This is a genomic window from Flavobacterium sp. 140616W15 (genome assembly GCF_003668995.1).
Classification (GTDB): Bacteria; Bacteroidota; Bacteroidia; order Flavobacteriales; family Flavobacteriaceae; genus Flavobacterium.
The window spans coordinates 1614801-1672471 of sequence record NZ_CP033068.1 but is presented as its reverse complement, the minus strand read 5'-3'; the positions used below and the strand labels follow the sequence as shown (position 1 = coordinate 1672471).

The 57671-nt window shown below is 31.9% G+C and carries 49 protein-coding genes and 1 riboswitch (1 of these 50 only partly in view); of the genes, 34 read left to right on the top strand and 15 right to left on the bottom strand.

Translation table 11 applies throughout. From position 1 onward, the window contains the following. Window positions 1–55 precede the first annotated feature (55 nt). The 3 genes from EAG11_RS07130 to EAG11_RS07125 are packed head-to-tail and all read left to right on the top strand — an operon-like array spanning window position 56 to window position 1696. A complete protein-coding gene (locus EAG11_RS07130) occupies window positions 56–1201 on the top strand; it encodes a PAS domain-containing protein (protein WP_242499282.1) in 1146 nt (381 codons plus the stop codon). Further along, complete coding sequence (locus tag EAG11_RS22120) at window positions 1132–1278, top strand: HAMP domain-containing sensor histidine kinase (protein WP_242499281.1); 147 nt, start codon at window positions 1132–1134, stop codon at window positions 1276–1278. Before EAG11_RS07130 ends, EAG11_RS22120 begins: the two co-directional genes overlap by 70 nt. A 46-nt stretch (window positions 1279–1324) precedes the next feature. Then, entirely contained in the window at window positions 1325–1696 is a 372-nt protein-coding gene (locus EAG11_RS07125) for a YegP family protein (protein WP_129538571.1), read from the top strand. Between the two features lie 85 nt (window positions 1697–1781). On the opposite strand, the gene EAG11_RS07120 is transcribed toward EAG11_RS07125, so the two are convergent. Then, window positions 1782–1958, bottom strand: coding sequence for a histone H1 (locus EAG11_RS07120; protein ID WP_129538570.1), 177 nt, complete (start codon window positions 1956–1958; stop codon window positions 1782–1784). 283 nt (window positions 1959–2241) lie between these two features. After that, window positions 2242–3267, bottom strand: coding sequence for an LLM class flavin-dependent oxidoreductase (locus EAG11_RS07115; protein ID WP_129541046.1), 1026 nt, complete (start codon window positions 3265–3267; stop codon window positions 2242–2244). 257 nt (window positions 3268–3524) lie between these two features. Between EAG11_RS07115 and EAG11_RS07110 the strand changes: the two genes are divergently transcribed. Together EAG11_RS07110 and EAG11_RS07105 are read left to right on the top strand one after the other, a co-directional pair. Beyond that, a complete protein-coding gene (locus EAG11_RS07110) occupies window positions 3525–3896 on the top strand; it encodes a hypothetical protein (RefSeq protein WP_129538569.1) in 372 nt (123 codons plus the stop codon). Between the two features lie 197 nt (window positions 3897–4093). Next, on the top strand, window positions 4094–4447 hold the full coding sequence (locus tag EAG11_RS07105) for a DUF1622 domain-containing protein (protein ID WP_129538568.1): 354 nt from the start codon (window positions 4094–4096) through the stop codon (window positions 4445–4447). Between the two features lie 4 nt (window positions 4448–4451). Here EAG11_RS07105 and EAG11_RS07100 read toward each other — a convergent pair whose 3' ends face one another. Then, on the bottom strand, window positions 4452–4874 hold the full coding sequence (locus EAG11_RS07100; protein WP_129538567.1) for a hypothetical protein: 423 nt from the start codon (window positions 4872–4874) through the stop codon (window positions 4452–4454). Between the two features lie 344 nt (window positions 4875–5218). Here EAG11_RS07100 and EAG11_RS07095 point away from each other — a divergent pair, with 344 nt between their 5' ends. The 5 genes from EAG11_RS07095 (at window position 5219) to EAG11_RS07075 (ending at window position 12435) form a co-directional block, all read left to right on the top strand. Next, window positions 5219–7600 (top strand): TonB-dependent receptor, encoded by a 2382-nt coding sequence (locus EAG11_RS07095; RefSeq protein ID WP_129538566.1) that lies wholly within the window; start codon window positions 5219–5221, stop codon window positions 7598–7600. Window positions 7601–8006: 406 nt separating this feature from the next. After that, window positions 8007–8633, top strand: coding sequence for a response regulator transcription factor (locus tag EAG11_RS07090; protein ID WP_129538565.1), 627 nt, complete (start codon window positions 8007–8009; stop codon window positions 8631–8633). A gap of 175 nt (window positions 8634–8808) precedes the next feature. Beyond that, window positions 8809–10341 carry an aspartate aminotransferase family protein gene (locus EAG11_RS07085; RefSeq protein ID WP_129538564.1) on the top strand — a complete coding sequence of 511 codons (1533 nt, stop codon included), beginning with the start codon at window positions 8809–8811 and terminating at the stop codon, window positions 10339–10341. A gap of 8 nt (window positions 10342–10349) precedes the next feature. Next, entirely contained in the window at window positions 10350–11681 is a 1332-nt protein-coding gene (locus EAG11_RS07080) for a lysine N(6)-hydroxylase/L-ornithine N(5)-oxygenase family protein (protein ID WP_207209622.1), read from the top strand. Between the two features lie 157 nt (window positions 11682–11838). Continuing rightward, window positions 11839–12435, top strand: coding sequence for a GNAT family N-acetyltransferase (locus tag EAG11_RS07075; RefSeq protein WP_129538562.1), 597 nt, complete (start codon window positions 11839–11841; stop codon window positions 12433–12435). Window positions 12436–12809: 374 nt separating this feature from the next. Here the strand turns inward: EAG11_RS07075 and EAG11_RS07070 are convergent, their stop codons facing one another. The 4 genes from EAG11_RS07070 to EAG11_RS07055 all read right to left on the bottom strand — a co-directional run bounded on the left by EAG11_RS07070 (window position 12810) and on the right by EAG11_RS07055 (window position 20035). Further along, window positions 12810–13550 carry a heparan-alpha-glucosaminide N-acetyltransferase domain-containing protein gene (locus EAG11_RS07070; RefSeq protein ID WP_129538561.1) on the bottom strand — a complete coding sequence of 247 codons (741 nt, stop codon included), beginning with the start codon at window positions 13548–13550 and terminating at the stop codon, window positions 12810–12812. A gap of 390 nt (window positions 13551–13940) precedes the next feature. After that, window positions 13941–16334: a TonB-dependent siderophore receptor gene (locus EAG11_RS07065; protein ID WP_129538560.1), complete on the bottom strand. Its 2394-nt coding sequence runs from the start codon at window positions 16332–16334 to the stop codon at window positions 13941–13943. Window positions 16335–16353: 19 nt separating this feature from the next. Continuing rightward, on the bottom strand, window positions 16354–18162 hold the full coding sequence (locus EAG11_RS07060) for an IucA/IucC family siderophore biosynthesis protein (protein WP_129538559.1): 1809 nt from the start codon (window positions 18160–18162) through the stop codon (window positions 16354–16356). Between the two features lie 31 nt (window positions 18163–18193). Continuing rightward, entirely contained in the window at window positions 18194–20035 is a 1842-nt protein-coding gene (locus EAG11_RS07055) for an IucA/IucC family siderophore biosynthesis protein (RefSeq protein ID WP_129538558.1), read from the bottom strand. A 431-nt stretch (window positions 20036–20466) separates the two neighbouring features. Between EAG11_RS07055 and EAG11_RS07050 the strand changes: the two genes are divergently transcribed. Together EAG11_RS07050 and EAG11_RS07045 are read left to right on the top strand one after the other, a co-directional pair. After that, window positions 20467–21075 (top strand): nitroreductase, encoded by a 609-nt coding sequence (locus EAG11_RS07050; RefSeq protein WP_129538557.1) that lies wholly within the window; start codon window positions 20467–20469, stop codon window positions 21073–21075. A gap of 222 nt (window positions 21076–21297) precedes the next feature. Then, window positions 21298–22695 (top strand): MATE family efflux transporter, encoded by a 1398-nt coding sequence (locus EAG11_RS07045; protein WP_242499280.1) that lies wholly within the window; start codon window positions 21298–21300, stop codon window positions 22693–22695. Window positions 22696–22858: 163 nt separating this feature from the next. Here the strand turns inward: EAG11_RS07045 and EAG11_RS07040 are convergent, their stop codons facing one another. Both EAG11_RS07040 and EAG11_RS07035 read right to left on the bottom strand, forming a co-directional pair. Next, entirely contained in the window at window positions 22859–26713 is a 3855-nt protein-coding gene (locus EAG11_RS07040) for a M43 family zinc metalloprotease (protein WP_129538556.1), read from the bottom strand. 411 nt (window positions 26714–27124) lie between these two features. Beyond that, window positions 27125–27970 carry an AraC family transcriptional regulator gene (locus EAG11_RS07035; RefSeq protein ID WP_164998668.1) on the bottom strand — a complete coding sequence of 282 codons (846 nt, stop codon included), beginning with the start codon at window positions 27968–27970 and terminating at the stop codon, window positions 27125–27127. A gap of 1 nt (window position 27971) precedes the next feature. On the opposite strand from EAG11_RS07035, the gene budA reads away from it, so the two are divergent. The 7 genes from budA to EAG11_RS07000 all read left to right on the top strand — a co-directional run bounded on the left by budA (window position 27972) and on the right by EAG11_RS07000 (window position 34948). Beyond that, the gene (gene budA / locus EAG11_RS07030; RefSeq protein ID WP_242499279.1) at window positions 27972–28865 is read left to right on the top strand and encodes an acetolactate decarboxylase; all 894 of its coding nucleotides are present in this window, start codon (window positions 27972–27974) and stop codon (window positions 28863–28865) included. A gap of 19 nt (window positions 28866–28884) precedes the next feature. Then, window positions 28885–30309 (top strand): L-dopachrome tautomerase-related protein, encoded by a 1425-nt coding sequence (locus EAG11_RS07025; protein ID WP_129538553.1) that lies wholly within the window; start codon window positions 28885–28887, stop codon window positions 30307–30309. Between the two features lie 37 nt (window positions 30310–30346). Beyond that, window positions 30347–30703, top strand: coding sequence for a hypothetical protein (locus EAG11_RS07020; protein WP_129538552.1), 357 nt, complete (start codon window positions 30347–30349; stop codon window positions 30701–30703). A 133-nt stretch (window positions 30704–30836) separates the two neighbouring features. Continuing rightward, window positions 30837–31787 carry a polysaccharide deacetylase family protein gene (locus EAG11_RS07015; protein WP_129538551.1) on the top strand — a complete coding sequence of 317 codons (951 nt, stop codon included), beginning with the start codon at window positions 30837–30839 and terminating at the stop codon, window positions 31785–31787. 12 nt (window positions 31788–31799) lie between these two features. After that, window positions 31800–32813, top strand: a complete 1014-nt coding sequence (locus EAG11_RS07010; protein WP_129538550.1) for a zinc-binding alcohol dehydrogenase family protein — start codon at window positions 31800–31802, stop codon at window positions 32811–32813. Window positions 32814–33043: 230 nt separating this feature from the next. Further along, complete coding sequence (locus EAG11_RS07005; protein ID WP_129538549.1) at window positions 33044–33904, top strand: hypothetical protein; 861 nt, start codon at window positions 33044–33046, stop codon at window positions 33902–33904. Window positions 33905–34126: 222 nt separating this feature from the next. Next, the gene (locus tag EAG11_RS07000; protein ID WP_129538548.1) at window positions 34127–34948 is read left to right on the top strand and encodes an alpha/beta hydrolase family protein; all 822 of its coding nucleotides are present in this window, start codon (window positions 34127–34129) and stop codon (window positions 34946–34948) included. A gap of 130 nt (window positions 34949–35078) precedes the next feature. Here EAG11_RS07000 and EAG11_RS06995 read toward each other — a convergent pair whose 3' ends face one another. After that, on the bottom strand, window positions 35079–35438 hold the full coding sequence (locus EAG11_RS06995) for a DUF1810 domain-containing protein (protein ID WP_371414629.1): 360 nt from the start codon (window positions 35436–35438) through the stop codon (window positions 35079–35081). Window positions 35439–35891: 453 nt separating this feature from the next. Further along, window positions 35892–36101, top strand: a riboswitch (cobalamin riboswitch). Window positions 36102–36217: 116 nt separating this feature from the next. Here EAG11_RS06995 and EAG11_RS06990 point away from each other — a divergent pair. The 9 genes from EAG11_RS06990 (at window position 36218) to EAG11_RS06950 (ending at window position 47406) form a co-directional block, all read left to right on the top strand. Then, entirely contained in the window at window positions 36218–38266 is a 2049-nt protein-coding gene (locus tag EAG11_RS06990; RefSeq protein WP_129538547.1) for a TonB-dependent receptor, read from the top strand. Next, window positions 38263–39408: a YncE family protein gene (locus EAG11_RS06985; protein ID WP_129538546.1), complete on the top strand. Its 1146-nt coding sequence runs from the start codon at window positions 38263–38265 to the stop codon at window positions 39406–39408. Before EAG11_RS06990 ends, EAG11_RS06985 begins: the two co-directional genes overlap by 4 nt. A gap of 10 nt (window positions 39409–39418) precedes the next feature. Further along, entirely contained in the window at window positions 39419–40714 is a 1296-nt protein-coding gene (locus tag EAG11_RS06980) for a cell surface protein (protein ID WP_129538545.1), read from the top strand. A gap of 175 nt (window positions 40715–40889) precedes the next feature. After that, window positions 40890–41990, top strand: coding sequence for a cell surface protein (locus EAG11_RS06975; RefSeq protein WP_129538544.1), 1101 nt, complete (start codon window positions 40890–40892; stop codon window positions 41988–41990). Window positions 41991–41997: 7 nt separating this feature from the next. Next, window positions 41998–43224, top strand: coding sequence for a hypothetical protein (locus tag EAG11_RS06970; RefSeq protein WP_129538543.1), 1227 nt, complete (start codon window positions 41998–42000; stop codon window positions 43222–43224). 79 nt (window positions 43225–43303) lie between these two features. After that, window positions 43304–44251 carry a DUF4465 domain-containing protein gene (locus tag EAG11_RS06965; RefSeq protein WP_129538542.1) on the top strand — a complete coding sequence of 316 codons (948 nt, stop codon included), beginning with the start codon at window positions 43304–43306 and terminating at the stop codon, window positions 44249–44251. A gap of 255 nt (window positions 44252–44506) precedes the next feature. Beyond that, on the top strand, window positions 44507–44752 hold the full coding sequence (locus tag EAG11_RS21890; protein WP_305775264.1) for an IS1 family transposase: 246 nt from the start codon (window positions 44507–44509) through the stop codon (window positions 44750–44752). Window positions 44753–46061: 1309 nt separating this feature from the next. Beyond that, window positions 46062–46283 (top strand): hypothetical protein, encoded by a 222-nt coding sequence (locus EAG11_RS06955; RefSeq protein WP_129538541.1) that lies wholly within the window; start codon window positions 46062–46064, stop codon window positions 46281–46283. Window positions 46284–46914: 631 nt separating this feature from the next. After that, window positions 46915–47406, top strand: a complete 492-nt coding sequence (locus tag EAG11_RS06950) for a hypothetical protein (RefSeq protein ID WP_129538540.1) — start codon at window positions 46915–46917, stop codon at window positions 47404–47406. 56 nt (window positions 47407–47462) lie between these two features. Here the strand turns inward: EAG11_RS06950 and EAG11_RS06945 are convergent, their stop codons facing one another. Next, window positions 47463–47696 (bottom strand): hypothetical protein, encoded by a 234-nt coding sequence (locus tag EAG11_RS06945; RefSeq protein WP_164998667.1) that lies wholly within the window; start codon window positions 47694–47696, stop codon window positions 47463–47465. A gap of 815 nt (window positions 47697–48511) precedes the next feature. Here EAG11_RS06945 and EAG11_RS06940 point away from each other — a divergent pair. From EAG11_RS06940 to EAG11_RS06920, 5 genes are all read left to right on the top strand, one after another. After that, window positions 48512–49162, top strand: coding sequence for a hypothetical protein (locus EAG11_RS06940; protein WP_129538538.1), 651 nt, complete (start codon window positions 48512–48514; stop codon window positions 49160–49162). A gap of 221 nt (window positions 49163–49383) precedes the next feature. Continuing rightward, window positions 49384–49737, top strand: a complete 354-nt coding sequence (locus tag EAG11_RS06935) for a hypothetical protein (protein ID WP_129538537.1) — start codon at window positions 49384–49386, stop codon at window positions 49735–49737. Window positions 49738–49932: 195 nt separating this feature from the next. Beyond that, window positions 49933–50157 carry a hypothetical protein gene (locus tag EAG11_RS06930; RefSeq protein WP_129538536.1) on the top strand — a complete coding sequence of 75 codons (225 nt, stop codon included), beginning with the start codon at window positions 49933–49935 and terminating at the stop codon, window positions 50155–50157. A gap of 756 nt (window positions 50158–50913) precedes the next feature. Continuing rightward, the gene (locus EAG11_RS06925) at window positions 50914–52341 is read left to right on the top strand and encodes an amino acid permease (RefSeq protein ID WP_129538535.1); all 1428 of its coding nucleotides are present in this window, start codon (window positions 50914–50916) and stop codon (window positions 52339–52341) included. Between the two features lie 325 nt (window positions 52342–52666). After that, complete coding sequence (locus EAG11_RS06920; protein ID WP_129538534.1) at window positions 52667–54229, top strand: FAD-binding oxidoreductase; 1563 nt, start codon at window positions 52667–52669, stop codon at window positions 54227–54229. 135 nt (window positions 54230–54364) lie between these two features. Here EAG11_RS06920 and EAG11_RS06915 read toward each other — a convergent pair whose 3' ends face one another. Then, entirely contained in the window at window positions 54365–54730 is a 366-nt protein-coding gene (locus EAG11_RS06915) for a hypothetical protein (RefSeq protein ID WP_129538533.1), read from the bottom strand. A 219-nt stretch (window positions 54731–54949) separates the two neighbouring features. Between EAG11_RS06915 and EAG11_RS06910 the strand changes: the two genes are divergently transcribed. Continuing rightward, complete coding sequence (locus EAG11_RS06910; RefSeq protein ID WP_129538532.1) at window positions 54950–55513, top strand: DUF6642 family protein; 564 nt, start codon at window positions 54950–54952, stop codon at window positions 55511–55513. 108 nt (window positions 55514–55621) lie between these two features. Here the strand turns inward: EAG11_RS06910 and EAG11_RS06905 are convergent, their stop codons facing one another. From EAG11_RS06905 to EAG11_RS06895, 3 genes are all read right to left on the bottom strand, one after another. Then, a complete protein-coding gene (locus EAG11_RS06905; protein ID WP_129538531.1) occupies window positions 55622–56443 on the bottom strand; it encodes a serine hydrolase in 822 nt (273 codons plus the stop codon). Further along, window positions 56440–56733: a serine hydrolase gene (locus EAG11_RS22765; RefSeq protein ID WP_164998666.1), complete on the bottom strand. Its 294-nt coding sequence runs from the start codon at window positions 56731–56733 to the stop codon at window positions 56440–56442. The genes EAG11_RS06905 and EAG11_RS22765 overlap by 4 nt, the downstream gene beginning before the upstream one ends. 218 nt (window positions 56734–56951) lie before the next feature. Continuing rightward, window positions 56952–57671, bottom strand: partial view of a hypothetical protein gene (locus EAG11_RS06895; RefSeq protein WP_129538529.1) — the 3' portion only. It continues 231 nt past the right edge of the window; the window shows 720 of its 951 coding nt (coding positions 232–951); its start codon lies beyond the right edge, outside the window; it ends in the stop codon at window positions 56952–56954.

Sequence of the window (57671 nt, the reverse complement as noted above, 5' to 3'; positions counted from 1 at the left end):
ATTTTGCTCCATGAGCATCTTAAATTAAGTATTAATTAGTTTAGAAATATATGATATGGTATACGATTTTTACAACAGAGGTAGTTCTAATGCTATAAAAAATATTTGCTCAAAATCTCGTGAAGATAAGAGTGCTGTTTTCTCAGATTTTTTTTTTAATGCATCAGAATTTAGAGCTCAAGAGCTAAAGCTAAAAGTTTTAGAAGAGCGTTTTAGATTTGCTTTAGAAGCTTCAAATACTGGAGTATGGGATTGGGATATAAGAACAAATACTGTTTTTTATTCTTCTCAATCTTTTAAAATACTCGAAGTAAATTCGGCCGCTATTTTTGATAATCCAGAGCGTTGGGATGAGATTGTACATCCAGACGATTTGGAAGAGTATTATGCAACAATTAAAGAGCATTTTGAAAATCATACTCCATTTTATGAAAATTACCATAGAGTATTAACTTCTAGCGGAAGATACAAATGGATTCTTGATAGAGGAGAGGTAATAGAGCGTGATAGTAATGGTAAACCTTTGCGAGTTATAGGTACTCATACAGATATCACCTCACAAAAGGAAAAAGAATTAGAATTGGTTAAAACTATGAAACTGTACAGTGAAAAGAATAGCCAGTTGCTGAATTTTTCACATATAGTAGCTCACAATTTAAATTCGCATGCAGGGAATTTAAAATTGCTATTAGATATGATTGATGCAGAAAATAAAAACATAGAGAATAGTGAAGCTTTTAGCTATTTGCGAACGGTATCTGATGATTTAAATAAAACAATTACTGATCTATCTCAAATCGTTAATATTCAGAATAATGTAAATATTGTTGTTAAGCCTTTAAACTTAAACAATTATTTAAAGAAAGTACTAAATGTTGTTAGTGCATACAACTATAGAAATTTAGGGACAATTATAAACAATATTCCAAAAGATGCAATTATTAACTTTAATCCAGCTTATTTAGAAAGTGTTTTATTGAATTTTTGTACTAATGCTATTAAATATGCTCATCCAGAAAGAGACTTAATAATTGAGTTCAATTTTTTTATCGATAATGGAAAAAAAGTATTGACGATAACTGATAATGGTCTGGGTATAGATCTAAAAAACACGGGCATTTGTTATTCGGAATGTATAAGACATTTCACAAACATCAAGATGCACATGGCATCGGTTTATATATCACTAAGAACCAAATAGAATCAATGAATGGAGCTGTAAGCGTTGAAAGTGCAGTTGGGGTGGGAAGTACGTTTACAGTAACATTCAATGATTAAAATAATAGCATAGCTAAAATATAAAATATATAATTAATTTTTAAAAATGGAAAAATTTGTAATTGTAAAAAACGAAAACGATGAGTTTCAATTTTATTTTACTGACAATAACGGAGATACAATTTTAAGAAGCAGTGGATACACCCGAAAATTTATGTGTGAAAAAGGAGTTGAATCTGTAAAAACGAATTCACAAGACAGCACTAAATTTTTCAAAAAAACAATTTCAGATGAGAAGGTTTATTTTAATTTAAAGGCTTTTAACGGGAAGATTATCGGAATGAGTAAAATGTATGAAGATAGGATTTCGCGTGATAAAGGAATAAATTTTTTGAAAGAAAAAGCACTGAATGCTCCTGTAGAAGATCAAACTAAATCAGCTGAAATCAGTATAAATACATCTTCTTTAGTATATTAATATTTAATTGGTTAGATAACTTACTTAAACAAGAAGATTAAAAAAGCCCTCTAAGATTTCTTAGAGGGCTTTTAATTTGATAGAATTATTTTTTTGATTCTTCTACAGAAACTTTTCTAAATTCTTTCAATAATTTCTCTAATTCTAGAGTTGATTTACGAGCTCTTGGTCCTGCAGCTTTTACGCCTTTATCCATTAGAGACTCATATTCAGTTTTGAATGTTTCGAATTCAGTTGTAATTTTGGCGAATAAGTCGTTCATGATATGCTTTTATTTAATTAGAGCGCAAAAGTAAAATTTTGTTTGTAAGAACTAAATATTTTGCTGTTAAAATCATCATTTTTTTTACGACCTAATATTCTACTTCAAATTGTTATTGTAAATACATAAAAAGTGCTAAGTCATTGAAAATATTGCGATAATTTATCAGTTTTAATAAACTATAATAAATTGACTTTTATTAATCTCTTCTAATTAATGTAAATAGTTTACTAAATTGTTTAAATTTTGTATTGTTTTATGCTTTCAAGAAGAGGAAAAACGCTTACTCAGCCTTTCTAATTAGCGGTATGACCTTTGTTCCTATTAATTCTATTGCGTTCATTAATTGCGTATGAGTAAGTCCAGCATTATCCATTTGAAAAGTAAATCTCGAAATGCCACCAAGTGATTCACTATGTCTAATGATTTTTTCAGCTACTTGTTCTGGATTCCCTACAACCAAAACTCCTTTTTCGTCGATAAGACTATCAAACTGTGTTTTTGTAACAGGAGGCCAACCGCGTTCTTTTCCAAGTTTGGTCCAAAGTTCGGCATAACCTGGATAATAATCAGTGATTGCTTTTTCATTCGTACCACCTACATAACCTGGCGAATGCAAGCCTACTTTTAATTCTTTGGGAGTAAATCCTGCTGCTTTACCAGCTTCTCTATATAAATCAATTAACGGACGAAAACGATGTGTTTGTCCTCCAATAACAGCAACCATTAATGGTAATCCAAGAGTTCCTGCTCTCACAAAAGATTCAGGAGTTCCGCCAACGCCTAGCCAAATTGGTAATTTTTCTTGTAATGCTCGTGGGTAAACAGGAAGGTTATTTAAAGCAGGACGAAATTTACCTGACCAAGTAACAAATTCATTATCTCGTATTTGCAGCAAAAGTTCCAATTTCTCTTTAAAAAGTTGGTCGTAATCATTAAGATTAAACCCAAATAGAGGATAAGCCTCTATTGATGATCCACGTCCAACGACAATTTCTGCTCGTCCTTTGGAAATTAAATCCAGAGTAGCAAAACTTTGATACACACGGACAGGATCTGCGGCGCTTAAAACACTCACTGCACTTGATAAACGTATACGACTTGTTTTTGCTGCAGCTGCGGCTAAAATTACTGCCGTTGCAGAATCTAAAAATTCTTTTTTATGATGCTCGCCAATACCAAATATGTCAAGACCTACCTGATCAGCTAGTTCAATTCTTTGTAATAATTGCTCCATTGCATCTACGCTACTTAGCGTATTATTATCTCCGTACATTGCAGAGGCAAAACTGTCTATTCCTATTTCCATCATACAGTAAAGATACTAAAATTTACTATGCATTATTATAGCAGTTTATACGTATCAGTTAGCATAATTTAGACTAACAAACATAGTACTTATTTAATACTAGATTATTTTTAAATTAAAATGGTCAAAAAGGTAAATGTTTAAGTAGCACTAGATACCTACTTATTTAAAGTTACAATCTGGCACAATATTTGTTTTTATTAAAACAAGGGAAATTCCTTATGAATAATAAAATTAATTTGATAATAGTATATACAATGAGAAAAATACAATTAGCTGGTGCAATTATGATTGCATCCTTAATCATCACTTCTTGCAAAAACGAGTCTAAGGAATCGGAACTTGATAAAGAATCAACAAGTATACCAAGCACAGAAGTGGCTGCTTCTACAGAAATTATTACTGATACTGTTACTAACAGTGAAGGAATCCAATTAATTACAAACTTCAATAATGAAAAAGGTACGTTGACTATTGATTTAAGTGGTGAAAAGATTGAAATGATTCAAGACACTACAGCTTCTGGTGTTAAAGCTCATAATGATAATTATGAATACACTAATTGGCATGGTGAAACAGAACTTAAGAAAGATGGAAAAGTTATTTTTTTTACTAAAGACAAAGAATAATTTTTCTAATATTTTTACCTTTTAAAAATAATAAAGGTCAAAAAAAACATATAAATGGAATTTAAGTAATGACTTAGATTCCATTTTTTTTTGATTAGAATGTAATTAACTAGTTTTATATAATGCCTAAAAGATTTGTAGTTATATGAGGTAATTTACTTATATTGTACTTATTAATACATTGAAAATAAGCTAAAATGGAAGTGGTAAAATTATATATAGAATATGTAGCGAAAGGAATTGAAATAACTGGTATTATCACTATAATTATTGGAATTGTGCTAGCGATGGGCAAGTTTATTTTCTCACTTCAAGGATCAGTTCCACGATCCTATAAAATATTAAGACAAGAACTCGGAAAAGGAATTTTATTAGGTTTAGAAATTCTTGTTGCCGGAGATATTATTGGAACGGTTGTAACGGAGCCAACAATGGATCGCGTGCTTTCGCTAGGAGTTATTGTGTTAATTAGAACTTTCTTGAGCTTATCGTTGGAAGTAGAAATCGAAGGGAAATTTCCTTGGCAAAAAAGTAAAGAAATAGAAGAATGATTAATTATTCATTTTTTTGAGATCCATATTTTGCCAGATTAATTTTTACTTGTTCATTTCTTTGTTCTGCGTATTGTTTGTAGACTTTATCAAATAGTTGATCATTTTCCAGTATAGCAATTTTGGCCTGAGCAATAAAAAAATCTAAATCATCTTTATATATACCACCTATAACTTTTCTTACAGTATAGGTTTCTCCAGAAGCTCTCCTTTTTTTAGTAACAGTTATAAAAGAAATGTTGTTTCGTATATCTTTTCGCGCAGCTTCAGATCTTGGGCTGTTATAAAATCGATATTCAGGATCAAAGAATCCTGAAATAGCATCATCATTTAGTCTAAAAACTTTATTACAGAAAACGCTAAGCGCTACGTAACCATTTTCGTCAGATTGTCCTTTAAAATCTGAAATTTGATAAGGTGTTTTCATTTAATTTATTAGGATAACTAATTTTGTGCTCTTTTAAAAAACAGATTAGTTGTAGGTTCATAATTTAAGAATAAAATTATAAAAATGGTTATTTAAAAGCAAATAGTAATTTATCATTGAGGTTGGAATAATGGTGATAAAAACGTTATTAAATAAAACATTCTTGTTATCATTTGATTCTAAATATTTTGATGTTTGATATAGAATATATTTTAGAAAATTTTTAACACAAACTATGTAGAATTAATCTAAATAATTTTTGTTAAAGGATTATTAATATTTACATTTGCGTTGTTTTTATTTAGAACCAATAAAAACAAGTAACTAACCAAATTTAAAAATTAATGAAATATCATAATTCAAAAACGACACAGATCGTATTTATTATTGGTTTTCTATTTTCATTCCTTATTTCTTTTGCACAACACCACCACCAAGGAAAAATAAAAGGGCAAATAACCACCTCTAACGGAAAACCAGTTGCAGGAGTAAATATAATTCTTAAAGTTTCTAAATTTAGTACTACAACAGGTGCTGACGGAAGTTTTAAATTTGATAAAGTGGGTAGTAATATTTATACTATACAAGCATCTTTAAAAGGATATGAAACTATAGAACAGGAGATAAGTGTATCAAATAACGGAACAACTACTCTAAGTTTATTATTAAAAGCTTCTAATGCGAAGCAAGTTAGAGATGATTCTCAACTAGATGAGATTATAGTTTCGGCAAGCAGAAAGGTTGAAACATTATCAAAAACTCCTTCATCTGTAACGGTAATAAAGGCAAACGATATAGACAACTTATCGATAGTAAGTCCAAATATTGCTAATGTATTAGCATATGCAGTTCCTGGTTTAGGTTCGGCAACTAATAATACTGGAAATTACGGTCAAACGTTAAGAGGAAGAAATCCTTTGGTTCTTATTGATGGTATTCCGCAATCTACACCTTTAAAATCAGCAGGTAGAGAAATTCGCTCGATTGACCCTTCGGTTATTGAACGCATCGAAGTTATCAAAGGCGCTACAGCAATTTATGGTAACGGTGCTGATGGTGGTTTGATTAATTACATTACAAAATCGGGTAAGACACAAAATAAATTTTCTGGATATAGCGAAGCAGGCACTAATGGTAATATTAAAGGAGATAGCGTTATTGGTTACAGACTTTTGCAACAGTTTTATGGAAAAATGAAGCGATTTAATTACTTCGTAGGTGGTGTTTATGAAAAAACAGGCGTTTTTCGTGATGCAAAAGGTGAAGTTATCTCACCTGAATATGGATTAGGTGAAACTAAAACTTATAATGTTTTTACGAAACTGGGATACGACCTTACAGATAAGCAAAGAATTGATTTTATGTACAATTATTTTAGTTCTAATCAAGATTCTGATTTTATACTTAAAAATGGCGTTTATGGTGTAAGTCCTGCAATTGGCGTACTAGGAAATAGATTAGGTTCGGATGAAGGTACTCGCTATAATCACAATATTAATTTACAGTATATAAATAAGAATATTTTTGGAAAAACTAACTTAACTGCTAATTTATATTATCAAGATTTCTTAACCATCTTTTCTAATTCTGCTTTTTTTTATGGTACTGGGCAATCACAAACAGCATCTACTAAAAAGGGAGTAAGAGTTTATTTAAATACTCCAGTCATAATTTCTACCAATGTTACAGGTGACGTAACTTACGGTTTTGATTTACTAAATGATAAAACAAATCAAAAATTAGTTGATGGTAGAGTTTGGGTTCCAAACATTGATATGGTTAATCTAGCTCCTTATGCACAGTTATCTACTCATTTTTTTGGTGATTGGACACTTAAAGCAGGATTACGTGCAGAAAACATCAAAATAAATATAGAAGATTACAATACACTTGCAACAGGAGCTAATGGAGCAGGGAGCGTGGCTGTAAAAGGAGGAGAGCTTAACTATGAGGCATTCGTTTTTAATGCAGGCTTAAGATATTCTAAATTTAAATTCTTCAATCCTTTTATAAGTTTCTCTCAAGCATTTTCAATATTTGATTTAGGTAGAGTACTTACCGCAGCAAAACAAGATGCTATCTCTAAATTAGAAACTGAACCAATTATCGTTAATAACTACGAGGGTGGTTTTAGCAGCCAATTAGGGAAGTTTAATATGAGTGCAGCGTATTATTACAGTACTTCTAAACTAGGAACAAACTTAATTCAAGTTGATGGCTTCTTACTTGCTGAACGCTTACCAGAGCGTGTTTGGGGTTATGAGATTCAAGCCGATTATCAAGTAATTAAAGAACTTACGATAGGAGGAAATTATGCCTATGTTCAGGGTAGAGGAGATAAAGATGGTGATGGTCGTTTTTATGGAGATAATGATATTTATCTAAAATCGAACAGAATCCCTCCAGTTAAAATGACAGGTTATGCAAAATTTGGTAACGAAAGGTTAAATGTAGAAGTATATTGGATGTATGTAGGTGATCGTGATTATTTTAAACCAAATGCCAAAGGAGCTTACGCTATTGGTGAAGGGCCTATTAAATCATTTAATTTGTGGAATTTAGCTACAGCTTACAAAGTAACTAGTCAAATTAGAGTGAAACTTGGTATTGAGAATCTACTTAACAAAGATTATTATACTACAACTTCTCAATTTTATGGCACAAATGCCAATTATACTCGAGGTAATGGAACAAGATTTAATCTAGCAGTTGGTTACAGTTTCTAAAACAATATATTTAGTATTATAAAAATGTTCCTGGTATTTTATCAGGAACATTTTTTTATTCTGAAAGTTTTTTTTAAGATTCTTAAGGACAAAGATTCAAAGAAACTGAGAGTAGTGAGTCTGTTAGACAATTGGCTATAAAAGGATGCGAATGACACGGATTTGCAAAAGAAAAGACGCTGATAAAAACAGATTTTAATAGTAACATAGAGGGAAATCCGTGTTATCTGTATTTTCGCTTTAGCGAATCTATTTTATCCGCGTACAATTCCTTAAACTTGCCATCAAGGTTTCTTTTTTTGTACTTAGTTTCTTTCTTTGTATTCGCATAAGTGTTAAAAATTAATACAATAATGTGATATTTATTTGTTATTTTTGTTTAGACCAAATCTAAACAAGATGAATAATGAGAAATTTCCTGATTGCAGATTCTGAAAACTTGCATATAATCGGATTGAAACAGACGCTAAAAAAGTTTGTGAAGAAATCAAGTTTAACCGTGGTAGGCTCAAAAGATGAACTAATTATTCATCTGGAGAAAAATACAGTGGAGTATTTAATTATTGATCCGAATAATATTTTTTTATTTTATGATGATGATTTCAAGCAGCTACGGCTGAACTCTCCAAATTGTAAAATTATCATTTTATCTTACTTTAAGAATAAACAAACGATTAGTAGTTTTCTCAAAGAAAATATTAATGGATTTATTTCAAAGGACTGTCAGGAGCAAACTATTTTTGATGCTTTGTATAAAATCGAAAACGGTGAACGTTACTTATGTCCGCAAATATTAAATATTCTTGTTGATGTGCTTATTTCACCAGCATCTGATTTAAAAGAGAAACTAACTTTTAGAGAGTCTGAAATCCTAAAGCAGATTGCTAAAGGTAATGATGGAAAAAGCATTGCTTCCAACCTTTTTATAAGTATTCATACATTTAGAACTCATAGAAAAAATATTATGAAAAAAACGGGCAGACATACCACTCCAGAGCTTATTTTATATGCAATTGACAGAAAATTAATATAATTCAAAACTAAGTAAATAATCCTTTTTTTTACCAATTTTATACTACATATGTAGTATTGCTAGTACCTCTTTTGTATAATTTTATTTACTATTCGTATAGTATTGACTTTCGTTTTCATGGGATATACTTTTGTTAAAAACTATTCTTTAGAATCAATCTAAATAAAACAAACCAATGGAAGCACGCGAACAGATAACCACAATTGAATTAAAAAAGGTTTTAGAGAAAAAACATGACAAGCACATTTTTTCTAATAATAAAAAAGCCATTTCTCTTTATAAGAAGAGCATGAAAAAAACAATTAAACTAATTGCAAATCATTTAGAAAGCAGAGATACTCCTTTTACAGGTGCAAGTATTTCTTCGATTAAAGAAAAAATTGATGCAATAGTCCTTGAAGAAAAAGATCAGGGAAACAGTTTAGAATATGTTTTAGACGAGCTTAAAGGCATTTACCTAAATGACTGTATTCATTTTCATAACCCAAAGTACATCGCTCATTTAAACTGTCCAATTTTAACACCTACACTTGTTGCAGAAGCGTTTATCTCTTCTTTAAACTCGTCTATGGATACCTGGGATCAAAGTACCGGAGCCACTTTTATCGAATTGAAGCTGATAGACTGGACGATTGAAAAATTGGGTTATCCGGAAAGAGCAGATGGGATTTTCACAAGCGGAGGAACACAGTCAAATTTGATGGGATTACTTTTAGCGAGAGATCATTTTGTGAAAAAGAATTATAATATGGACCCTAAAATGGACGGGCTTCCTGCAGATGCATCAAAATTTAGAGTTTTATGTTCTGAAGTAAGTCATTTTAGCTTAAAGAAGAATTTAAGTTTATTAGGATTAGGTCAAAATGCAGTTGTTCCTGTGGCAGTCGATACTGATTTTAAAATGAATGTTCAGGCTCTGAAAAAAGTAATTCAGCAACAGAAAGATTTAGGAAATATCCCAATAGCAATTGTAGGTACAGGCGGCACTACAGATTTTGGTTCAATTGATCCATTAACCCAAATTGCAGCAATAGCAAAAGAGAATAAATTATGGTTTCACGTTGATGCGGCCTATGGCGGCGGATTATTGATCAGTGAGAAGCATAATCATAAATTAGATGGAATTGAGCTTTCAGATTCTGTTACTATAGATTATCACAAAACCTTTTATCAGCCAGTAAGTTCAAGTGTTTTTTTTATGAGGGACAAATCGTATGTAGATTATATAAAATATCACGCGGATTACCTGAACTCAAAAGAACAGGAAGATGAGGGAATTCCAAACATGGTGAAGAAATCAATACAGACTACCCGCAGATTTGATGCCTTAAAATTATGGTTTACTCTAAGAATAATCGGAACAAAGGGACTAAGCACCTACATGGACAAAGCGATTGATAATGCGCTATTTACTGCAGATTTCTTAAGAAGGAGAGATGATTTTGAAGTAATTCATAATCCTGAAATAAGCACAATTGTGTTCCGCTATAAACCCTGGAAAACGGATGAAGGATCTTTTTGTAGCTTAAACAGTTACATCCGCAAAGCCATTTTTAATGAAGGAAAAGCCATTATAACCAGTACAAAAGTCTATAATGAAGTATTTCTGAAATTCACACTTCTTAACCCTCTTACAACTCAGGCTGATATTGAAGAAATTATAAATTTAATTGTTCTTCACGGTCAGGAATATACATTGATAAATTAATACCCCTCATGGAAAATAAAATATACGACTTTATAGCTGTTGGTGTTGGACCTTTTAATTTGAGCTTGGCCTGTCTCACAGCGCCAATTGAAAATCTGGATGGTTTGTTCTTTGATAAAAATGAATCTTTTAACTGGCATCCCGGAATGCTATTGCAGGATACCACTCTTCAGATTCCTTTTTTGGCTGATTTAGTAACACTTGCAGATCCAACTAGCCCTTTTAGTTTTCTGAATTATATAAAAGAACAGGGCAAAATGTACTCGTTCTACATTCGTGAAAACTTTTTATTGTTAAGAAACGAATATAACCAATACTGTCAATGGGCAATCAAGAAACTCCCAAATGTATTTTTTAGTACAGAAGTTTCGATGATTGAATATGATGATAATGAGTCTGTTTACATTGTGAGTACAGTTTGCACTAAAACAAACAAGATTACTTATTACAAGACAAAAAGGATAATTTTAGGTACGGGAACTGCACCACATATTCCTAAATCCTGTCAAACTCTTAAAGGAAAAGCAATTCACTCGTCTGCTTACGTGCAGAATAAAGCAGCATTACAAAAAGAAAAATCGATTACCGTTTTAGGAAGTGGGCAAAGTGCTGCCGAAGTTTTTAATGATTTATTGCAGGAAATTGATGTGTACGGATATCAGTTGAACTGGATTACACGCTCGTCCCGTTTCTTTCCAATGGATTACAGTAAACTTACTTTAGAAATGACCTCTCCTGAATATGTGGATTACTTTTACAATCTTCCCGCTGAGAAGAGAGATTATTTGTTAAAAGAGCAGAAATTGCTTTACAAAGGAATTAATAAAGACCTGATTGAAACTATTTTCGACACTATTTATGCTAAAAAAGTGATTGGAGAAATTGATGTGAATTTAAGAACAAATGCCGCTTGTATAAAAGCCGATTTTGACAAAAGTAAACAATCTTTTGGATTGGAATTGCATCAGACCGAACAAGATAAAAAATACCGTCATGTTACCGACGCATTAGTTTTAGCAACAGGTTACGGTTATAAATTGCCCGTTTTCCTGGAAGGAATTACTGATAGAATTCAATGGGATGATAAAGGACGTTTTGCTGCCAATCGAAATTATAGTATTGACAAAAATGGAGGAGAAATTTTTGTTCAGAATGCGGAATTACACACGCATGGATTCGTTACGCCCGACTTAGGGATGGTTTGTTACCGAAATTCTTATATTATCAAAGAAATTACGGGTGTTGAGTATTATACAATTGAAACAAAAATTGCTTTTCAGGAATTTGGTGTTGCTGTAGCTGAAGTTGTAGAGTCTAATGTTTTTGAAGAGATTCTGTAAATAATGCTCTGGTTCTACGGTCTGCAGCTATTTGATAATAAGACTGTAATCGACTGAGATAATCTTGGTTGTTGTTTCACCATTTTTATGGAAAGTGTAAGATCAGATTATGTCACATCCATTAAAAATAATAATAAGCTTAACTTGATAAGAGATAATGAATAATAAAATAATTGATATAGAAAATAAAGCTGTTTCTGATATTGTTTTTGTCAAAACAATTCCTGGTATGGGCGTTTTTGAATTGCGTCCAATAGACTTAGAAACTGATATGCCTTTGCTTCATGACTGGGTGAATCGTGAATATGCGGTTTATTGGGGAATGAATGGGTTTTCTTTGCAGGAAGTGTACGATTCGTACCGAGAAATTCTGGAGAAAACGGATGTTTACATGGGTGTTTTTAATGGTGAAATTTCCTTTTTATTAGAATGTTACAATACCGAAACAGATTGTATTGGAGAGTACTATAAAGTAGAAAAAGGGGATAAGGGGATGCATATTTTAGTAGCGCCCTTAGAAATACCCGTAAATAAGTTTACCTGGACGATTTTTACCGTAATACTGGATTTTATTTTTTGTGATGCTAAAAACCAACGTGTTGTTGTTGAACCTGATGCACGCAATCATAAAATTCATGCATTGAACAGAAAAGCCGGATTTGTGTTCCAGACTGAAATTGATTTGCCTCACAAAAAAGCACATCTTGAGTTTTGTACACGCGAGGATTATTATAAGGCTTTGCAATCAGTTTAGATGTAATATTTTGGAGTTATCAAATAATAAGTATTGTAGTTTTAATCCAAAGTGATTAGGGCGAAAGTCAATGCTTTTTTTTGTTAAATACAACGATAAGCGGATTCAGAAGTGGATTCGCTTATTTTTTGCGGTTAAGAATGAAGCTTCTTATAGGTATTTGTTCATTGTACAATCTCATGAATATACTTTTTGTGCATTATTTTAGAAACTTAATAAAACAAGGAGGTAAAAATTGCACTTTGGTTTTTATGACTTCGTAAATTTAACCTGAATAAAAAAATGCAGAGACCATATTAACTATGTTCTCTGCATTTTTTATTTACTGGAATGTACTGTTTACAATTTTTATAGTAAATCCTGATTCATTGGTTTTATTTTTTTATCATGAAATAACAGATCAAAACGAATACAATCCACAAAATATAGACTGTAGCCAGAGAGTAGCCATAATTAAGTAATGGACTATCTTTGCCATAAGAAGCCGTCGTTATTACCATCGTTTGTAATGGTTTTCCATTAAAGCATAACCAAATCATAGCTGCTAAATGAATGATAAGGGTACTGAAGAGATAGGTAAACAAAGGAATCTGTCCTAATGTAAAAAAGAAATTAGCAACTCTGCCTTTCCAGTTTTCTGCATAAGCTAAGAACAAGAAAATCGGACCTAATGTAATCGCCAGAAAATCGAATGAAGCTGGATATTTCGTGAGATTAAAAAACGACAGTAGACTGATTAGGTCTGAATTTCCTGCTTTCCATGGGAAAGATTCTCCGTATCCATTTAGGGCACGCAATAAGAAAAATAATCCAATAAGAGTAAAACCACTGCACAACAGTACTTTTTTTCTAATTACTAGTGAACTTTCTGACCTGCAAAAGAATCCAAAAAAATAACCCAGTAAAAGAACACCTAACCAGGGGAGTAGCGTATAATTTACAATATACAAGCTCTGACCATGAGGTATAAATTTTTGTTGATGCAACAAATACCAGAAAATAGCATTTATAGAATCTCCTTTCATTTGCAAAGAATCCAGTAAATGATGCGCTATTATAATAGTCAAAGCGATCGATAAAATTAACCTTCTGTTGAAGTATTGTAACCCTGCCATACAGTATAGGCATAAACCCAATGAACCAATGATAAAGACACCAATCGTACGATAATAGGGATCAAACGTATACAGAAAATTGTTTACGAAAATTTCAATAAGGATCAGTGCACTGCCAAGTTTAAATAACTGCCATACATTTTGTTTTTTGGTTCTCTTACCCATCCAGTGAAATAATTCAATACCAGCTATAAAGAAAACTGTTGGCGCAAAATAATGGGATATAAACCGGGCAAAGAACAAAGAGAAAGTGGTATGATCTAAATCTGACGGATTAGTGTTCCAGTAATGAAAAAGAGTCGGGTATGATCCAGAATAGCAAAAGTCATCACTACTCCCAATAATATTCTTTGGGATTTAAAAGCGCGCTGATCGATATGCTCCATCTAACTAAAATTTATAAGTAAAGTTGATCATAAAATTGCTTGGTTTTTGTGGACGTGCATAATAACCGTCACTTACCCAATATTGTTCGTCCAGAATGTTATTAGCTTTAATACCAATTCGATATTTCGGACGGTTGTAAAACACAGTTGCATCAAGAAGATTATAGGAGTTAAGTGTAAAGGTATTTGTGTTGTCTATAAAAGCATCAGAAACATAAGAATTCCCAATTCCGAGTCCCAATCCCTGAGCTTTACCATTAACAATAGTGTAACTAGCCCAAAGATTAACCACATTTTTTGGAGTACCTGCAGCTCTTTTGCCTAATACATTTTCGGCTGCCTTGGTAAACTCGTTATCATTATATCCATAACTAGCTACATAGTTGAAACCTGAAAAAGGTCTTCCGATAATTTCTATTTCAAGTCCTTTACTTTTTTGCGTTCCGTCTTGGATAACATAGGTTCCCTGAGTTGTTACATCATTTCTTAAACTGTTTGTTACATCAATCTGGTAATAGCTTACAGTTGCATTGAGTTTGTCTGATAAATCAAGTTTAACACCACCTTCCAGTTGTGCAGCCTCTTGGGGTTTAAAAACTGAAACTTCTCCATTTGGCTGAAGTTTGCTACCAATGTTTTTAAATCCATTCATATAATTACCAAAAACCGCTACTTTGTCTTCAACAATTTGATATACTAGACCAAATTTTGGAGAGAGTGCGGTTTGATTGTAGTCACCTACAGTTGTGCGGGATTTTGTATTTGTTGTTCCATCACCAATATAACGATCTACACGTAAACTGGCCATAACTAAAAGCTGATCTGTTATATTTAGAACATCAGAAGCATAAACACTATAAGTAGATTCTTTTGTCTGGTTTTGTCCCGTGTTTCTTTTTGCTAAAATCGATTCAACGTCCTCTATTCTAATCACTGGTGTTGCACCAAGATTATCGAGGTTTGCCGGTTCAAATACTTTACCGCCATACCCCAGTCCGTCATATCGGGTTGATCTGTAACTAGATAAATAATCAAAACCGACAACAAGTCTGTTTCTGAGGTTCCCGATTTTAAAATCTCCTGTAAAATTTTGCTGGAAATTTTTTCGCACTGTTTTTTCATCTGTAAATGTTCTTAATACGCGATCTACAGATGAGCTACTTTGCCAGATGAAATCAAAAATATAAAGATCATCGTAAGAACCACCGCTGTAAGCATATCTGGACTGAGAGGTCCATTGGTCAGAAATTTTGTATTCTGCATCAAGCAATACGTTGGTAGAAGCCTGTTTGCTTACGAGAGAGTTGTCATTAAGTGATATGCGATAGTCCAGATTAAGATCTTTAAAGCTAGTTAGCCCCAATGTAGGAGAAGTAATCCATCCGGCTGGAGTAATTCCTTGTGCACTTTGAAAATCAGCATTCAGCGTAAACTTCAAGCGGTCAGATACCTGATAAGTAATGCTTGGCGCAATAAGTAAAGTAGCAGAGTTTCCTTGATCCTGAAAGGTATTCTCGGTCTGACGAGCTACGTTTAATCGAATGAGCAAACCTTCGGCATCCTTAACTGGGGTATTGATGTCTAATGTCATACGGCTCAAGTCCCAACTTCCCATGGTATAGCCTATTTCGCCTCCAAAATGATCGTATGGCTTTTTGGTAATGTAATTAACAATTCCTCCAAATGAGGTCATCTGTGCTCCGAAAAGGGTAGAACTTGGACCTTTATAAGTCTCTACACGTTCTACAGCAGCAAGATCTACACCTGTGCGCAGATAAGTCGCCATTCCATTACGGAAATTTTCACTGGTTTGAAAACCTCTCGAGAAAAAAGAGGGCATTCCAGCCCCCGTTTTTGCAGGTGCAGCTCCCGGAACATTTCTAAAAGATTCTTCGACTGTTAAAGCCATTTGCTCTTTGATAAGTTCTTTGTCTACTACACTATAAACTTGTGAGTTTTCAAGGTTTGAAATGGGAAGCCTCGACACATACTCACTTTTCTTTTTTGAAGTAATTTTATATTTATTACCTACAATAAAAACCTCATTAAGAATTTCGGCATTTGCGGTAAGGTTAAAATCCAATAAAATTTCCTCCCCAGTTTCTACGGTAACCGTTTTTGTCTGTGGGGCTAACCCCATGATATTGACCGTAAGGGTGTTCATTTTTGATGTAAGTTTATCAAACATATACCAACCATCCTTGTCTATTTTTACACTGTATTTTCCATTTAGGTTAACAGTGCCGTACAGTACCTTCTTTCCGTCTTCTGTCATAACCTGACCCTTGATGACCCCTAATTGGGTTTGTTGTGCCTGAGTTTGTAAAGACAATAATAAGAACGCAGCAGTAATAAGCAACGCGGGTATGTACTTGTTTAATGATGTAAAATAATTCACGAAAATATTATTTATTAAATTAATTAATGTAAAATGGTGTTACTGGGTTTTTTACAATGCCGATATAAGGCAGGTTTTGAAATGGATTGGCACGATTTCTCAATTGTCTGTTATTATTTAATTGTAATTTGTTTAGAGCATCAGGGCTAAATTCATTAACAAACAGATCAAATTTCTGGAAAGATTCACTGAATTCAGGATGTGCAGATTGGTAATCTAAGATGCACTCTGCTACAAGCTTCCAAAACTCGTCTTCTGGAAAATCAGCATGTTCTACAAGTATTGCCGCTATAAATCGGAATATAGAATCGAATACCTGTGTAAATAAAGGCAGCGTTTTGCGATCGTCAGGAACGTTAACAGCAAGTCTCAAAGCTTCTTCAGGAATATCTAAACTACAGTTAAGTAACGAAACCTCTTCACCAATATCTTTCATAATGGCATTAACAACCTTATGATCTTCCAGAATCAAGATTAAATTTTCGCCATGAGGCATAAAAACCATATCCCATTTGTAAAAGCAATGAAGTAAAGGACTTAAATAGCAGCTAAAGTATTGTCTTAACCAATTAGAAGTCGTTAAACCAGATGCCTGTATTAATTCCGGAAGATAAGCCTTACCTTCATTATCAATATGAAGTAATGCTGCCATTGTAATTAAACGCTGATTTTCTGAGACTTTATCGGCTGGGCTTTCTCTCCATAAACAGGCGAACATTTTTTTGTAAGGAGTATCACCCGGAACCGCTGTTTCATAGTATTGATGAGCAAAACTTAAACTGGCGATTTCTCTCAGAATGATAAACCCTTTAGATTGTAAGTAGTTATCATCTTTTACCAAGTTGTAAATCCACTCATTGATTGGTGGGTTAGACAACATAAATTTAGGAGATAGCCCACGTACATAACCCATGTTAAGCACAGATAAAGCCGTTTTAACATAGAATTTTTCGGGATTGGTAATATTATAGAATGTTCGTATAGATTGTTGTGGCTGGTATTTATCAGCATTATATCCCATACAAACCAGTCTGTTAGTCGCGATATCTGCTGAAAATATATTGGCTAATTTATTAAACCATTGCCATGGATGCACCGGCATATAAAAATAATCATTAGGATTTAACCCTTTTTCAAGAAGTTTATCGTTAAAATTATTCAACGTTTCTTCACCAAGTTCTTGTAACATTACTTTATCATAATCTAAAGGCAATACGGCAGTAAACACAGCAGTCGAGCGATGACCGGCAAGCCAGACCAAAGAAAATGGTGCAGCCGCTTCTGGAGCATATTCTCTGTGATCGCTGGAAGTAAAACCGATTCTTCCATTATTAGCGATGAATCGGGGGTGACCTGTCATGGTAGATTCAGTTTGCTGATAACTGGCGTCTAATAGTTCTTTTGAATTTGGTTTGCCATAATAATTTAGGTAAGCACTTCCTGCCAGTGTACTGCACACCTCTTCCAGGTAAACAGGTAACGATTCTTCAGGAATTCCAAGTTCTGCCTTAAATTCAATGATAAAACTTAGCGCGTCTAATGTAGCAGTTTCCCCTTCGGTAAATTTTTCAATGGATGGAGTATCAATATACCAATGGTTTAAAGCTAAAATTCTAGCATTAAACTGATAGACGTTTTTTCCGTCTGTACTTGTCAGCTGATAGATTTCCCAGTCGTCTTTATTTCCGATTAGTTTTGGAATAACTAGTCGTTCATGAGAAAATTCGGCAAGTATTTTTCTAAGGTGCAAACGAGTTACTTTGTCCCAAACTGTTTTTTCTAAATGGCTGGACGCTTGTATTGGTGAGATTTGCGTATCTATATTCATGGTTTTAGCGTATTATGGTTTTAAAGAAGGACTAGATTAATTTTGTCTGATAAATGGAAAGTGGATTTTTCAGAGTACCAGCAAATTGTTGATTCTTGAAGGGATTGGTAGCGTCAAGCATTTTTGTACTGTTTTGCATTTGTAATCTATTTGAACATGTTTTAATAATTTCAGAATCAAATAAATCATACTTTCTGAATTTATCCTCCAGTTCAGGATATTCTGATTGGTATTCTGTTACGCATTCTGCTACAAGACTCCAAAAATCTTCTTCAGGCAGATTTACATGTTCTACCAATACATGATTTAGGTATCTGAAGAAAGAATCAAATATCTGAGTAAAAATTGATAGGATTTTAAGATCTTCAGGAACATTGATAATGATACGTTTGATTGTTTCTGGTAATTCTTTTTCCTGATTTACAATAGCTACTTCTTCACCAATGTCTTTCATAATTGCCCTAACTGGAACATTGTCACGGAATACCAGAATCAGATTTTCGCCGTGTGGCATAAAACGCATATCATGGTAATAAAAGCAATGTAAAAGCGGGCTAAGGTAAGATTGCAAATAGCTTTGAAGCCATTCTTTTGCATCTAAAGGGGAAGATTTAATTAATTCCGCCAGCAATGAGTTTCCATTAGTATCTATGTGAAGCAGTGCAGCCATAGTCATAAGACGTTCACCATTTGCTATTTTGTCCATCGGACTTTCTCTCCATAACGTAGACAACATTTTTTTATAAGGAGAATCTACTTTTATAGCCTCTTCGATGTACGCATTGGTGTAACCAACTGCAGCGATTTCTTTTAAAGTAGTAAAACCCTTTTTCTGAAGATAAGGATCATTCTCTACAAGGTTCGCAACCCATTCGCTAATTGGTGGGTTTGTTCGCATAAAATAAGGCGAAAGTCCTCTCATAAAGCCCATATTAAGAATAGAGAGAGCTGATTTGACATAAAATCTTTTAACATTGCTTACGTTAAAAAATGTACGTACTGATTGTTGAGGCATATACAAATCTTTACTATCACCTAAACAAACCAATTTTGATGCAGCAATATCTGGCGCAAATAAATAAATCAGTTTATTGTGCCATTGCCACGGATGAATAGGGAAAAAGATATAATCTTCTGGCTGAAGCCCTTTTTCTATAAGAATTGAATCAAATGTTTCTTTTAAGTCTGGATCTAATTCCTGCTTCATTACTTGTTGGTAACTAAGAGGAGGAATACTCGTAAATTCGGTGTGATTTTTATGGCCTGCTACCCAAACCAGCGAAAGCGGTGTTGCTGCTTCAGGGCTGTAATTCTGATAATCTACTGCATCAAAGCCAATTCTGGCACTGTTGGCAACAAAACAAGGATGCCCGGCTGTCATAGCATGTTCTACATCGGCGTAACTTGCTTCTGTTAGATCTTTAGCTGAAAACTCGCTATTAGTATGCATATAAGCACTACCATAGAGACAGCTGATTACTTCTTCAAGGTAAGTAGGCAGATTTAGATCAGTAAAGCCTAATTCTTCTGTAAATTCAAGAAGAAAAGCGATAGCATCAAGAGGTTCAGGATTTCCGTTTACTGTTTTAGCAATAGAGTCTGTGTCAATATGCCAATGATCTAATGCAAGTATTTGTGCACGAAATTGATATTCTGTTATTCCATCTTGTGTATTAAGGTAGTAAAATCCCCATACTCCGTTAGTATTCTGTAATTGAGGACTAAGTAATAATTCATGTGAATACTCACATAGCATTTTTCTTAGCTGTATTCTATTTACTTTTTCCCATATTTCAGGTTGAAGATGTGATGTGACTAGTTGAGGGTTTAATTGACCGTTCTCATGTCTTACGATTCGGGATTTTTCTTTCATTGGGTATGGTTTAATGGATATGATTAGTTTTTCAAAGTGTGCTTTTTGATTAGGTAAGTTTTTTTAAGCGCTATACTTAATTGCTTTAATCTGTTAAGATTTTGATAATGATCTTTTCCGTTAAGGGTAGGAAACTAATGGTTCTACTTTTCATAATTATGGGGGTAATTAGTTAATATTAGAAGGTTGTGTTTTGTTAGGCTGTCTGGTTCTGTAGTAGATTACATAGTTTTTTTTGGATGTGATAACAAGATTTATATTGTTTTTATGAGAATTACTATATATATTTGTCTTGTTTTTATTTATTCTAATTATAAATAATAATTTACTTCAGCAAAGCTATTTATAATAATTTTAAATAACAAAATTTATTTTGCATATTTTTCGTACTTAATTTTATCTAAATTATCACTAAATCTTTATTAAAGTTTATGGAAACAAGTATCATAGGTTCTTCATCTGAAGTTGCAACTCAGCTAATTAGATTTAGAAAAAGTATTTATGCTGATTCTTATATAGGGGGAAGTCTTTCGGATACTGTATTGCAGGAAATTCTAACTAATGCAACATGGGCGCCTACTCATAAAATGACAGAACCTTGGAGATTTATTGTGCTTGCAGGAAGTCAACTTGAAAAATATGGAAATTATATGGCAGACTATTACAAGTATCTGTATGAGGATATAGCCGATGTCGATAAAAAAGCGGCAAAGTATAATTATCTTAAAAAATACCCACTTAAAGCGGCCTGTCTTATAGGAGTGATTCTTTCTAAAAGCACCAAAGTGAATATTCCTGAATGGGAAGAATTGGCTGCAGTTTCCTGCGCTGTGCAAAATATGGCTATTAGTGCAACTTCGTATCAATTGGGTTCCTATTGGGATTCAAGTGCTGCTGCAATAGAATACGTGAAAACCTTTGGTCTTGAGGCTAATGAACAATCTTTAGGATTGTTTTTTATAGGTTATCCTGAGGAGTCGGCACTTTCTGTAACCAAAAGAAGAACAGCTATAGATAAAAAAGTTTCCTGGCATATTTAATAAAGGGTTTGAAATTACCTTGAAAACCATGCGAAACAAAAGTTAAGCTAAATTTTAAAAAGAAAATCTGCAGCTATAGCAATAAGGATAAGGCATAGCACTTCACTTACAAAAAAATAAAGGCAGATAATAACCCCACCAGTGCGGATTGATTCGGGTATTTTCAGTACCGCTACCATTCTCAAAAAAAATCTTAATATTTCTCTTTTAAAACAAATAACTGTGCTAGTAAAAATACGTTCAATATTTTCTTTATTCAGGATTGCATTGCAAGGAACAGAAAAGAATTTTACCTCAGGGAATGTAAACAGGGCGACCTTTTTATTATCCGTACCTACTATGTTAGAGCTTAGTATGGAGTCACTTTTTGTTTTAGTCGATCTTCTTTTTGTAAGTAGTCTGGGCGAAAATGCCATTACAGTCGTAGGGATTACTAACTCCGTAGTGATTCTTATTCAGTCAGTAGCAATGGGTTTGAGTATTGCCGCAACCGCAATGATTTCAAGAAGAGTAGGAGAACAAAAACCTCGTAGAGCTGGACAGACCGCAATGCAGGTCATTTATTTAGGAATTTTCCTTTCTGTGATATGCAGTGTTTTAGCCGTAATTTTTAACCAGGAGATTATGCGTTTTGCAGGTGGATCTGATCATTTGGTCAGCTATGGCAATGCTTTTTCTAAAACTATGTTTGCAGGACTCATTTTTATGATCATGCGTATTTTGATTAACGGAGTGTTCAGAGGCTCCGGAGATGCTTCGATGGCGATGCGAACCCTTGCATTTTCGAATGTTTTAAATGGTTTGCTGTGTGCAGTACTAATCTTCGGATTGGGTCCATTTCCGAAGCTGGGCTTATTGGGAGCCGCAATAGCTATGGTGATTGCAAATGCCTTTAGTGTCAGCTACCAGTTATGGTATCTGTTTAAAAATAATGAAACAATTATTATTGGAAAACGACAAATGTTGATGGTTCCTGTCCTAATGAAACGAATCTTAAAACTTGCAACTGCCGGAATGATTCAGAATCTGGTACCTTCTTCAAGTAGATTTTTAATGATTGTTATTGTTGCAAAACTTGGTGAAAATGTACTGGCTGGCTATATTATTGCCAATAGGATTATTATGTTTAGTGTTTTACCTGCTTACGGAATTGCTAATGCGGCTGGTGTATTGACCGGGCAAAACCTTGGCGCAAGACAGCCAGAAAGGGCAGAAGCTTCGGTATGGAAAACAGGAACTTTTAATATGTGTTTTCTGGGACTTATTGCCATTTTTTTAATGTTTTATGCCAAAACTCTGGCAGGATTTTTTACCCATGATGAGCAAATCCTTTCTTATGCAAGTACCTATCTGCAGTATATGGCTATTGCTTACTTTTTCTTCGGTTACACCATGGTAATCTCTCGTGCGCTAAATGCAGCCGGAAGTGTAAACACGGTGACGGTACTTTATATCCTAATGTTTTATATGATTCAGCTTCCATTATCGTATTTACTGGGGACTTATTACGAATGGGGACCAAAAGGAATATTTATTGCAATCCTAATTTCGGAAATAGTATTGGCTACCAGTAGCATTTTAGTTTTTAGAACCGGCAAATGGAAAACGGTGAAGTTGTAAAAGATTTAAATTATAATTAAACCAATTAATTTGACAGGAACTTTAAAAAGAAAGTCTTCACAGATTCAAAATAGATTTCAATCTTCACAACATATAAAAAAACCGCTGAAAGAATATCTTTCAACGGTTTCATTTTAGGATTGCTTATTGTGTGTAAACAATTTTATTTAATCAATAGTTTTTTGCTTTGTTTAAATGATCCATCAGTAAGTATAACATGATAAATCCCTGTTGGTAAACTCTTGATGGTATAACTAGATGTATTACGTACAGTATCTATTACAACTCCATTATTATTGTAAATGGTAATAACTGCATTGGCACTATTTATATTTTCAAAAGAGAAATTAACAACATCCGATGCAGGATTTGGGAACATTGTAAAAGATTTATTAGTACTTAAATCAGTGTTAGCTTCAGCTCCTGCAAGTGGAAGATTTATATCAAGATAACTACTCCAGTCACTTGTTCCTGCAGTATTAACTGCTCTTACCCTAAATCTGTAAGCAGTCTCAGTTCCTTGTTTTGGAATCCATAAATAATAAGTAGTAGATGTACCAGTGCTTGCCCATCCAGTTGCTGCTTTGTATAATTGTACTTCATAGCTTGTTGCATTTGCTACTTGTGTCCATGAAGCATAAAACCCTTGAGCATAAATTCCTGAGTTGGTAATATTTGTTGGAGTTGCCAAAGTTACAGGATTTGGATTTGATGGTCCAAAAGTAACTGTATAATCTTCGACTTCACCATCACCAATATTTCCACATACAGCAGTTGGATTTGAATTGTACTTCATTACAATGCGCATTCTGGTTGTTCCAGTCGCACTGTTTTGCACTGTAAAATTCCCTGTAACTGTGCCATTTGACGAAAGTCCATTAATTACTTTCTCTGATGCTTCGAATGTGTTGTTTTTATTGTAGTCTATCCAAATTCCCCATGATTCAGTATAATTTGAACTTGAGAATCCAGGTGTTAAACTCACAGGGATGCTTGCATTTGGTGTTAATGTAATATTTTTAGAAGTATAATTACCATATCCTGATGCATCAGCTCCAGATGTATTTGTAAAATTTCCTATTACAATATCTTTAATATATTCATATTGATTGGATCCGTTAGCTGCACAATAGGCACTAGTACCTGAAATAACTGCTGTAGCAACATTCGAATAATCTGAATAAGTTGTGTTAGCATTTGCTCTTACTTTATAAGTATATGTATTTCCAGCTGTTAATCCTGTATTTGTGTAGGTAGCAACATTTGCACCAAGTGTTGCAATTACACTATAAATACCGTCTGCCGAAGCTCTTTCTACAGTATAAGCAGTTTCATTAGTAGCATTATCTGTCCATGTTAATACCACCTGAAGCGAAGTAGAATTGGCAGTTGCTACTAAATTTGTTGGTGCTGCAACTGTTGTCCCACTTGTTGCTCCTGCAATTATGGCTTCAAAAGGTTTGGTATTATAGGCATAATCTGTAATTGAGTAACCATCACCATCAGCTGTTACTTTTATTTTAAACCATCCATAACAAGTTCTTCCTCTACTGGTGTATTCAAATCCTACATAGCCTGTTTGATTATCCCAAGTGGTGTAGGAAGCAGTGCGTAAGTCTAGTTGATCTGGGTATGAAGCTCCCGGAGTTACAAATATACTTGATGCGCCTATAGCTGTTCCTGCTGCAATTTTCGCAATATTTCTTGTACCCGTTAATCCTACTAATCTTTTTCCGTAGGTTTCAATTTTTAATGCATTGGCTGCAAATCGCCATGCTCCATATTCTGTATTATCACCAATGCCTAAATTTATATAATCCCATGTTGTAGCTGGAGAAACAACAAAATCTGGATTGTCTACATAAACGATTCCATATGGAGCATCGAATTTTATATTTATTGTTTTTGCAGGACTATCAAGAGTTGTTATTCCGCCTGTTATTGCTGCGTCTTTAAATGTAACGATTACTGCAGCATCGTTAGCAGGTAAGTGCGGACTTGCTTTTCCTGTGAATGTAAGTTTTACTTTTGAATTACTTTGTAATGTTAAAACAGCTGTTAAACCTGCAGGGACTCCCGAAATTGTATAATCTGTACCAACTGTAAATGTTCCAGTACTTTTGGTAAATGTTCCGTTATTGGTCGAAAGAGAAATTTCTGTATTTGTTGTGATTCCTCCATCATTTGCGTCAGCTTCATATAGTGTATTTGCAGATAAAACTACAGCAGTTTTTGGTGTCACTCCTGTATAAATTGATGCTCCTGGCTGTGTATTATAAGCATATTCTGAGATTGTATATCCGTCTCCATTTGTCGCAACGGTAACCTTAAACCATCCATAACAGGTTAAGCCATCGATCAAATAATCAAAACCAACATATCCTGTTTTTCCGTCCCAGTTGGTGTAGGTTGCAGTGCGTAGATCCAATTGATTTGGATATGCTCCCGGTGCTGTAAAATTGTTTGTAGCGCCTACTTGTGCATTTGCTCCTAGCAGGGTAATGTTTTTAGTTCCTGTTTCGCATATTAATTTTTTGGCATAGGTTTCAATTTTTAAAGCATTAGCAGCAAATCTCCAACCACCAAAAGCAGGATCGTCTCCTTTTTCTATTTCAAAATATTTCCAAATCAAAGCTGATGAAACGGTTACGTCGGGCATATCAACAAAAAAAATCCCATAAGGATTTACAAATTTAAAATCGAAATATAAGCTTGTGCAAGATAAACCTGTTGTACCACCTGTAAATGCTGTGGGTAAAAATGTAATAGCTCCTTTGGTATTATTGGTTAGTAAATGACTTGTGGCTTTTCCTGTTAAGGTAACTGTTATTTGTGAATTGGAATTAACTGTAAGTATGGGTGTAATTCCTGCAGGGAAAGTATGTGTGAAATGTGTTCCTGAAATCATTGTTCCAGTGCTAATTGCTAGTGTTTTTGTTCCTGATATCGTTATTATTGATGATGTGTCAAAAGAACCGTCATTTGCTACTGCTTCCTTAAAAGAACTTTTATTTACAGTTAGTAAACTTCCGCTGTAATTAACTCCAGTTGCAATGAGATTGCTTTCTTGCCAAAGGGTTTTTCTTGCGGGATGTTCTAAGGCCGCGAGCATCCGGTCTATCTGACCCTGTGTATACATTTTATAACATCCTTGCGCTCCATTGTACCCCATATAATTTTCATTGTTTACCCGATCACCGTTACAATTTGTTCCTTGTGTGCAGGCTAGAGTATGTAGTCCGTCTTCAAGTGGAGTATCTGCCACTTCATCTGTACCTGTACAACCACCTTCAAATGTGTGAATTAGATTTAAGAAATGTCCAAATTCATGTGTTAGAGTAGCCGAAAATTCTTTGCTATAGGAGTTGTCATATAAATAAGCTCCATTAAAAACAACCCTTGCGGTATTGTTTGCTGTCATACCTGAATCTGGATACCAAGCTACTCCAGAATTATTTAACGCTCCATCCTGATACAGATCATTTTGAATATATACGTTCATATACTTTGTATTGTCCCATGCATCAGCGGCAATTTGATCATCGTATCCGCCACCGTTTCCATAGCCATTTTTGGCTGAATGAAAAACGACTCCTGACGTACAGCCTCCGCTTGGATCAATCTTAGCAAGCTTGAATTCAATGTTTAGCGTGCCTCTTCTTGTTTGAAAAAATGGATCTACGGTTGCGTAATCAGCATTACGTCCGTTAAAATCATCATTAAGTTGTGCCAGGTGATTTACTATTTTCTCATATGTAACTGTTTTTCCGCTTTGCATATCTCCATAAATATGGAAGACAACTGGAATTACATAAGACGTTTGTAGCAATTTAGAGGTTGATTTCCTTTCTGCACTGAATTTTTTACTAAAAGCATCAAAGTTTTGCTTCTCTTTTAATGCATTAGGATTCTGTTTGTAGATTTTGTCATTTTCTTCTTTTGCTCTACAAGGAAGCCCTTGTGCGTTTGCTTTGAGAATGAAAATGAACGCCATAAATAGTAATAATTTTGGTTTCATAATTTTTTTTGGGGTTTGTTAATAATGTCACCAAAGTTATCTGTATAGCTGAAAATAAGATTATACTATTTTATTTTATTTTGATATTAAATAATCCAATAAATTAACTTTAAAATTATAGTAAGTGTTTTTTAAATCACAATTAAATGAATTAAATTTAATTATGATTACAAGTTTGTAAACAAAATGAAATGTCAGACAACCTGAAACTATTGATTATTTGTTATAAAAAGAGTGTTTTCGTATTTATTTGTTTAAAAATCATTGCAAGCTTTAAATAGAGTAAATTCTATTGAAAAGAGAAAACATAAAAAAATAAGAAACTTAAAAAAAGGAGTTTCTTAAATTAGAGATTGTAGTAGGGGAGGAATTATGTGTTTTGCTTTATAAAGAAAACGGAAGTCTTTTCTATCATGGCTTCATAAATCCAGTTGGACTCACTTTTTTATATTTTTTATATATTTTATTAAAATGACTTGCATCTGTAAAACCTAATTTAGCAGCAATTTCATTTATATTATGACGGCCATTTTTAAGTAATTGATCAGCAGCTTTTAGTTTGGTTTGAATAATGTGCTGTTGAATAGAAACACCACTGTGTTTTTTTACATAAATGCTAATGTAGTTAGGAGACATTGAAAATAACTCTGCAATGTTTTCAATGCGCATTTTTTCGGCGTCCAATGCATGTAAGCGGGTATAACCTAAGATTTGATTTAGTTTGTCAAGTTCTGTATTACTTGGGCATTGATCACCATGTTTAGATGTCGAATGACTTCTTGCCACCATCATCATTACTGCGCCAAAAAGTTCTAATACAACTTCTCGACTGTAAGCACAAGTTTTAGTAAACTCAAATAATAATATCTGTAATAAGTTATTAATGTGTTTTTTATCTTCTTCATCTGTTATTAAAGTTCCATCTACTGCAGATGGATTTTGGAGTAGAATCTTTATTATTTCCATCCATTTGGCAGTTTTACCACCTTCAAGTTTTTCTATAAAAAGCTGTTCTGTGAATTTTATAAAGATAAAACTAGTATTTTCTTCTATTTCAAATGAATGAGCATCTTCTGGTCTTAATAAAAAAGCATCTCCTTCTTTATAATTAAATAGCGTGTCGTTTAAAATATGATTACCACTTCCTTTTTCTATAAAAATGAATTCATAAAAATTGTGTTTATGTATTGGGAACTCCCATTTGTCAAGTTGCAATCGAAATACATTTAAAGAATGGTAACTGGTGAAACGTTTCATAATGGATAATAAATTTGTACAAAAATACAATGAAAACATACAACATAACTTAGTTGTTAAAAAATATCTTTGTTTTTATAATCTGTTCTTTATAAACAGGATAATAAATAAAACAATGACAAAAAAAATAACAATATTTAGTTTCTTTATTTCTATCACCAGCTTTCTAACTATAAATGCACAAGTTCAGGATGATAAACCGATTTTTCATTATTCTATAATGGATGCTATGCGTAATGGGGTCTATACAGGTGATCTTACTATAAAAACACTGGCAAGCAAAGGTAACTTTGGACTAGGTACTTATAATTATTTAGATGGTGAAATGATTGCACTTGATGGTATTTTTTATCGAATAGCTCCTAATGGACAAGTTACTAAAGCTGAATCGGAGCGAATGGTACCTTTTGCTTCTGTCGCATTCTTTAAAGCTGATATATCTTATGAAATTACCGGTAGTAAGACTATCGAATTGCTTCAGCAGGAAATAATAAGTAAACTTCCATCTGCAAATAAACCTTATGCAGTACGCATTGAATGCACTTTTGAATCAATTACAGTAGGAGGCGCTGAAAAACTTGATGATAAAAATACTACTGGTTTAGCAGAATTAATGAAAACGAGACCTCTTTATAAAAGGGAAAGAATTTCGGGAACGATGATCGGCTTCTATAATCCTCCATCATTTGCAGCTATAGATTTATCGCCTTTCCATTTCCATTTTTTATCTGATGATAGAACGTTTGGAGGACATTTAGTTGTAGGAGAATTATCTTCTGCCAAAATTAAAATAAGCATTGATGAAAAATCGGGTTATGAAATTATTTTACCAAAGAGAAACAAAACCTTTGATAAACCCTGGCCACAACAAAGCGATATAAAAAGCTCTTATTAAATACTTAAATAAATATAAAATGATAAAATTAAAATTAGCAATACTACTAGTAGTTGTTGTAATGACTTCACATACAAACACAACAACAGCACAAAATCTCAAAGAAATACAACATATTAAGTTTGATGACTTGGGATGGGAGCAATTGGGAAATAAATTGCAACGCAAATATGTATATGGTGAACAAGGAATGTTAGCCTTGTTTAAGATGGATAAAGGTGCAAAAGTACCACTACACCAACATCCTAACGAACAAACATCTTACATAATAAAAGGCAGTGTAAAAGTAACTATGCAAGGCAAAGATTATATTGTTAAAGCTGGAGAAGTACTTATAATTCCGGGCAATATACCGCATCAGTTTGAATGTCTAGAAGATGGAACACTTGATATTGATTTTTTTGCTCCTCCACGTAAAGATTGGATAGATGGTACCGCTAGTTACTTTGGTGATACAAATAAAACGAATAACAATCTTGAAGTAGTAGCTGCGATGGATGTACGTCCTGGTGATGTTGCTGTATCGGCTGAAGGTCGTGTTTTTGCAACAATACATCCATTAGGAAGTCAAAAAATACAATTGGTAGAAATTATAAACGGGAAAGCAATTCCATATCCTTCAAATATTTATCAAAAAAATGGAGCAAAGGCCAATGATGCTCAATTTGATGCTATGCTGGGCTTAATTTTTGATAAAAACAATCAATTATGGGTTATTGATATGGGACTGGAATTAGGAAAAACAAGGCTTTGGGCTTTTGATATCAATAAAAATAAAGTAATTCAAAAAATTGAATTGCCTTCGTCCGTAGCTCCAAAAGGCACATTTACTCAGGATGTAGCTATAGATGAAAAGAATAATTTTGCTTATTTGGCTGATATTGCTAATCCAGGAATTATTGTATTGAATTTAAAAACAAAAAAAGCACGCAGGTTTAGTGATCATACTTCATTGCAAGCTGAAGATAAAAACATGATTATTAAAGGTAAAATAGCATATTTTGGCGGAAAACCAGCTCGTGTAGCTATTGATCCGATTACGCTTTCTAGTGATAGAGAAACTATATTTTTTGGAGCAATGAATGGTAATTCATGGTACAAAGTACCTGCAAAATTATTAAGAGAAGGAAAGAGCCATAGTATAATTGGAAGCTCAATTATAAAAGTAGGAAATAAACCATTTAGTGATGGAGCAATTACAGATGCAAATGGAAATCATTATTTTACTAACTTGCAGGAGCATGCAATTACAAAATTGGATGCAACAGGCAAATTAACCAATATCATACGAGATAATGATAAGTTATTATGGCCTGATAATGTTTATCAAGGTCCTGATGGCTGGTTGTACATTTCGGTAAATCAACTTGATAGTTCTCCTGCATTTACAGGAGCTAAGGATGAAGGCAAACCGCCTTATTATATTTATCGTTTTAAGCAGTAAATAGATTATTTTAATCAATTAATACTTAAAGAAAGCTATGTTTACATTCTTCAAAATTTCTGTTTATACAGCTGTAGCAGCTATGTTTATATTGAGTTTAATTACACTTAGTGATATTTTTATCCATAGTAATCAATTCCGTTTTTATGTTTTGACAGTTATAACAGCAATAATTTTTTTTGGCATTGGTCTTACAGGAATTATTGTCTATAAAAATTTTAAAAATATCTACCAATATATTTCAAAAGATGAAGAGCAGAATTTAGCAAGAGTGTCTGTTCGAAAATTGCTATTAATTTTTGGACTTATGGCAATAGCAATTACGTTATTTACATGTTCACTTTGCATGGGATTATTAGAGAGAATGAACAGCGGGACTGCCTTGTTTGGGTAGAAAAAAACATTTATTTTATTGACCTATTTCGAGTGATTTAATCTAATCGAAATTTACAACTATTCAATGACTTCTTACAAAGATACAGGCATTGAACTGCGCTAACTTTGTCTAAAATTTAAACCTATAAAATATGATTTCAACTTATTTTAAAACAATAGTAACATTAACTTTTACGATGTTATTTTTATTATCTAATGCACAAGTTAAAAAAGAGACTAATGCTAAAAATTGGCCAAATGGCGCACAACTAGTAATTTCTGTATCTATGCAATTTGAGACAGGAGGCCAGCCTGAAGGCGCCGAAAGTCCTTTTTCAGGAAACCCATTACCAAAAGGGCAGCCTGATTTGCCTGCAGAAAGTTGGTTTCGATATGGAGCAAATGAAGGTATATACAGAATGTTAGATCTGTGGAAGAAATACAATATTAAAGTTACTTCGCACGTAGTAGGAGAGGCTGCTGTAAAATATCCTGAAATCACTAAAGCTATTGCTGAAGGCGGTCATGAAATTGCTGCTCACGGAATGTCCTGGAATAATCAATGGAATATGAATTATGCAGATGAACTGGCATTTGTAAAAAAAGGAATTGATACCGTTGCAGCTATTACAGGTAAAAGGGGAGTTGGATATAATGCAAACTGGTTACGTAGAAGTCCTAATACGCTAAAAGTATTGCAAGAGCTTGGCTTTTTGTATCATATTGATGATTTAAGTCGAGATGAACCATTTATCACCAAAGTAAATGGTAAAAATTTTGTAGTAATGCCATACACATTGCGCAATAATGATATTGTAAATGTAGAAGGGAAACATTGGAGCCCTGATCAGTTCCTCGTACAATTAAAAATGGAGTTTGATCAACTTTATGTAGAAGGTGTAGCTAAACGAAGAATGATGTCTATTAGTTTTCATGACAGAATAGGCGGAACACCTGCAATGGTTAATGCTATGGATAGCTTTATTAAATATGCAAAAAACAAAAAGGGAGTTGTATTTATGAGAAAAGATGACATTGCCAAAATGGTTCAAAATGATCCCAAAACACCCATTGATAATGCTGAAGAAAAATATAATAAATAATACTATAAAAAGATGAAAGCAATAGGATTTAAAACCTCATTACCACTAACAGTGCAAGATAGTTTTATTGAATTTGAAGCTGTTAAACCAATACCTGAAGCAAATGATTTATTGGTAAAAATTAATGCCATATCTGTAAATCCTGTCGATTTTAAAATTCGCCAAAACAGTGCTGTAAATACTGTTTTAGAATCTCCAAAAATTATTGGTTGGGATGCTGTAGGTGTAGTTGAAGCTGTTGGCGAAAGGGTAAACTTATTTAAAGTAGGAGACGAAGTATATTATGCTGGAGATATTACCAAACAAGGTAGTAATGCAGAGTATCAAATTATAGATGAGCGTATTGTAGGCAGTAAACCTAAAGCACTTACTAACACAGAAGCTGCCGTTATACCGTTAACTGGTTTGACAGCTTGGGAAATACTTTTTGACCGCATTCGTATTAATCCTGAAAAAGACAAAGGCAAAACAGTCTTAATAATTGGTGGGGCTGGTGGAGTAGGTTCTATTGCGATTCAGTTAGCTAAAAAAATAGCAGGTTTAACTGTTATCGCTACTGCTTCCCGCCCAGAAACTATTGATTGGTGTAAAAAACAAGGAGCCGATCATGTGGTTAATCATAAGGACTTAATTTCTTCGGTTAGAGAATTAGGATTCCAATATGTTGATTTTATTCTCGATTTTGTAGATACAAATTCTTATTGGGATATTATGGTAGAACTCATTAAACCTCAAGGACATATTGCCTCAATTACTGGTAGCAGTGATCCAATAGCTTTAAATAAACTAAAAAACAAAAGCGCTTCGTTTTCATGGGAACTAATGTATACACGTTCTATGTTTCAAACTGAAGACATGCATGAGCAACATATTATTCTCAATAAAATTGCTGATTTATTAGATAATGGGACACTCAAAACAACCTTAAATGAAACGCTATCTGGTTTTACAGCAGATAATTTAAAAAAAGCACACCAACTCCTGGAATCTGGAAAAACAATTGGTAAAATTGCTATTAAATTTTAAATAAAAAAGAAAAAAATACTTCTGATGATAAGTAGATAAAGCTTGTATTTGTCTGTCATTAAAGCAATTTTTATATAGGATTTAAAATAAAAAATATTTATTTTTATGCTATCAATTTATCTACAGCTACTATTTTTTAAGCATTTGTATACATGGCTATTGTGTTGCTTAGAAACTATGTAAGATGTTTTTAAATTGAGTTTAGTTCTTAAATTTTAATTTTAAAAAAAATGAAAAAAAATATTTTAAAGAATATTATCTTTTTTGTAATTCTTTTTTGCAATGTGATAACAGTATTTGCTCAAGATAAAGTTGATACTGTTGTCATGCTCAATGGAGAAAAAAGAGAAGGAAAAGTTATTTCGGTAAAAGAGGATGCTATTAAATTTGCCTACAAAGGGGAAACTCTTGAATATGAGTTTAAAAAATCTGAAATAAATGAAATTGTATTTGCAAGTGGCAGAACAGAAGTAATAAATAAAGGTACAAATACTGAAGTTGTATCTTCGGGAGTTACATCAACAGGCAGAAAAGGAAAAATAGCCATATTGCCTTTTGAATTTATATCTAATGATACTTCTCTAAATGCCAATGCAATGGCGGAGCAATTACAAGCAGATAGTTATCTTTCTATAAAAGAAAACACCAACGGATTGGAATTGCAGGATCCTATTACAACAAATAGCCTTTTAGCAAAGAATAATATCTCACTTGCTAATTTGAAATCCATAAGTCCAAAAGAGATGGCTACATTGCTAGGAGTTGAAAATGTAGTGTATGGAATTGCTAATGTAACTAATAAAGGAACCTCTTCTTACGGAAGTGGTGTTACAAGTTACAACGACAAAGAAACCCAAAATAAGGAGGGCAGAAAAGAAACAACCAAATCATCTGGTTCTGCATACAACTCTAATAATGCCACTACAATGATTAATTATGAAACTAAAATTAATCTGAATATTTTTAATGATAAAGGAGCAAATTTATATTCAGAATCAAGAAATTCTTTCGGAACTGGATTTGATGCTTATCATGCTACAATTAACTATTTAATAAAGCGTTGTCCTTTTGGACCTAAAGCAAAGCATTAAATCGTTTGTGCTCTATTAGAATTTTTATTTAGTTAATTCCTCATTATTACCCAATTTTCTCTACAGCCAAGTTCAGAATTCTTTTGTACAATTTACTATTAGGAATATGAACACTTAATTGGACTGTATACGTAAAGAAATAAATTTTTAATTCCTCAACATATGTAAACATTTTTGCTTTTTATATACCTGACTTTTGCCATGTAAATAAAAACTAAAAAAATGAAAACATTACTTACTACAGTTGCATTACTTGCATTATCGTTATCAATTTCTGCTCAAAAAATCATTCATAAGAATGTATATAGCAAAAAGATGAACAAGGAAATAGAAACTGTAATTATTACTCCAAAATTTGTAAATGGTGAAAAATACAAAACCATTTATATACTCCATGGTTATAGCGGCAATCCGGATAGAACCTACAAGCAAGATATCCCAGATCTTGTAACCAAATCTCAAAAATATAAAACTATTTATGTATTGCCCAATGGCAATTTTAATAGTTGGTATGTAGATAGTCCTGTTGATAAAACTTCTCAATATCAAACCTTTATTGGAAAAGAATTAGTTGATTATATCGATGCTAATTATCCAACGACACAAAATAGAAAATCTAGAGGAATCTTAGGATGGAGTATGGGTGGATATGGCGCAACAAATATCGGAATTGCATATCAAAATACTTTTTCAATAGTAGGTAGCACCTGTGGTGCATTGGATTTTAATCGATTTGGAGAAAGCTTCCACAATTATCAGGTGGATAAAGTTTTAGGTGAGTTTAAAAATTTACCAAAGCAATACCTAACATTTGATAAAACGAAACAGATGAAAGCGTCAAATCAGTTTTATATATTCGATTGCGGTACCGAAGATGCTCAAATGATAGCTATGAACAGAGATTTTCATAAACTCCTAATAAACGAAAAAATAGTACATCTTTATATTGAATCTCCAGGAGCACATGACACAGAATACTGGAGTAAAGCATTATCTAATCAGTTAGTATTATTTGAAAATTATTTTAATAATGCTAAAATGTAAGGATGAAGATTGTATTGTTTTGATGTATAAAAAATGATATGATTATATAAACTAAAAAAACACTACAGATTTGCGTGGGCAAATACGACGTAGTGTTTTTTTTGAGTAAATAATCTATTGTAATACTGCTTTATAACAGTGTAGTTGTTTCAATAGACGCCTCTATAATTGAATTAATAATGGACAAAGTAAGCGGGTCTTGTTCTCCTGAAAAGAAAGTATCTAATACTTCCTGAAAAATAGGATTACTATTTTCTACCAAAGTAAAAAGCGTCATCGAAGATCTCAATTTTCTAGCTTCTAATTCTCCTAGAATTGATTCAGCAGATTTCATTTTAAAAGTTAGTATTAACTCAGAAATCTCGATAAGATGTTTTCCTAGGATGGGATGCGCGACAAATTCAGCCGCTTCATTTAAATCTAGAATAGCATAGTATTTAGAAGTATCGCTAGTACCTAATCCTGCAATTTGAGGGAAGATAAACCACATCCAGTGGGTTTCTTTTTGCCCTTTTTTATTTCAGAAAGAGCAGTAAGATACAGATGGTTTTGTGCTTCTAAAAAGCGGATTAAATCTTTGTTTGTGTTTGGCATTATAATGTCTTGTTGGGTAAAAAAAGAGTGCAAAAATACTTAAAAATATAGGTAATTCCAAATCAAAGATACAGGTAATGTGTGTTTTATGACAAAGTAGTGTAATATCTTACTTTAATTACAGTATAAAATAACTTCAATTCTTAGTAACAATTTAACAGCAAAATAGGAGGGATTATAGCCTTATATTATCCCTTTATAATGCCATATATGCATTCACTATTTGAATTAAGAAACACAAGAAGCTTATTGTTTTAGCTAATTATAGATATGACATTATTTTTGATGATTTTATTGCAAAAATTATAATTTTATTAAATAACAATTATTTTTTATGAAGTATAGTTATATCTTTGCTTAAAATTTTGGTCTATTTTTTCTTATAATTTAAGTTAAAATAGTTAAAAGGGAATCAGGTGTAAATCCTGAACAGGCCCGCTACTGTAAGTTCTATATAAGTCTTTAAACGTTACTAATGTCACTGTTTGCTCAAGCAAATGGGAAGGCAGTTTTAAGGATAGAATAAGTCAGGAGACCTGCCAAAATCACATAGTTTAAAACTTTCGAGGAACAAAGTTGAAGAACAAGAAATTCACCCTATTATTCTATAATGGGCTTTTTTTCTTATGCTTCTGCATTATTATACCCCGATAAGTTTTTATAATTTATTTAGTGATGTATAATAAAAACAAAGTCCCTTTATTCGTTTTAACGTTATTTACTCCATTTTTGCTTTACTCTCAAGCATCTAATGATAGTATTCGTAAATTAAAAGAAGTAATTCTAAAAACTAAGCCTTATCAAGAAGTAATTCCTGTGCAAAGTCTTTCTGGAAAATTACTAGAAAACTTAGCTAGTCATAATGTTGCAGATGCACTACGCTATTTTGCAGGAACTCAAATTAAAGATTATGGAGGACTTGGAGGACTTAAAACTGTAGATGTCCGTAATATGGGAACACACCACGTAGGTGTTTTTTATGACGGCATACAACTAGGAAATGCACAAAACGGAGTCACTGATTTGGGTAAATACTCCTTAGATGACATGGAATCTCTTACCATGTACAACGGTCAAAAAAGCGAAATTTTTCAGTCAGCAAAAGACTTTGCAGCGGCTTCTACTATTTATTTAAGAACCAAACGGCCTGTTTTTGAAAATGGAAAAAAAACAAATCTATTGGTTCGATTTAAAACCATGTCTATAAATTATTTCAACCCGTCTTTTAGATGGGAACAAAAATTAAGTGACAAAGTAAGTATGAGCGTGAGTTCTGAATATATAAAATCTAATGGTGAATACAAATTTAGATACAAAAGAAACAATCAGGACGGTTCCGTAGCCTACGATACCACAGCCACAAGACATAATAGTGATATAGAAGCACTACGATTTGAATCAGGTCTTTACGGAAAAATGAAGAATGGATCTTGGGACGCTAAAGTATATTATTACGATTCGGATAGGGGAGCACCAGGAGCAATTGTCGAAAATAAGTTTTCTGATGGTTTTAGACAATATGATAAAAATTTCTTCGCACAAACCTCACTAATTAAAGATTTTTCGAAAAAATACAAATTTCAGGCTAAGGCAAAATATGCTTATGATTATACGCATTATGTTGCCAGAGATACTACGAATATATTAGGCGAAACAGTAACCGAAGGAGCACAATCGGACGATAGTTATTATCAGCAGGAAATATACTTCTCAGCTGTAAATATGTACAACATATTACCCACATGGGATGTTTCGTTATCTACCGATTTTCAATACAATAAACTTAATGCTACGAGAAAAGGCATACAGACTCAATTTTCTTTTCCGCAACGTTATACAGCATTATTTTCTTTGGCTAGTTCCTTTAGGCTAGGGCAGTTTAAAGCATTAGGTAGTGTTGTTGGTACTTATGTTCAGGAGGAAGTGCGATATAACGCTAAAGCTCCTGATAAAAAAGAGTTTACTCCTGCCTTATTTATAGGATATACCCCATTTAAAGACTACGATTTTAATTTAAGAGCATTTGCAAAACGCATTTTTAGAATGCCCACTTTTAATGATTTATACTATACTATGGTTGGGTCAAGTACTTTAAGACCCGAATATATGAACCAATATGATATTGGATTCACTTATAATTTGCCCATTGAGAATAGTTTCTTTGATAAAATATCTATTCAGGTAGATGGTTATTACACCAATACCAAAGATAAAATTGTAGCAGCTCCAACAGGAAATTTATTTCGTTGGATGATGACCAATATGGGACAGGTGAAAGGGAAGGGGATAGAATCGGTACTTAATGTGGGAATGCATATTGGCAAAGTAAACTTAGCTACCAATCTTACCTATACTTATTCAGAAAGCAGGGATTATACCAAATTTGCTGGACTGGAATTATCATCTTATGGAGATCAAATACCTTACACGCCTTGGCATAGTGGGTCTGGGATATTAAATGCTGATTATAAAACATGGAATTTCAACTACAGTTTTGTATATGTAGGAAAACGATATAACGGTAATGTAAACAATATTAAAATCAATGAAATTCAGCCTTGGTACACTCATGATCTAGCAGTACAAAAGTCTTTTACTTTAAGTAAATATTTGATAAAAGGAACAATAGAGCTAAACAATGTACTTAATCAGCAGTATGAGGTTATATACAATTATCCTATGCCAGGACGTACAATGAAATTTATAATCAGCATTGCGCTATGAAAAAGATAACTACACAATTAATTCTAGGTTTATTTATAGCCCTTTCTTTTACTTCTTGTAGAGAAGAAGAAACCATTTTTCCATCATCAGATAAAAGTGTTGCTGCACCAAGAAGTGACGGAAAGATAGAAGGTTTTTATCTCCTTAACGAAGGGAATATGGGGATGAACCGGGCAAGTATTGATATATTTAATTACAGAACCGGAAACTATACAACCGATATTTATTCTGAGAGAAACCCAACAGTTATAAAAGAATTGGGTGATGTAGGCAACGATATAAAAATATATGGCAATAAGGTTTATGCCGTAATCAATTGCTCAAATAAAGTTGAAATAATCGACAAATGGTCGGCAAAACGTATCAAAAAAATTGATATTCCTAATTGTCGTTATGTCGCTTTTTATAAAGACAAAGCCTATGTGAGTTCTTATTCAGGACCTGTAGCCATTGATCCTAATGCAGAGATTGGTTTTGTTGCAGAAATCGATACCACTTCATTAGAAATTAAACGCAAAGTAAATGTGGGCTATCAACCAGAGCAAATGGTGGTAAGTAACGGAAAATTATATGTTGCCAATTCAGGAGGTTACAGAGTCCCTAATTACGACAGAACAGTGTCTGTAATAGATCTTGAAACTTTTACTGAAATAAAAAAGATAGATGTAGGTATCAACCTTTATAGTATGCAAATAGACAGCCGAGGAGATATTTATGTGAGTTCCAGAGGAGATTATTACAATACACCATCAAACCTGTTTGTAATTGATACTAAAACAGATGAGAAAAAAATGCAACTCGATATTCCAGTTTTAGGAATGTGTTTAGTAGATGATTTACTCTATTTCTATAGCGTATCATGGAGCTATCTAACCAATAGTAATAAAGTAACCTACGGGATATTAGATACAAAAACCAAAAAGATAATTAGCGATAAGATAATTACAGATGGCACAGATAAACAAATAATGATTCCTTATGGATTACAGGTAAATCCCGAAACAAAAGAAATTTACATCACCGATGCACAGAATTATGTTGTAACAGGCTATATCTATTGCTTTACCCCAGAGGGAAAACTAAAATGGAAAACTACCGCGGGAAATATACCTGCCCATATTGCTTTTATAACCAAAAACTAAAATAGTAATTATGTATAATAAACCTTTAAAACATTTCCGAGCGTTATTCTTTATACTCGCGGCAGCATTGGTAACCAATTGCTCTAGTGGAGACGATGGTACAGATAACGGCAATCCACCAACAGGAGGTATTGCAAACAATGAGTATAATGCACAAAGAGCTACCATACTAGCAATAACTATAAATAGTACAGCAAGTACAAATGCAACATACAATTGGAGTATGACAAATGCTCCATCAGATAATTATTCTTTGGTAAATACCACAGCAAAAGAAGCCTTGTTTGTAGCTGCAGAAATTGGAACTTATGAATTATCAGTAATTATAAACGATAAGGGGACTACACAAACACAAAAAGTAAAAGTACATATAAGTAAAGAGGCTAAAGAATATAAAACCTTTATCGCCAAAGTATTTGATTTTAAACCAGCACCTGGGCAGTTTATTAATGATTTACCAGCTGCCAATGATGGAGAAACATTTGATAAAATTTTAACGAGAGCCAATTCCTATCTAACCAAGAAAAACGGAGATCTAATTTCACTTGGTGCATTTGGCGGTTATATCGTTTTTGGTTTTGATCATACAATTGTAAATGTGAAAGGCAAACGCGATTTTAGAGTGTTAGGAAATGCTTTTTGGGCAGACGCTAATCCTAATCCAGATGCAACCATGCGAGGTGGGAGCAGTGAGGCGGGAGTTATAATGGTGTCTTACGACAAAAATAAAAACGGACTTCCAGATGATGAATGGTACGAAATAGAAGGAGCAGGACATAAAATGGAAAAAACTATCAAGGATTATGAAATCACTTATTATAGACCAGATCCAAACAAAGTTCCTGTTCCTGGAGGTGGTACGGGAACAGTGCTTTTTACTGATGTAGAGTATATATTATGGAAAGACAATCAGGGGAAAACAGGTTATCTAGCACAAAACAATGCTTATAACCACTCACTAGACTATTGGCCAAAATGGCTTAAAGATCAAGATAAAATCACTTTTAAAGGTACAAGATTACCCGATAATGCCGTTGATGAAAGCGGCACAGGAAGTTATTTTGTTCAGTATGCGTTTTTATACGGATATGCTGATAATGCTCCTAATAATGACAATGACTCAGCAATAGATATTGATTGGGCTATAGATAAAAACGGAAATAAAATTCACCTTCCTGGAATTGATTTTGTGAAAGTTTACAATGGTCTCAATCAGCAAGCAGGATGGCTCGGAGAAACTTCTACCGAAATAATGGGAGCAACAGATTTGCACCTTTTAGGAGAAAATATTCCGACGAGACCATAAATTAAAAAGGATTTTAAATTAAAACTATAAAACCAGAACCCATGAAAAAAAAGTAACCCATTTATTATTCCTTGCCTTCTTAGTTATAGGATGCAGTAGTAGTGATGATGATACAAAATCAGAAGAAGGTATAAAACCAACAGAAATTACACTTCAAGAAAAACATGAAGTAGCTATGTTTAGTGTGCTCAATATAAATAGTAGTACAACAGTTAAAAATCCAAATTACGAATGGGTTTTAACAAAAAATCCGTTAAACAAAACTACAGATTCTATTGTCGGAAATTCTAAAGATTTAAGATTTATTGCCTTGTACTCAGGTGCCTATGAACTTACATTGAATGTTACTGCGGATGGAAAAAAAGGAAGTAAAAAAACGATTGTAAATGTAACCAATGACACTAAAAATTACAATCCATATATAACAAGCATTTTTGACTTTAATCCTGCCCCGGGTATGTTTGCGAACGATTTATATAAAGTTGGATTTACAAAAGATGATGTAGTACGAACTGCATTGGGTAGAATTAATGAAACCAGCGTAGGGTATCAGCTGGATTTGGGAGGTTTTGGAGGTTCTATTATTGTAGGTTTCGATCATACTGTTATCAATGCGCCAGGCGAAAGTGATTTTAAAGTATATGGAGGCGATTTAACGGATAAAGCTAATCCGCCAGCACCTGGATTAATATATGTTGCTTACGATAAAAATGGTAATGGAAAACCAGACGAAGATGAATGGTACGAGATCATAGGTAGCCAGCACACAAAAGAGAATACAATTAAAGATTTTAAAATTACCTATCATAAAAAAGCAGCAGGTGTACCTGTAGTAGTTGGAGGACCCAATGACATGTTTTCAGATCGTGAACACATCTTTTGCGAAAACAATCAATCTGAGACCTATTACATGCCAAGATCTAAAACCAAAAAAGAATATTATCCTTTATGGGCTAGTCAAAAAACAGTTACATATGAAGGAATAAAACTTAATGTAGATTTTGTTACTGCACGTCCGGGTCAAACTACATTATGGAATTATAACGCTCCAGAATGGGGATATGCAAATGCAGTAAATCCTGATATTGATATTGATTGGGCAGTTGATAAAAATGGAAATAAAGTAAATCTGCCGGGGATAAATTTTATAAAAATTGTGAACTGTGTTAGTGAACCAATGGGACTTTGTCATCAGCAATCATCAATGGCTACTAAATTTGCGGGTGCTGCAGATCTTCATTTATTAAAAAAATACAATTTAAAAAAAGTAAAATAATAAGAATATGAAAAAGTATTTAAAACATAGTCTATTACTCTTAGCTATTGGCATTTTTTATTGCTGTAGTAATGACGATTCTAAACAGGAAGAGTCCGAAACACAACCTGTAAAACAAGCTACACTCTCATTAAAATTAGCCTCAGATTTTAAAGTAAGCAGATATAATGTTGTAACTGTAGATCCAGAAGTGCTTATTGAAAATGGGGATAAAGAGCTTGCGCGATATAAATGGACTGTTAAAGTAACTGGTAGTGATGGAGTTGTTAAAGATTCTGTTATTGGAGACACTAAGACGTTACAATTTATTGCTCCTCAAGCGGCTGATTACGCAGTAGAACTAACGGTAACATTAGACAAATTAGTAAAACAAGCTTCAACCAAAGTTAAAGTTTCAGAAACAGGTAAAACCTACACTTCAAAAGCAGTATCCCTTATTGATTATTTACCTGCACCAAGCTATAATAATGACAATCTTGAATTTAATACTAAACCAGAAGTTATGGCACAAATTCAGTCTGATCTTATAGAAGGTAATGATATTGGATTAGGAACTTTTGGAGGATTTATAGTTACAGCATTTGACCATACAGTTATAAATGTACACGGGAAAAGGGATTTTACAGTTTTAATGAATGAAAACAGTGGCAGCTTAAAGTTTTCTCCTGTAAGCATACACGTTGCTTATGACGCCAATAAAAATGGGATTGCAGACGAAAATGAATGGTATGAAATTGCAGGTAGCGAGCATCATAAATCTACTACTGTCAAAAATTATGAAGTAACATATAACAAACCAAATCCAAGTAAACCAGCCGTAACAGGCACAAAAGATTGGCAGTTTGATAAAGAATATCTTAAATGGACAGATAATAAAAATACATCCAACTTTATTACAAAAACAAAAAAATGGAGGCGATATAATTATTATCCACAATGGTTGGGTGAATCTTATACACTAAAAGGAACAAAAATATACTTGCCTGTGAAAGATGTAAGCGATGGAGAAGGTACAACATTTAATGTTGGAACTTTCGAGTGGGGGTATGGTGGTATCAAAGATCCGTCAATAGATATTAGCTGGGCTGTAGATAATAATGGAAAGAAAGTTCACTTACCTGGAATTGATTTTGTTAAAGTATATGTTTCAACATTTGTAGAAGCAGGTGCTACAGACTTGGTAACCAGTCATTTTAAGCAAGCAGAGGATTTAAATTTTGCAAAAAGCAAATAATTAAATTTTCATATCCTAAAAAATATGCTATCGAAAAAACAATTAAAGAAGAATTATTAACCCCCTAATTTTATAAATAATGAAAAAAGTAATTTATTTTTTGACAGTTGGTTTACTTTTAGGACTATCGTCCTGTAGTAATGATGAGGATGTTTTAATTGATGGTAATACAAATGCAGCTGTAAACAGTACAAATGCATCAACTAAAAGAATTCTCTCTGATCCTGCAATAGGAACAACAACAACCTTAAACCTTACTAATGCTTTACTAGCAAGCGGAACCATTACAACAGGCGGTAAGTATTGGGAAAATACCTATGTTTCTAATACAAAGCTAAATGTAGATATATTTACATTCTCGCATACTGCTACATCCGCTGGATACAACTACTGGGATGGTTTTATAGTATCAAACGTAAATGATATTAAAGATTACGGATCTGGAGCTGCTCCAGGTGGATCAGATGGTTGGGTACCTCACCAATGGGGAACTATGGCAGGAAGTGGTTTTAATACTTCTTCTACAATTGCACCAGGAACTCCAGGAACAACGGGAGATCCCTATATTGTAGCTTATTGGTCTAGTTATTTAGATCCTAAAAATCCACAGGGAACAACTTTTACTGAAGGTGGTTTTTCAAACTGGATAAAAATAGGAAATACAGGAACATACCAAGTTAAAGGATTGAAAATTAATATGCATCCATGGCCTTATTATGGTTGTTTGAATGGAGATGGTTTCGCAAAGAAATTTGTTTCTGGTGATCATTTCGAATTATTAATCTATGGAGTTAATGCAAGTGGAATTATCTCTGCTCCAATTATACATACATTAGCAAATCACACAGGAACTTCTCTTGTAATGCCTACAGGATGGGTAGATATAACAGCCGCTAAGCTATCTAATTTAGGAGAAGTAAAATATCTTATTTTCCAGATGGCATCTACTGACTCAGATCCAACATACGGAATTAATACTGCAGCTTATTTTTGCTTAGATAAACTTTCAGTAAAACGAGTAGATTAAAAATAGATTATTTCTAATACCAAAAGAGCCATTCAAAAGATGGCTCTTTTTTATTACCCCATTCTTGATAATGTATCAATTGTGTTTTTTTTGTTTTTAGAAGCTAAAAGGTATTGATAGTCAGTATTTATTGAATAATTTTTACTTTAAAGGAATGACTATTGTACTCATCCCTTTAATTTTTAAGGTTTAAAATGTTTTAAAAATGAAATCTAGTGTATCAAAAGTATGGTTTGGTAGTAAGGTCTGTGATTTATGTGGAAGGAAAACTCATTAAAGCGTGTTCTTGAAACTTTAAAACTATCTGAAGCTAAAAAGATATGTACAGACAGACTAAAAAACTACAGATATCTAATTGACGATAAACAGAATTCTGTAAAACGTTTTACGACAAACTATATTGAAAGGAAGAATCTGATACTCAGAACTTATTTAAAAAGATTAAACAGACGAATAATCTGCTTCAGTAAAAGTCTGATTATTTTTCTAGCTGTCTTATAAATTTACTTTTAGATTCGGGTTATAAACAGTAAGTTTATCCTTTAAAATTATGTTCTTAGTAATTTTGTATTTACAACTAAAGCCTTATAAATATAAGTAAAAATGGAAAAGATTGCAAGACGAATTGGGCTCAAGATGCAGTTATAAACTTAGGTGATGCGGCGGAATTTTCACCGTCAGTGGAAAAAACTTTGAAAATAACGAAAGGAATAAGCACTGCTGTGATAAGTGTTGCGATTTCTATTTCGAATGCTTATGAAAACACCACAACGGAAATGTAGTAAAAACAGATATAAATTTAACACTTTGCTGTTGCTGGTTTAAATCTATTTGTTACTGTCGCTATAGGGATATTATCTGTTACGGGTATAACAAATAAAGTTTACCAAGGTATTGGTAATGCAATAGATAATAAAATTTAAAATTATTATGTCATACATCATTTATTTATTTTTTAAATATTATAGTAAGGGAGCGACTAAACTAGTTCCATATCAAAAATCAGTTTTTGTGTTTTTATTCATATTATTTATAAATTTCTTTTCAATAGCAATTTTAATTTCTCCAAACATATTTAGAGGGATTCATTTTCCTTCAAAAATACAGTCTTACATATTCTTCACTATGTTTTTTGTAATTGGCTATTTTATAGTAAACAAATTAGTACCAGAGAAGATTATTAGAGAATATAAAACAAATAGTAACACCAAGATCCATAGTTGGCTATTACTACTTTATGTATTGGCTTCCATTATCTTGATGTTAATATCCTTAATAAGATCGAGACACGAATAGGTAATATCAATTGTTTCGGATAAAATATATGAAGGGATAGGAAATACAATGGACACAACAATTTTAAAAAACTAAAAAAGATGAAGTATATAATTTATTTGTTTTATAGATATTACAATAAAGGGGCCACAATTAGAATTCCATATGAAAGTTCTGTTTTTGCAGTTTTGTTATTAATATTTATTAATGTATTTACATTGCTTATCCTTTTTATTCCAATTTTTACTAGAATTATTTTTAGTAATCAGTCTAAAACCGAATTATATATTTATTCATTGATTGGTACCTTTTTAGGATACTTAATAGTCAGTAAGTTATTTCCTGAAAAAGAAATTTTAAAAATGAATGACATTTCTAAAAATTTAAAATTGCATACTTTTTTTTTATTTTTTTACATTATTTTTTCTTTTATAATATTAATGATTCTTATAATAAAAAATAGATAATCACCCTGTTAGTCCGAATATAGGCAATACAGGTGCTAGAGCAGCATCAACAACAGTAGAAAATTTAAATGAAAAAAAGAAAAAAAAAAAAATCACTTACAACAAAAGAAAAAATCGTTTTTTGGGTAAAAAAACCAGAAAATATTGCATTAATATTTCTTTTAATTATTGTTACAATAATCGGAATAATTGATGATAAATTAGATATCATACTAATAGTTTATGTAGTAGCTTTTTTATTTGGGCTTTTAATAGGTACTATATTTTATTTGAAAGATAATTTTTTTTAATAATTTATTTATATCTCCTGCACAAATCCTTTCGTGTGGTATTGGCCAATCAAAGCGAATAGCTTAAAACAAATTCAACATCGTCAACTATGGGCAAAAACCAGAGAAAATTGTAACTGATAATGAAGTTATCACAAATACGAAATATTCTGGAGGATTTCAGTATAAAAACGATGTACTGCAGTATTTCCCAACAACAGAAGGCTATGTTAACAACACCCCATTAAATGGAGCGAACACACGAAGGGTATAATGTTAGTCCAGCGTGGTTATAAGAACATGAGTTAGCTGATGCAGGAAAAACAAGCTCATACGATGCACATGACCATCCTATGGTAAAAATCTAATGGCGATATATGTTGAATGGTAACAACGTAATTATAGATGCTTCAAATAATAGAATTATAACACTTTTTAGTAATGTGAGAGATAAAGCAAAAAAAATGGGAGCTGGATATATTAATACCAAGAACTGCACCTGAATTTGTTGGTAGCGGGGAGATTGATGTGGCCGTAATTGGTTTAGAACAATCTTACTATAAAGTATCTGCTGAATTTCAAAGTAATTTCAATCATTTTATAAATAGCGCAAACCTTGCAGGCTCAAATTCAAAACACTAATATTACCAATATGAAATTAGAATTAACTTTTCTTAAACATGTAAAAGCGTCATTGCTTTTAATAATGATATTTTTAGTAATCATTTTTATAATATATTACATAGGGCTTAATGCTAAAAATTCTCTATATATTATTCTTCCTATGTTTATTCTTTTAATTTTGCCAACTCTATATGTGCATTTAAATTATTATAATGAAGGTAAAGGTTTTGTGTATGAATTAAATAAAGATGAAATTAAAGTTATTAATGACAATGGGGTGATAATATTTCATAAAGAAAACTTTAAAAAAATAGAAATTTATATGTCAGGAACTAGATTAGCAGGTTTGGTAATTAGAAATTTTCCTTTTGAGGATTATTATTATGCTAAAATAATAATGAATGATGGTAAAGAAATTATAATTTCCTGTTTATTTTCTAAAAAAATAGATAAAATATTGCCATCTTTATATGGTGAAATTCCATTAGTTAAAATCAAAGATTTTTATCCCATTATTTAGAATTAAAAAAAAGAGAAACTCATAGTTTTTCTTTTTTTTGCATAAAATTTAATAGATTAATCTTTTAATTTGTCCTTGCTAAATAATAAAATTGTAGCAAACACTTGAGCTATTGATTGTAATATAGTGATTATAGCATTTAAAGGGTGAAAAGTGAACTCTTCTTTTATAAGTGACGGAAGAGCACTAATACCTAAATAAGTATTTAGGAGAATTTTAATATAAAAGCGATGTACTGCAGTATTTTCCAAAAGCCACAAATTTTGGATATAACCAATTAATAAAAGCATATAATAAGTTATATACAGGTACTGAATATGGCGGAAATATCGGAAATTGAACTTCTTATAAATTTCTAAGTATAAATACCTTATATAATTTGGGTGATGCTGGAAATTTTCTATAAGGCTTGAATGTCTTTCAATAGTTTTTCCTATTAAGAAGTCAAATTTGGTTCAAAAGCAAATAGGTTATGGTACTAATAACGGAGTAGACACTGCTGCTGATCAAAGAGCAATTAAAAATGGATTTAATTACATAAAAAAAATTATGATTACTAATATAAAAAAATATTCATTAATAAATTTTAGTGGCTCAATATTAATATGTGCCTTTAAAATAATTCAAAATTTATTTTTAGATGGAGATAATCATTTAAATAGGAGAATGATTTCGTCAATAGGTTTCTTTCTTATTGTACCTGTTTTTATAATATGTTTAATAACATTTATATTTGTTTGGGCGTTCTACATTGAAAAAAGATTTAAATATAATTTAAGTTATTTTTATTTAACTATACCTTTTATACTTATTCTGTGTGGTTTATTATATTTTATGATAAGTATTTACTTGCTCTAACTTAAATTCAGCCTAATTATAAGTTTCAAGATGAGCTGGAGCTTAACATGTACGACTATGTGGCACGCAATTATGATCAAGCTTTGGGTAGATTTAATGTGATAATGGAAGATTACAAGATGATGGATTAGAAACAATTTAAGCAAGGAAAGCTACTGGAACTGTTTCTAGTTCAGATTTACAAAAACTTAAAAAGTATAAAAAATACGGGAGATAGAAGTCCAAGACAAAGTAAAGATAAGTAGAAATGATAATAGATAAATTACTTAATATAAATGGAATACCTTTTCATGAGGCAGTTGAATTGATTAATGAAATTTGCAATGAAAACACTAAACTTTCATTATCACAAATTAATTTCATCTTGAATATTCATGAAAAAGAACTTGTAAATATTTTTTTTGATAAATATAAATATTTTGACCAAGAAGAATTTTCATTAATAGAAGATTTTATTAACAAGAATTTAGAAACTGAAAATAAAAATTACCTTTCAGATTTAATTTATTTTGCGACTGATTTTGGATTAAATATAAATTATGAAAAAATATTAAGTCTTTTAATAGTTGAGGAAGAAGATTTAGAATGTCTGGTATTAGGATGTTTGGAATATATTAATATGAATATTAAATTTTTATATATTGAGGAACTAATGAAAAAACTAGAGTATATACGAAATAATATTTTATATCACCAAAATGAGCAATTACTAGCTAGTTTAATTTTGTTAAGAATAACCCATAAAATCAAATATTTAGATTTTATAACAGAATTAATAGAATACGATAAAAGTAATTTAGAGTTTTTAAAAAATAAACTTAAAGAAAAAATGTATAATAGTAATTATTTTGATTTTTCAGAATTGAATAAAAAAATAGCTGGTGTATCAAATTTGTAATTTTTCAGAGTTAGTGATATGTAATTTTATATTTCTAGCCTATTGAAAAGAATAATTATTGAAAATAAATTAGGTTATGTAAACAACACGCCTGTAAATGGAGCGAACAATTATAGTTATGTGTTGTCAAACTTGTTATAGTACTGGATATCAGGAGGTACGAGTGGTATTAGTTATTCTTTTCCTGTTTTTAAATCTCAATTTAAATAATTATAAATCAAATGGTAAAAAAGTATATAATAGGTTTTGTTATTGTAGGTGTCGTTTTATTTATTTTTCTGAATACTTTTATTCGGTCTAGAAATGAATACCAAAAGAGTTATAATTTTATAATAACAAAAGTTGAAATAACCCCGACTCATACATTAGAGGTTTTTAATAATAATGAAAAAATTGCTTTTTGGAATTATATAATTTCAGAAAATGAAGGAGTTGAAATTGGTGATTTAATATACAAAAAAAAGTGTTCTAAATACTTATATATTTATAAAAAAAATGAGATGGGTAAATATGAGGAACATCTGAAAGTAAATCTTTCAAGCCTTTTTCCTATTGAATGGTTTTGTAATAATTAAACAAAAATATGAAAAACAAAATATTTAGTATAGTAAGTAGCCGTCTATAAATTCAAAAGGTAGTAGTACTAGATATTTTCAACAACAAACAATACCAACTACACATTTACAAACTAACTATTCTTCGTCTGTGATGCAAATAGTTCCTGTATCAGGAACTACAACCACAGTTATACCTTTTCAATATAGATAAATATGAAAAAAATTGCTTTAATATTATTAGTTAGTATTTTACAATATCCTAAAATGATTAAACTGGAGGGATATTATTATGGTGAAGGAGTTATTTTTGATGTAAATACGAAATATCCATTTGTTGAACCCAATTATAAAATCCCATATACTCCAACAATTGATGACGTAAAAAAACTGAGAATTTTTTATTTAAAAACTATTACGAATACGAAACCACTATTTTAGATAGTTTAAATTTAGATAAATCTAAAATTAAAGCTAAGTATAGAAACCCAAAAAATGTTAAAAATAAATTTTTTAAGTATAACAGGCAGTATATTGGTTTTGTGGACAAATCGAATGATACTATTATATATATAGGTTTACTTAATTTTTCCAATAAAAAGTTAGAAAATCAACATTTTAAAGGTTGGAAAGAATTTGTTTTTTTTGGTTTTGATGGTTTTTATGAAAAAAAACAAAGAAATTATAAGTACAATTTAAGCAAAAACAAGTTCATTTATAAATAAAAATATCATTTAGATTATCTTATCCTTAAAATAGGTTTACACAAAAGGGTAATAAAATGGAAATATTTTCTAAAAAAATAATCATCAAAATTCATTCTATTATAAAAAGCTTTATTTGTTATATAATAAATAAAGCTTTTTACCTTACTTTCTGTATTCGGAAAAAGTCAGATTAGTGTATCGTTTAAAATAGCAACAAAAAAGCAAAATATCAAAAAAGTTAGTAAGCCCTTAATTTCTTGAATTATTGCATTTGTTGTTTTAGGAACAAATTTGGAATGAGGAATAATAGCTTTTGTTATTCGTACCCAAAAAGAGAATACATTAAAAAAGAAAGCTTCAAAAATTAAATTACAAAAAAATAGAGTTATAAAAAATTACACTTCTGCATACTTTGTACGATTCCTTTTTTAACTTATCTTCGCTTTTTATACACTTATAAGTACATTTAACTCATTTAAAAAAATAATTTGTGAAGAAAAACCATGAAGACGTAGAAGAGAATCAGCTTAAGCGTGGGCTGAGCAACCGCCATATTCAATTAATTGCCTTAGGCGGATCAATTGGAACAGGTCTTTTCCTAGGTATTGGTCCAGCAGCTGTATTAGCAGGTCCATCTGTTATTTTAGGATACGCTGTTGCGGGAATTATTGCTTTTTTTATAATGAGGCAGCTTGGTGAAATGGTTGTTGAAGAACCTGTATCAGGAAGTTTTAGTCACTTTGCTTATAAGTATTGTGGATCTTTTGCTGGTTTTGCATCGGGTTGGAATTATTGGATTTTATATATTTTAGTGAGTATGGCTGAACTTACAGCCATTGGTGTTTATGTACAATTCTGGTGGCCAGAGGTTCCGCTCTGGGCATCCAGTTTATTTTTCTTTCTGGTAATTAATGCTTTAAATTTTGCCTCTGTAAAAGTTTATGGAGAAACTGAATTTTGGTTTTCAATTATAAAAGTTGTTGCTATTATTGCCATGATCCTCTTCGGTACATACTTGCTAATGAGTGGTACAGGAGGAGAGCAAGCAACAATTCAGAACTTATATAACGATGGAGGTTTTTTTCCAAAAGGGTTCTTTGAAAAAACTACTAATGGTAGTTTTCAAGGTCTATTAGCAGCAATGGCTCTAATTATGTTTTCTTTTGGTGGTTTAGAACTAATTGGAATTACGGCCGCTGAAGCAGAAAATCCAGAAAAAAATATTCCAAAGGCTACAAATCAGGTTATCTACAGAATACTTATATTTTATGTTGGTGCATTAGTTATTTTGTTTGCTTTATCACCTTGGCAACAAATTACTACAGATAGCAGTCCATTTGTAATGGTTTTTCAAAATTTAAACGGAATGGAATTTGAGTTGTTTGGTGAGAAAATATTTTTTACACGTCTTATTGCAAATGTGCTTAATATAATTGTATTAACGGCTGCTTTATCAGTATATAATAGTAGTGTATACAGTAATTCACGTATGCTATATGGCTTAGCAGATCAAGGAAATGCTCCTAAGTTTTTAAAGAAATTAAACAGACAATCGGTTCCCATTAATGCCATTTTAATTTCTTCATGCTTTGCAGCTATTTGTATTTTAATAAATAAAGTAATTCCAGAAGAGGCTTTTAGTATTTTAATGTCTTTGGTGGTTTCTTCTTTAATTATTAACTGGGTTATGATATCTTATACCCATTTAAAATTCAGACAAGCAAAAAACAAGGAAAATTCACAAACTAAGTTTCCTTCATTGTTTTATCCCATAAGTAATTACATTTGTTTTATTTTTTTATTTGGAATTTTATCAATCATGTGGATCACTAATATGAAGTTATCTGTAGAATTAATTCCGATTTGGTTGGGTATTCTTTTCATATGCTATAAAGTTTTTAAATCAAAAAATAAATAGTTTTTACTACATCATTTACTTATCAGGCATTGATTATTAACATATTGTTGATTTTCAATGCCTTTTTTTAATAGTATACTTTTGATTTTTTAATTATTAATATCAAAGGCGTTAAAATATAAAGAGATCTATATTCTGCTTTCGTTAATGTTATTAAAAGTATTGTCATAAAACCAGTACAAATACCTATAATTCAAAACATTATTCGATGTAAATTGCATTTAAAATATTGTTTTATTGATGGTTACTATAAACTAACAAGATACTTTCTTCATAAATATCTTTTTAAACGAATGAGTCCTCAATACTAATTTAACTATATGCTATGAAAAATTGTTCAGTTACAGTAATTGATAAAAGTTCGCCATATTATCAAAAATCTAGGGAAATTTCTAATCTTTTGTTGCTAAACGATGACAAGTTAAGTCCTGATGAAATTGCATATTGTGAATCTGCGGAAGATGTCAAATGTGTATTAAACCATTGTCAGCAAAATAATAAATTATTTAGAATTCGTTCTGGCGGACATCATCACGAAGGAGCTTGTACTGCCGATAATGTTATCATTATTGATACCTCAAGAATGAACAAAATGGTTATTGACACAACGACAAATACAGTAATAATACCATCTGGAACTAAACTAAAAGAGGTGTATAAAGAACTTACTAAGTATGAATTAGTAATTCCTGGTGGTGGATGTGATTCTGTTGCAATAGGAGGTTTAGCACAAGGGGGTGGCTGGGGACCTTATTCCAGATTATATGGTATGACCTGTGATTCACTAGTAAGTGCTCAAATCGTAATAGCTGATGGGAAAGTAGGGTTTAAAATAGTCGATGTAAACAATAAAAATGAATACAAGGACTTATTTAAATCCTTGAAAGGTTCAGGTGGAGGGAACTTCGGAGTGGTTACCAGTTTAACTTTTAAAACGCAATCGCTTGTAGGTCTAAAAAAAGTATCATTTTATATTCAAATGTATGATGAGGAAAAACCCCAATATATATTAAATAAATGGTTTGAAAATGCTTCGCAGGCCACTAATGTGATTACTTCTTTTGCAAGAGTATATCCAAAAGGGAATAATTTACACTTATATGTTTCTGGTATCATCATAGCTAGAAAAAATGATAGTGAACAAGTAATCAAAAAACAAATAGCTACAATTATTGATGTAAATTTCCCAATTGAACATATAAAGTTTGAAGCAAACGCATTAAGTATTCAAAATGATACACTAAACAGCGAAAATTTCACATCTATTGAAAATAGTATCAGTAGCGATGTCTTTATAAATGATATTCTTGAAACACAAGGAAAACAAGTTCCAGCTGCACCAGCATCGACCTGTGACGAACCACATCCTCATAAAATAAGTTCTTTTTTTCCAAAAAAAGGGATCGATTATACTGCTTTTGCAAATGCAATTTTTGAATATATGAATAAAGATCATGGATTCGGAAATAAACTAAATTGCTATTTAAGTCTTCATGGGATGGGAGGTAAGATTAAAGATGGGGATAATTATTTTTATTATAAGGATCGAGATTTTATGCTTCAGATTCAGGCTTGGTGGTCAGAACCTAAGGATCCTGATAATAATAAATACTTAGCTTGGGTAGAAAACTTAAGATTGGAATTAAGTAATAAAGGTTTTACGGAAGGCTGTTTTGTTAATTTTCCTGACTACAACTGTATAAGGAAATTTGGCCACATGGAGAAATATGATCCCACAAACGATAATGATCGAATCAAATTATTGCTTCAATTTTACGAAAAAACTTATTTAATTGATTTACTTAAAATTAAACAAAAGTATGATAGTAAAAACCTCTTCTTACATGAAATGAGTTTAAAATCAGGATTTTTAGATAATTTAATTTAAAAGTGAATGAGTCAAAAATAAGAACTACAAAAAAATAATTGGATTGGAGGATTTGAAGAGTCTAATCCAAAAATTCAAATAGGATGGTACAATTAAATCAAGAAGTAAAAAACGCTGTATAAGCAGAAAGAGAAACTAATAGTTTCTCTTTCTTTTGCTAAATACTAAAATTAAAATAGTAGCATAAACTTGAGTTACAACTTGTAATATTGTAATAATACCATTTATAGGATGCAAAGTAAGTTCCTCTTTTATTAAAGGTGGCAAGGTATTAATTCCGACAATAATTAAGACTAAGAGAATATATTTAATCCAAGAGACTTCAAATCTAAGTGCTAATCCGATTATTGAGATAAAAATAATAGCTGTAATGCTAATTATTATATCCGCTTTTGATGAAAGTATTTCGGGGGAAAGAAAAAAATTAAGAATGCCAAGACTAGCAGAAATAAAAAACAAATTAGATGCTTTAATATAATTTGGGTTTAAAGAAAATTTCATCAGCAGTTATATAAATTTATGGCATAAAAGTAATAAAAAATAGAAGTGAAAAACATTTCTAACACAATTTAGATTACTAAAAATAACTAGAAAAAACATCTAATCATTTGCCTCAAATTACCATTGATTTTCTAAAAAAGTCTTCATGCTTTTTTACCAATTTCCTGCAATAAAATATACCTTTGTGGCATATTATTCATTTACAAAAAACATAATTTTATGGATTATGATAAATTTATTTTTTGCCTTGAGGCAGTTGCCGATGTAGAAATAGATATAACTACTGAAGTCATAAAAAACTTAGAGCAGCTTGCTTTCGATCAAGGGATTTCAAGTATTCATAAAACTTGTGATACTATTGAAGGGTTAGAGGATAGCCTAAATGCATTACTTTATGATGATCATAATTTTAAAGATTACGAAATAATATATTTTGTAATGCCAGGCGAACCAAACAATGTGTGTCTCAACGAATATTACTATAGTTTAGAAGAAATAGCTGAAATATTTGAAGGAAAAATGAAAGGGAAAATTTTACATTTTTCTAATGCTAAAATACTCGATTTAAGTGAAGAAGAAGCACAATATTTCCTTGATATTACCGGTGCACGTGCTATTTCAGGTTACGGAACTGCTCTTAAAAAAATAACAAGTACTAGCACACTTGATAAAGCATTCTTTAGTTTATGTCAAGATGAAGATGATATAACCGAAATCGTTGAAGAATTACATCAAAAACACTATGATCTTTGTAAACACCTAGATTTTAGATTATACTATTAAATCCTAATACATAAAAAGAAACATAGATTATATACTCATAATAGAAATATTTTTTTTTAGAGTAAGTAAACTATGTTTCTGTATTTTAGAATGAATCACATAAACTAATTATTTAAGCTTTTGTATTTGTTCAAATATTCCATTTAAGGTTTCTTTCATATCTTTTGGTGTGTTTTCGCCACTTTGATTAGTAATGATAAATACACCTAGATTATATTCTGGAATGATATAAATAAAACATTGTGAGCGAGTAACGCCACCATGATGCATATATAATGTTCCTAGCTTTTCATCTTTGTTTACTCGCCAGCAATACCCTGAACTAAAACGATCGTTAACTTTAACCAATGGTCTGTGAGATTCTGCTACGACAGCATCATTTTTTAATTGGTATTTAATGTATTTTACCATATCTGGCACGGTAGATTTTACGTTTCCGCCAGCACCCCAAGGCAATGTTGCCATTTTGGTAGTGATTTCGTTATAAGCACAATGATAACCAACTGCAAGATTTTTTTCTTCTTCTGGAGATAAATTGATCATTGTATGACTCATTTGAGCATGTTTGGCAAAATATTCTTTTAAAATAACTTCAAATTTTTTGTCATAAACTTTCTCCAAAACAGCTGCTAAAAGCTCTATTCCTGCACTTGAATAAGAAAAGTTATACCCAGGAATAGTATCAATTTTTATTTGGTGTAAATCTTTGAAAAAATCCTTTTGTGTATAATTTTTTAATGCATTGTTAAGATCTGTTGGAGTCTCTTTTTTGGTAAAATTTTTCAGCATTTCATTTACGCTTAAAGGAATCATATTAGGCAAACCACTAGTATGGGTAACCAAATCTTTTATACGAATCGGATAGTTCTCAAATGTAAGATTAGGATAATCTTCGCTTAAATATTTTTGAACAGGATCATCAAGATTTATTTTTTATCCAAAACGGCCTTGGCAATTAATGTACCTGTATGAGTTTTACCTAATGAGCCAATTTCATAAATTGTTTTATTTGTTGGTGGGTTTGATTTTCCTTTTTCTAATTCACCATAATGACCGATGAATTCTTGTCCTTGATAAACTATGCCAATTGATGTAGAATTTATTAAAGGTTTTTCTATCATTTTGATTGCTGCACTATCAACTATTGCTTTTAGATTAGTTTTTTGTGCAATACTTATTAGAGGTAATACTAATAAAACGATAAAGATTAATTTTTTCATGATTTCTATTTTTTTAAGGTTATTGTTATTTGATACAAATGTGCGTTGGATAATCATGAAATACGTACGACAAAAAAAAGTCGAACGCATTTTTTTATTAAAATGAGTTCGACTTTTTATAAGACGGCGTACGAGTAATTACAAAATCTTATTAATTAGCAACTTACGAGCTGTTTTGTAGTTTGTTTTGTATTCTATTTTAAGGATGAATTAAAGTTTTATTCTTTGCAATGATCTTTAAAAATTGATTTTTCTTCGATTAAAAAAGTACTTTGAAACTTATTGGATGTATTTATTTTTTTATAGATATATAGTAGGTTGGTATTATTGTAATCATAATCTTTAGTATTTTCCTCGCCTGCTACATAGTTTAGTTGGCTTATGTAGGCATTTCTTTTTTCATCCAATGTATAGTTTAGTTTAAAAAGCTCATTTTCGGTATCATTATCATACCTTTTGTATTTCGGTGTATACAAAATAATATTTGGTTCAAAATCGATACCAGATATTTGTGCAAATTCAGATTCAGTTAAGGCCTCATTTAAGTCTTGTTTTTCTCCAAAATGTTTAGAGTAATATAAACCTCCATCTTTATAGAGATAAGAAAACGGATGGTAGTTTTCTTTATCCTCAAAGTGATTTACTATAAAATCATTGAATTTTTCGGTATTATTGAAGGTGTAAATTGTAGGTTTATAACCTTTGTTTATTGAATATGAATAAGGCAAGGAAGTAAATGATATAATATCGACTTCTTTAGTTGTTGTATATACTTCTGGAAACTGAATGCATCGATGTCCTTTTACATAAACGCGTTGTAGTTTTGGGGTTACTGCACTAAGTTTCCCAATATGCATAAATGTTTCTTCCTCATGTAATCCGTTTGAGAGCATAAACTTTGTACTGTCTTTTAGCTCTGGGGTATGCCTTCCATAAAC

Coding starts and splice junctions, on each gene's coding strand:
- EAG11_RS07130 (WP_242499282.1), top strand. CDS start 56: ATGGTATACGATTTTTACAACAGAGGTAGTTCTAATGCTATAAAAAAT.
- EAG11_RS22120 (WP_242499281.1), top strand. CDS start 1,132: ATGTATAAGACATTTCACAAACATCAAGATGCACATGGCATCGGTTTA.
- EAG11_RS07125 (WP_129538571.1), top strand. CDS start 1,325: ATGGAAAAATTTGTAATTGTAAAAAACGAAAACGATGAGTTTCAATTT.
- EAG11_RS07120 (WP_129538570.1), bottom strand. CDS start 1,958: ATGAACGACTTATTCGCCAAAATTACAACTGAATTCGAAACATTCAAA.
- EAG11_RS07115 (WP_129541046.1), bottom strand. CDS start 3,267: ATGGAAATAGGAATAGACAGTTTTGCCTCTGCAATGTACGGAGATAAT.
- EAG11_RS07110 (WP_129538569.1), top strand. CDS start 3,525: ATGAGAAAAATACAATTAGCTGGTGCAATTATGATTGCATCCTTAATC.
- EAG11_RS07105 (WP_129538568.1), top strand. CDS start 4,094: ATGGAAGTGGTAAAATTATATATAGAATATGTAGCGAAAGGAATTGAA.
- EAG11_RS07100 (WP_129538567.1), bottom strand. CDS start 4,874: ATGAAAACACCTTATCAAATTTCAGATTTTAAAGGACAATCTGACGAA.
- EAG11_RS07095 (WP_129538566.1), top strand. CDS start 5,219: ATGAAATATCATAATTCAAAAACGACACAGATCGTATTTATTATTGGT.
- EAG11_RS07090 (WP_129538565.1), top strand. CDS start 8,007: ATGAGAAATTTCCTGATTGCAGATTCTGAAAACTTGCATATAATCGGA.
- EAG11_RS07085 (WP_129538564.1), top strand. CDS start 8,809: ATGGAAGCACGCGAACAGATAACCACAATTGAATTAAAAAAGGTTTTA.
- EAG11_RS07080 (WP_207209622.1), top strand. CDS start 10,350: ATGGAAAATAAAATATACGACTTTATAGCTGTTGGTGTTGGACCTTTT.
- EAG11_RS07075 (WP_129538562.1), top strand. CDS start 11,839: ATGAATAATAAAATAATTGATATAGAAAATAAAGCTGTTTCTGATATT.
- EAG11_RS07070 (WP_129538561.1), bottom strand. CDS start 13,550: ATGGCAGGGTTACAATACTTCAACAGAAGGTTAATTTTATCGATCGCT.
- EAG11_RS07060 (WP_129538559.1), bottom strand. CDS start 18,162: ATGAATATAGATACGCAAATCTCACCAATACAAGCGTCCAGCCATTTA.
- EAG11_RS07055 (WP_129538558.1), bottom strand. CDS start 20,035: ATGAAAGAAAAATCCCGAATCGTAAGACATGAGAACGGTCAATTAAAC.
- EAG11_RS07050 (WP_129538557.1), top strand. CDS start 20,467: ATGGAAACAAGTATCATAGGTTCTTCATCTGAAGTTGCAACTCAGCTA.
- EAG11_RS07040 (WP_129538556.1), bottom strand. CDS start 26,713: ATGAAACCAAAATTATTACTATTTATGGCGTTCATTTTCATTCTCAAA.
- EAG11_RS07035 (WP_164998668.1), bottom strand. CDS start 27,970: ATGAAACGTTTCACCAGTTACCATTCTTTAAATGTATTTCGATTGCAA.
- budA (WP_242499279.1), top strand. CDS start 27,972: ATGGATAATAAATTTGTACAAAAATACAATGAAAACATACAACATAAC.
- EAG11_RS07025 (WP_129538553.1), top strand. CDS start 28,885: ATGATAAAATTAAAATTAGCAATACTACTAGTAGTTGTTGTAATGACT.
- EAG11_RS07020 (WP_129538552.1), top strand. CDS start 30,347: ATGTTTACATTCTTCAAAATTTCTGTTTATACAGCTGTAGCAGCTATG.
- EAG11_RS07015 (WP_129538551.1), top strand. CDS start 30,837: ATGATTTCAACTTATTTTAAAACAATAGTAACATTAACTTTTACGATG.
- EAG11_RS07010 (WP_129538550.1), top strand. CDS start 31,800: ATGAAAGCAATAGGATTTAAAACCTCATTACCACTAACAGTGCAAGAT.
- EAG11_RS07005 (WP_129538549.1), top strand. CDS start 33,044: ATGAAAAAAAATATTTTAAAGAATATTATCTTTTTTGTAATTCTTTTT.
- EAG11_RS07000 (WP_129538548.1), top strand. CDS start 34,127: ATGAAAACATTACTTACTACAGTTGCATTACTTGCATTATCGTTATCA.
- EAG11_RS06995 (WP_371414629.1), bottom strand. CDS start 35,438: ATGTGGTTTATCTTCCCTCAAATTGCAGGATTAGGTACTAGCGATACT.
- EAG11_RS06990 (WP_129538547.1), top strand. CDS start 36,218: ATGTATAATAAAAACAAAGTCCCTTTATTCGTTTTAACGTTATTTACT.
- EAG11_RS06985 (WP_129538546.1), top strand. CDS start 38,263: ATGAAAAAGATAACTACACAATTAATTCTAGGTTTATTTATAGCCCTT.
- EAG11_RS06980 (WP_129538545.1), top strand. CDS start 39,419: ATGTATAATAAACCTTTAAAACATTTCCGAGCGTTATTCTTTATACTC.
- EAG11_RS06975 (WP_129538544.1), top strand. CDS start 40,890: ATGTTTAGTGTGCTCAATATAAATAGTAGTACAACAGTTAAAAATCCA.
- EAG11_RS06970 (WP_129538543.1), top strand. CDS start 41,998: ATGAAAAAGTATTTAAAACATAGTCTATTACTCTTAGCTATTGGCATT.
- EAG11_RS06965 (WP_129538542.1), top strand. CDS start 43,304: ATGAAAAAAGTAATTTATTTTTTGACAGTTGGTTTACTTTTAGGACTA.
- EAG11_RS21890 (WP_305775264.1), top strand. CDS start 44,507: ATGTGGAAGGAAAACTCATTAAAGCGTGTTCTTGAAACTTTAAAACTA.
- EAG11_RS06955 (WP_129538541.1), top strand. CDS start 46,062: ATGAAAAAAAGAAAAAAAAAAAAATCACTTACAACAAAAGAAAAAATC.
- EAG11_RS06950 (WP_129538540.1), top strand. CDS start 46,915: ATGAAATTAGAATTAACTTTTCTTAAACATGTAAAAGCGTCATTGCTT.
- EAG11_RS06945 (WP_164998667.1), bottom strand. CDS start 47,696: ATGCTTTTATTAATTGGTTATATCCAAAATTTGTGGCTTTTGGAAAAT.
- EAG11_RS06940 (WP_129538538.1), top strand. CDS start 48,512: ATGATAATAGATAAATTACTTAATATAAATGGAATACCTTTTCATGAG.
- EAG11_RS06935 (WP_129538537.1), top strand. CDS start 49,384: ATGGTAAAAAAGTATATAATAGGTTTTGTTATTGTAGGTGTCGTTTTA.
- EAG11_RS06930 (WP_129538536.1), top strand. CDS start 49,933: ATGAAAAAAATTGCTTTAATATTATTAGTTAGTATTTTACAATATCCT.
- EAG11_RS06920 (WP_129538534.1), top strand. CDS start 52,667: ATGAAAAATTGTTCAGTTACAGTAATTGATAAAAGTTCGCCATATTAT.
- EAG11_RS06915 (WP_129538533.1), bottom strand. CDS start 54,730: ATGAAATTTTCTTTAAACCCAAATTATATTAAAGCATCTAATTTGTTT.
- EAG11_RS06910 (WP_129538532.1), top strand. CDS start 54,950: ATGGATTATGATAAATTTATTTTTTGCCTTGAGGCAGTTGCCGATGTA.
- EAG11_RS22765 (WP_164998666.1), bottom strand. CDS start 56,733: ATGAAAAAATTAATCTTTATCGTTTTATTAGTATTACCTCTAATAAGT.